Source organism: Streptomyces sp. NPDC002669 (assembly GCF_042889165.1).
In the GTDB taxonomy this organism is placed as follows: Bacteria; Actinomycetota; Actinomycetes; order Streptomycetales; family Streptomycetaceae; genus Streptomyces.
In genome coordinates, this window is sequence record NZ_JBIAQQ010000001.1 from 223630 (window position 1) to 279652 (window position 56023).

The window sequence follows — 56023 nt, forward strand, 5'->3', positions numbered from 1 at the left end:
CGGAGACGATGCCGAGGTCCGGGGCGAAGATCCTGCCGATCTGGGTGGGCTCGATGTCCACGTGGACGAAGGTGCGGCCCGCCGTGTAGACGTCGAGCCTGCCCGTGTGGCGGTTGGCCCAGCGGTTGCCGATGCCGAGGACGAAGTCGGACTCCAGGAAGTTGGCGTTGCCGTAGCGGTGCGAGGTCTGGAGGCCGACCATGCCCGCGTTCAGCTCGTGGTCGTCGCCGATGGCGCCCCAGCCCATCAGGGTCGGGACGACCGGAATGCCCGTCAGTTCGGCGAATTCCACCAGGAGTTCGGACGCGTCGGCGTTGATGATGCCGCCGCCCGCGACGATCAGCGGGCGCTCGGAGGCGTCGAGCAGTTCCAGCGCGCGTTCGATCTGCTTGCGGGTCGCGGCGGGCTTGTGCACCGGCAGCGGCTCGTACAGCTCGGGGTCGAACTCGATCTCGGTGAGCTGGACGTCGATGGGCAGGTCGATGAGGACGGGCCCGGGCCGGCCGGTGCGCATGAGGTGGAAGGCCCGCTGGAAGACGCCGGGAACCTGGGCGGCCTCCAGGACGGTGGTCGCGGCCTTGGTGACGGGCCCCGCGATCGAGGCGATGTCGACCGCCTGGAAGTCCTCCTTGTGGAGCACGGCGGTGGGGGCCTGGCCGGTGATGCAGAGGATCGGGATCGAGTCGGCGATGGCCGAGTAGAGCCCGGTGATCATGTCGGTGCCGGCCGGTCCCGACGTGCCGATGCAGACGCCGATGTTGCCCGGACGGGCCCGGGTGTACCCCTCCGCCATGTGGGAGGCGCCCTCGACGTGCCGGGCGAGCGTGTGGTGAACCCCGCCGGCGGCCTTGAGGGCCGCGTAGAAGGGGTTGATCGCCGCGCCCGGCACGCCGAACGCGTTGCTGACGCCTTCACGCTTGAGGATCTCAACTGCCGCTCGGGCGGCGGTCATTCGAGGCATTGAGTGCTCCTGCCGGGATCTGGTGGATTCGGGCTCTGTCGCGCCACCTGAGAGCACCAATTCCGCATTACGGAAAATTGATTCTGTTATACGGAAGTAAATTTAAGGTGCGGCCCGGCGGCCGTCAAGGGACGGCGCATCCGGCGGCCCGTGCGCCGGGCCCGGCCCGCGAAATGCGTCAAGTCCCTCCCCCGCGGCCCGCTCCTGGTGAACCATGGGTGGACAACGGAGTGGGCCCGCCGGCCGGCACCGGTGTGTTCCGGTGCGCCGACCCGGCGCCCGTCGCGGGGCGGGCCCGGAGCCCGGAGGGAGACCATCGTGGAGTCGGTGCCGGTACGCTGCCCGGCCTGCGGCCGCGACCACGCGTACAGCGCCCCGGCCTACCCCTGCCCGTGCGGCACCCCGACCGCCCCGACCCTGCTGCCCGGCGCCCCGGCCCTGCCGGTCACCCACCGCACCTGGAACGACGACTGGGTGACGGTGTGCTGCCCCGGCTGCGGACGCCACGACCAGTGGCCGCGACCGGAGCTGTACTGCCCCTGCGGGGCGGTGCTGCGCGTCCCGGTCCGCCCCGCGGCGCCCCCGGACGGCGCGGCCCCGCCGTCCCACATCCCGCTGCCGCGCACGGCACCGGCGCCCCGGCCGGCGTTCCGGCCCGCGGCCGTCCACGACGCGGACGACGCGGTCGCCACCGCGGCCCGGTACCTGCGGTGGCTGGGCTACCGGGACGTCGTACGGGCGTCGCGGCCCTCCCCCGCGCGGATCGACCTGCGGGCCCCCGGGCTGCTGGCCCAGGTCGACGTGTCGGCCCGCGCGACCGCCCTGCGCGACGTGGAGTGCCTCTGGCTGCACGCCCTCGACGCGGCGGCCACCGGCGTGCTGTTCTCGGTCCCGGGCTACGCGCCGGACGCCGGGGCGCACGCGGACCGGCTGGGCGTGCCGTTGTTCACGATGGACGCGGCGGGTACGCCCCGGCCGGTCAACGGCCCGGCCGACGAACTGCTCGGCACCGGGGCCCGGGCCTTCCCGTCCGGGCCGGCCGACCCGGGGCGACATACTGGGCACATGCGCATCCGTACCGCCCGCCGCTCCGATCTCCCGCTGCTCCAGGACATCGAGCGCGCCGCCGGCGAGCCGTTCCGCACGCTCGGCATGACCTCCGTCGCGGACGACGACCCGCCGCCCCTCGACCTGCTGGACGCATACCGCCAGGACGGCCGGGCCTGGGTGGCGGTGGACCCCGACGACCATCCGGTCGGCTATCTGATCGCCGACCCGGTCGACGGGGCGGCCCACATCGAGCAGGTCTCCGTGCATCCGTCCGCCGCGCGGCGCGGCCTGGGCGCCGCCCTCATCGCCCACCTCGAAGGGTGGGCGGCCGGCCGGCGGCTGGACGCGCTCACCCTGACGACCTTCTCGCACGTCCCGTGGAACGCGCCGTACTACGCCCGGCTCGGTTTCCGCACGCTCGGCGAAGCGGAACTCACCGACGGGCTGCGGAAGATCAGGGCGGAGGAGGCCGAACACGGCCTGGACCGCTGGCCACGGGTCTGCATGCGACGCGAAATCCCGCACATCGCACGCCCGTAGCGTCACACCGGAACCGGGCGACGACAGAGAGTGCGATCGGTCACGTTCGGGCCAGGGCGCCACAAATGTTCGGCCGGTGTCGGTGGCGGGCCCTAAAATGGTGCCCATGGTTTTAACTGCACGGCATACCCCATCCACCGACAGACCGCGCGCGACCCGTTCGAAGCCCCGCTCCGCCGCCCAGGCGAACGAGGCGATACGGGCCTTCGTGGACGCCCGGGCCGGCCAGGACTGGTCCTCCGTGGAGTCCGCCGCCTACGAGGTACTGCTGCTCGAATGGGCGGCCGCGACCCGGGGCGGTACCGGCGACATCATCGAGGCCGCCTGACCGCACCCGGGCCGGTCCGGTCCTACCGGCCGTAGCCCTGCCGCAGTTCGATCTTCCGGACCTTCCCGCTGACCGTCATCGGGAAGGTCTCCAGGATCTGCAGCCGCCGCGGGATCTTGTAGTGGGCCAACTGCTCGCGGCAGTACTCCGTCACCTCGTCGAGCGTCGGCGGGTCCGCCGGGTCCTTCGGGATGACGCAGGCCAGGACCTCCTCGCCGTAGGTGTCGTCGGGAACCCCCACCACCTGCACGTCCGCGATCTTCGGGTGGCGGTGCAGGAATTCCTCGATCTCCCGCGGATAGATGTTCTCGCCGCCCCGGATGATCATGTCCTTGATCCGGCCGACGATCTGTACGTAGCCGTCCTCCCGCATCACCGCGAGATCGCCGGTGTGCATCCAGCGGCCCGCGTCGATCGCCTCCGCGGTGCGTTCGGGCTGTTCCCAGTAACCGAGCATCACGCTGTAGCCGCGGGTGCAGAGTTCGCCCGCCTCGCCGCGCTCCAGCGTCACCCCGGTCACCGGGTCGACGACCTTGACCTCGATGTGCGGCATGACCCGGCCGGTGGTCCCGGTGCGGCGTTCCAGGTCGTCGTCACGGCGGGTCTGGGTGGAGACCGGCGAGGTCTCCGTCATGCCGTAGCAGATGGACACCTCCTCCATGTGCATCTCGGCGACGACCCGCTTCATCACCTCGACCGGGCAGGTCGATCCGGCCATGATGCCGGTGCGCAGCGAGGAGAGGTCGTAGGAGCCGAAGTCGGGGAGGTTCAGCTCCGCGATGAACATGGTGGGGACGCCGTAGAGCGAGGTGCAGCGTTCCTGCTGCACGGCGGCGAGGACGGCGGCGGCCTCGAAGGCGGGGGCCGGGATCACGATGCAGGCGCCGTGCGAGGTGGCGCCGAGGTTGCCCATGACCATGCCGAAGCAGTGGTAGAAGGGCACCGGCAGACAGATCCGGTCCTGCTCGGTGTAGGCGATCAGCTCCCCGACGAAATAACCGTTGTTGAGGATGTTGTGGTGGGAGAGCGTGGCCCCCTTGGGGAAGCCGGTCGTGCCCGAGGTGTACTGGATGTTGATCGGGTCGTCGCAGGACAGCTCGGCCTCGCGCGCGGCGAGCCGGTCCGGCGTCACGGTCCCGGCACCGGCCAGCAGTTCGTCCCAGCTCGGGTCGCCGATGTAGTGCACGGCGCGCAGCGCGGGGCAGTCGGCGCGGACCTGGTCGACCAGGGCGCGGTAGTCGCTGGTGCGGTGCGAGAGCGAGGCGACCAGGAGCGAGATCCCGGCCTGGTTCAGTACGTACTCCAGCTCGTGCGCCCGGTACGCGGGGTTGATGTTGACCATGACGGCGCCGATGCGGGCGGTGGCGTACTGCACGAGCACCCACTCCGGGCAGTTGATCGCCCAGATCCCGACCCGGTCCCCCTTGGCCACGCCCGACGCCATGAGCGCGCGGGCCAGTTCGTCGACCGCGGCGCCGAACTCGCTGTACGTCCAGCGCCGTCCCGACGGGACGTCCACCAGCGCCTCGCGTTCGCCGAACGCCTCGACCGCCCGGTCGAGGTTGCGTCCTATGGTGTCGCCGAGCAGCGGTGTGGTGGCGGCGCCGTGTGCGTAGGAGAGCTCGCTCATCGCAGGTTCCCCTCGTCGTACTCGGTGCCGGTGCCGCGGGCCGTGCGCTCGCGCAGTTCGATGCGGCGGATCTTGCCGGAGACGGTCTTGGGCAGTTCGGCGAACTCCAGCCTGCGGATCCGCTTGTACGGGGCGAGGACCGACCGGGAGTGCTCGAACAGCAGCTTCGCGGTGTCGGGGCCGGGCTCCCAGCCCTCCGCCAGGACCACGTATGCCTTCGGGACGGCGAGCCGCACCGGGTCGGGGGCGGGGACGACCGCGGCCTCGGCGACCGCCTCGTGCTCCAGCAGCGCGCTCTCCAGCTCGAACGGCGAGATCTTGTAGTCGGACGCCTTGAAGACGTCGTCGGCGCGGCCGACGTAGGTGATGTAGCCGTCCTCGTCGCGCGAGCCGATGTCGCCGGTGCGGTAGTAGCCGCCGGCCATGGCCTCGGCGGTCCGGTCCGGGTCGCCGTGGTAGCCGGTCATCAGGCCCACCGGGCGGTCCGACAGGTCGAGGGAGATCTCGCCCTCCAGCGCGCCGGGCTCACCGGTGACCGGGTCCAGGAGCTCGACGCGGAAGCCGGGGCTGGGCCGTCCCATCGAACCGGCCTTGAGGAGCTGGCCCGGGCTGTTGGCGACCTGCACGGCGGTCTCGGTCTGGCCGAAGCCGTCCCGGATGGTGACGCCCCAGACCCGCCGCACCGTCTCGATGACCTCCGGGTTCAGCGGTTCGCCGGCCGCGACGACCTCCCGCGGCGGGGCCTTCAGCTGGGAGAGGTCGGCCTGGATCAGCATCCGCCAGACGGTGGGCGGGGCGCAGAAGCTGGTGACGCCCGAGCGGTCCATCTCGGCCATCAGCCGGGCGGCGTCGAAGCGGGTGTAGTTGAAGATGAAGACGGTCGCCTCGGCGCTCCAGGGCGCGAAGAGGTTGGACCAGGCGTGCTTGGCCCAGCCCGGGGAGGAGATGTTGAGGTGGACGTCCCCGGGCTTGAGGCCGATCCAGTACATCGTCGCCAGGTGACCCACGGGGTAGGAGACGTGGGTGTGCTCGACGAGCTTGGGGCTGGCGGTCGTGCCTGAGGTGAAGTAGAGCATCAGCGGCTCGTCGGCGTCGGTCTCCCGGTCCGCCTCGAAGGTGTCCGGCTGCTCGTCGGCGCCGGTGTACGACCGCCAGCCGGGCACCTCCGCGCCGACGGAGATCCGGGTGTAGTCGCCGGGCACCTCGTCGAACTTGGCGGTGTCGGCGTCCCGCACCAGAACGTGCCGGACCCGGCCGCGCTCCACCCGGTCGCGCAGGTCGACCGGGCCCAGCAGCGGGGTGGCGGGGATGACGACGGCGCGCAGCTTCATCGCGGCCAGGGCGGTCTCCCACAGCTCGACCTGGTTGCCGAGCATGACGAGGATGCGGTCCCCGGCCCGTACCCCCTGGGCGCGCAGCCAGTTCGCGGCCCGGTTGGAGCGGGCGGACATCTGCGCGAAGGACACCTCGGTGCGGCCGCCGTCCTCCTCCACGATGTGCAGGGCGGTGCGGTCGTTGTCCTCGGCGATGACGTCGAACCAGTCGAGCGCCCAGTTGAAGTGGTCGCTGCGGGGCCAGCGGAACCCCTCGTAGGCCGCGAGGTAGTCCTCGCGATGCCGCAGCAGAAAGTCCCGGGCGGCCCGGAACGTCTCCGTCGCACTGGTTGCCGACATGTGCCCTCCTCATTGCGGACCGGACCGGTCACTTAACATCATGTAAACAGTGACCCAGGTCTCACCACCCCCGAACGGGGGTGCAGCGCGGGGTGGCCGATCCCCCGGACCGGGCAGGGAGGCGTCAGCGTGCCGGAATCCGTCGATGCGGTGGAGATGCAAGCCGCGCTGCTGAGGCTGCGCCGGACCAGCGGACTGCCCGTGGCCTTCGGCGGACTGCTCGCCGATGCCCGCCACGCCCGCATCGCCGAGCTGAACGGGGCGCAGACCGCCGCCCTGCGCGGGCTCGTCATCTCGGCGGGCAGCGGGCTCGGCGGCAAGGCGATCGCCCTGTCCCGGCCGTGCGCGGTGACCGACTACCACTCCTCGCGCCACATCAGTCACGAGTACGACCTGGCCGTCGCGGCGGAGGGCCTGCGCTCGGTGGTCGCGGTGCCCGTCGTCGTACGGCGCAGGGTGCGCGGGGTGCTGTACGGGGCGCTGCGCGAGCCGATCACGCTCGGGGACCGCACGTTCGACGCGGCGGTGTCCGCCGCCCGGGACGTGGAGCAGGCCCTGGTCGTGCGGGACGAGGTGCAGCAGCTGCTGGCCACGACCCGGGAGCAGGTGACGGACCCGAGGGCGGCCCCGGAGGCGTGGGAGGACGTCCGCGAGGCGCACCGCGAGCTGCGTTCCCTGGCGCCCAAGGTCCTCGACCCGGCCCTGCGCGACGAGCTGTTGTCGGTGTGCGGGCGGCTCGCGGCGGCGGCTGGTGCCCGCACGCCGGAGCCCTGCGGGGTGCGGCTGGCGCCGCGCGAGGTGGACGTGCTGGCCTGTGTGGCGTCGGGGGCGACGAACGCGGCGGCGGCGAAGCGGCTCGGGCTGCGGCCGGAAACGGTCAAGGGGTATCTGCGTTCGGCGATGCGCAAGCTGGGGGCGCACACCCGTCTGGAGGCGGTGGTGGCCGCCCGGCGCGCGGGGCTGCTGCCGTAGCGGCCGCCGCGGGCGTTCTCCCGCCTCCCCTCCCCCCGCTTCCGCCGCTCCCGGCCGCGGGCCCTTTCCCGGTGGCGGCCCCCGCCCCCCTCGGTCCGCCGCCCGACGTCCTCAGTCGAAGTCGACGAACGTCGCGAACCTGATGTCGTATCCGTCCGCTCCGTGCGCGTCGGCGGCGTCCGGTGCGGGCATGGCGGTGAGCATCCGCACGGCCTCCTCCGCCACTGCGTCGCGACCGGCGCGGCCGAGGTCGCCGAACGGCTGCACGGTGAGGGTGGCCGGTCCGGTGCCGGACTCCGGGCCGGTGGCGACGTCCCGTCGCCAGATCGCCGCGAGGAAGCCGTCGACCAGCACCGAGCCGTAGGTCTGGTTGCCTTTCCCGTTGCGTCCCCGGTACCGCGGCGGGATCACGCGCGTGCGGTCCGCGTGGCCGAGCAGCACGTTGTCGAACTCGGGCAGGAAGCGGGGCGGGGCGGGGGTGTCCTCGGCCGGGCGCGGGGCGTCCGGCAGGTCGAAGAGTTCGACCCCGTTCCCGTCCCGGAAGGTGATCAGTCGCGGCCGCAGCCGTTCGAAGACCTCGCGCAGCCGGGTCAGCCCGGCCCAGCTCTGCATGTCCTGCACGGAGGCGGGCCCGAAGGCCCCCAGGTAGCGCAGGACCAGGCCCTCCGGGGAGGGGGCCCGTTCCGGGGCACCGTCGAGCCAGTGCCCGAGGGTGGTCAGCGCGACCCGGCCGCTCCTGCCCCACAACCCGCGCGGCGTGACCTGGACCAGCGGCAGCAGGCAGCGGGCGGCCGTTCCCAGGGCCTGCGGGTCGGCGTCGGGCCATTCGGCCGCCAGCACCTCGCGGATCTCCTTGGGCGTGCGGGGCCGCTCCTCGACGAGTTCCCGGGCGAGTGCCCGGAGCCGGTCCCGGTCCACCCCGACGAGCCCCTTGCGGAACAGGTTGAGCTCCCGGTCCCGCGCCGGCTGGACGAACGGGCGCAGGGTGAGCGCGTCGGCGGCGGTGTGCAGGTGGATGGTGGACCGCAGGGTGACCATGCGGACCGCCTCGCGGGACTCCAGCAGCCCGGCGAGCTCGGCCGGGTCGAAGCCGTCGAGGCGGGCGAGGAGCTGGTAGTAGGGCGGTTTGACGTTCTGCGCCTGGAGGCCGACCAGGTGCTCCACGGCGTCCTTCGCCGGCATCGCGGTGCGGCGCAGCAGCAGCTGGCGTTCCAGCGTGGCGCGGTTCAGCGCGCGGGTGGACAGCACCGCGGGCAGGAGGGCCCCCTTCCCGGCAGGGGCGTCCTTCCCCGCGGCGGGGCTCTTCGTGGCGGTGGGCTTCTTCGTGGCGACCATGAGCGGCACGGTACGCACCCTTGCGGACAGCTTCGGTCCTCATGGGGACCCGTGCGGCAATTCGCGCGCCCCGGCGGGGCCGGCCGGAACCGATTGTCGCGATCGGGTCGCGCTCCCCGCCCGACCAGGGCTATTCTCCGGTCGAGCCATGTGTGGCGAACGGGCAAGGGGCCCGGTTCTTTTTTGGGGGTTGGTGTGGTTTCTGGTCGCGTCGTGCGGTTCGACGGAGCTCGGGGATACGGATTCATCTCACCCGATCACGGGGGTGAGGACGTCTTTCTTCATGTGAACGACATGCTGATCCCCGAGTCCTATGTGCATACGGGCACGGCTGTCGAGTTCGAGATCGAGGACGGTGACCGCGGGCTGAAGGCCTCGTCGGTCAGGCTTGCCGAGGGGCCGGACGGGAAACCCGTGACGCCGCCGCGGTCCGCGGCGGCCTCCGGGGCGCCGGACGACGACGCCCTGTGCGACGTGCTCAGCCCGGCCGAGTTCACGCGGGACGTCACCGACGTCCTGCTGGAGTCGGCACCGACGCTGACGGGGACTCAGATCCTTCAGGTCCGGCGCGGGTTGCTGCAGTTCGCGAAGAACCGCGGCTGGACCGAGGGCTGATCCCGGACAACGTACGCATACAGCAGGGCGACGCCCCGCGACCGGACCCCTCGGGCCGTCCCGGTCCGCGGGGCGTCGCCCTGTCCGCGCCGCCCGCCGCCTACACCGGCCCGCCGCCACCCCGGGGCGTGCCCAGTTGTTCGCCCTTCACCTCCCGCACCACGAGCGGGGTACCCAGCACCTGGTGTCCGCCACTGGCCAGCATGCGGACCTCGCCCCGGTCGCTGATCTCCGCGCGCACGATTCCGGTCTCGTCCTCGTAGACCGGGTATCCGCCCGCCCCCGACTGCGCGGTGCGCCAGACGGTCACCGTGTCGTCCTCCACTGCGGATGCCTGAAACACCAGCTGGTAGCTCTCCGGGTAATCCATGGCGGTCTCCGTGACGGGTGGGCAGGGCATCTTCCGCCTGCACCTTCCATGGTCCCTCCGTCCGGCCCGTCACGCCCGAGCAGCGGCCTCGCGCCCCGGCCACTTATCCTGAACGCGTACGGGCGGTTCGACGACATTCGGGTACACACCGCACGAAGGCCCCCTTTGTCCCGAGTCGTATGCGTCGCGTGCACGGCATGCACGGCATGTGCGACCGGGATCCCCGAGGATCGGGAAGGGACACACCATGAATGATGCCGACAGGGGAGATGACGTCTACCAGCCCCAGCAGCCGGAGGCCTCGGACCCCATGGAACAACTCGACGTCGAGGACACCCTGGACGACCGGGGTCTGACCGACGCGCTCGACGAGGGCTACTCCCCGCCCGAGCGCCCATGGGCGGTGGAGGACCTGGGCACCACCGCGGCCGAGCAGCAGACCGGGGAGTCGCTGGAGAGCCGGCTGGCCAGGGAACTGCCCGACACCGCGGGGGCCGACGGCGACGGGGACGGCATGGGGGACCTGTCCGACGGCGACGGCGAGCCGTGGGACGGCGAGGTCGGCACGGTGCGCGCCGGACGGCTCACCCGGCAGCTGGACATCGACGAGCCGGACACCCTGGCGGCCGAGGACGTCGGCATCGACGGGGCCGGGGCCTCGGCCGAGGAAGCGGCCATGCACGTGGTGTCGGACGGTTAGGACCGCCCCGTACCGCCCCGCCCGTCCCCTTCCCTCCCGGCCCGGCCATGACCTCGGAAGTAATCGACGCCCCGCGCGCCTTCGGACATCGTGGTCCTCACCAGCACACGGAAGCCGGACCCGAGGCCGGACCGCGAGGAGAGGACACATCCGATGGCCGTGTACGAGGACGCCGTCCAGCGCTACTTCACCGCCTGGAACGCCACCACGCCCGAGGAACTGGAGAAGGCCGTCGCGGCCGCTTTCACCGAGGAGGCCACCTACACCGACCCGTTGGCCGACGTGCGCGGCCACGACGGGCTCGCGGCCGTCATCAGCGACGTCCACCAGCAGTTCCCCGGCTTCGAGTTCCGTCCGGCAGGCGCCCACGACGGGCACCACGACATCGTGCGCTTCGGCTGGGAGCTGGTCTCCACCGCCGACGGCTCGGCGCCCGTCGCCGGGTCGGACGTGATCGCTCTCGCCGACGACGGGCGCATCGCCTCGGTCAGCGGCTTCCTCGACCGCGTCCCCGGGGCCTGAGCACCGGGCGGGCCGCCTCGCCGCCCGGTCACCGCTTCGCCGCGGGCGGCCGGGCCTCCCGCGAGGACGACGCGCGGGCCTGGGCGGGGAGCGCGGCGAGGCCGGGGGCCTGCTCCAGCGGGCGGTCGGTGAAGAAGCGGGCCACGAGGTCCGCGACGTCGTCCGGCCGTTCCAGGACGACCCAGTGGTCGGAATCCCCGATCGTGACGAACCGGCTGCCCTCGATCGTGGCCGCGAAGGCGCGCTGCCGTTCGGGCGAGGTCACCGTGTCGTGCTCGCCGGCGAAGACGAGGGTCGGTACGCCCGTCAGCCCGCCGGAGAAGTCCGGCCGGTGCTCCAGCGCCCGGTGCAGGGACCGCGCGGCGTGCGGGGAATGGTTCAGGGCGTGCAGGAACGAGCGCCGCACATAGCGCCGCGCCAGTTCGCCCCGGTGGACCCGGCGCTCCGGGTCCTGGCACATCAGCACCCCGGCGGCCAGGGCGGCGAGCCCTTCCAGGTCACCGGTCCCCAGCCGGCCGACGGCGGCGCTCCACCGCTCGCGCTGGTCCTCGGTGATGTGGGACGGCACCCCGCCGAGGGCCAGCCGGGCGACTCGGCCGGGGTCGCGCCGGGCGCAGCCGAAGGCGATCGCCGTCCCGTAGGAGAACCCGAAGAGGTTGACCTTCGGCACGCCGAGGTCGTCGATGATCCCGGCGACGGCGGCGCACAGGACCTCGTTGCCGGTACCGGCCGGCATGGGGTCGGCGTCTCCCATGCCGGGCAGGTCGGCGGTGACGACGGAGGCGAACGGCCCCAGGTGGTCGTCCATCTGCGGCCAGCCGTGCATCCCCTGGAGCGCGCCGCCGAGCACGATGACCGGCTCGGTGCGCGGGGCGGCCTGGCGCAGGACCCGGTAGCCGTAGCGCAGTCCGTCCACCGCCAGGGTCCGGATGATCTCGTCGGCCATGATGGCTCCGTGTCTCTGGGGTTTCCGGTCAGGGCCTGGTGAGGACGAGTGCGGCGTTGTGTCCGCCGAAGCCGAGCGAGGTCTTGACGGCCGCGTCGAACGTTCCCCGCCGGGCCTCCTTGCTCACCACGTCGACGGGGATGTCGGGGTCGGGGGCGTCGAGGTTCACGGTGGGCGGGACGAGTTGGTGCTGGAGCGCCAGCACGGTCAGCGCGGTCTCGATGCCGCCGGCCGCCCCGAGCGTGTGCCCGGTCATCGCCTTCGTCGAGGTGACCAGGGGGTGTTCGCCGACGACCCGGCGCAGCATCGTGGCCTCGATGAGGTCGTTGGAGACGGTCGAGGTGCCATGGGCGTTGACGTGTCCGACGTCCCGGGGGTCGAGCCCGGCGTCCGCGAGCGCGGTGCGCAGCGCCCGTTCGATGCCCCGGCCCTCGGGGTCGGGGGCGACGGCGGAGTAGGCGTCGCAGGCGGCCCCGTAACCGGCGACGTGCGCGCGGACGGTGGCGCCGCGGGCCCGGGCGTGCTCCGGCCGCTCCATCACGAGGAGTCCGGCGCCCTCGCCGACGACGAAGCCGTCGCGGTGGGTGTCGAAGGGGCGGCAGGCGGCCCCGGGGTCGTCGCGCCGGGTGGAGACGGCCTTCAACTGGCAGGCGCTGGCGATCAGCAGCCGGGAGCAGACCGATTCGGCGCCGCCCGCGACGACGATGTCGCAGGCCCCGGTGCGGAGCATCTGGTGGGCGGTGCCGATGGCGACGGTGCCGGAGGAGCACGCGGTGGAGACGGCCTGGCTCGGGCCGAGGGCTCCCAGATCGGTGGCGACGCTGCTGGCCGCGCCGTTGACGACGGTGAGCGGGGCGAGTTTCGGGGAGACCCGGCGGGCGCCGCGTTCGGTGAGGATCGTGTGCTGTTCGTCGTAGAAGGGCAGTCCGCCGTGCGCGGAGCCGATGACGACGGCGACCCGTGCGCCGTCCCAGAGCAGGGGGTCGAGTCCGGCGTCGGCGACGGCCTCGCGGGCCGCGATGACGGCCAGTTGCGAGAAGCGGTCCATCAGCCGCGCGGTGGCCACTCCGAGCCGGGCCCGGGGGTCGAGGCCGGTGATGGTGTACAGGAAGTCGCAGGGCAGGCCGTGGAGTTCGGGCCGGCGCAGGACCGAGGGCGGGTCCGATGCCTCGGTGACGGCGCTCCAGGTGGCCCCGGCGCCGGTGCCCGCCGCGGTGACCAGGCCGATCCCGGTGACGGCGGCGGCGAACGGTTCGGGGCGGTACGGGCGGGCCGTCACGCGACGATCCTGTGGTGCACCGCGTCGACGAGCCGTTCGACGGTGTCCCGGGAGGTCAGGTGCACATCGTCCAGATCGACGCCCAGCCGGTCCTCGATGAGCAGCCGGAGCTCCTCCAACGCGAGGGAGTCGAGTTTGAGGTGACGCAGCGACACCTCGGGCCGGATGGCGAGGGGGTCGGTCCCGAAGTTCGCCACCAGCAAGTCGTTGATCTCTTCTGCCGTGCTCATGCGGCGCTCCTGCGCTCTCGTACGCGGTGACGCCCTGCCGCGTGAGGGGTGAGTGCCATCGAGGGACGCCGGCCGGTCCGGAGGAACCCTTTATACGCCTTGGCGAAGAAGAAACCGGTCCGCGTTCCCCCGTACGACGTTGGGGCGACCGGGTGTACGAATCCGACGGCCCGCACCGCCCGTCCGGCGTGTCGGCACCCGTACCGCCCGGGGCGCCGGCGCCGCGGACCGGGACGAAAGCCCCTCCCCTTCCGCCGCACTTCGCCCGTACACTCCGCGATCATGACGATCGATATGAATCGGGCCGACGGTCCCGCGCTCTTCGCCACGATGTCCACCATGCGCGCGATGCGCCGCCTGAAGCCGGAGCCGGTGCCGGACGAGACGCTGGAGCAGCTGATACAGGCGGCCGTCTGGGGTCCCAGCGGCGGCAACATGCAGTGCTACGAGTACGTGGTGGTGACCGACCGTGAGGTGATGGCCCGTCTCGCGCCGTTGTGGAAGCGGTGCGTGGGCGCCTATCTGGCGACGACCGGGAAGTACCCGCCGAAGGGCATGGACGAGGCGGCGTACGGCCGGATGGTCGCCGCGATCGAGTACCAGCGCGACCACTTCGCCGACACCCCGGCGCTGATCGTGCCGTGTTACCGCTTCCCGGAGCCCCGCCTGGACGAGGAGGGGCTGCTGGCCTCCGCGCGGGCGCTCGGCCCGGCCGCCACCGAGCGCATGGCGCACACCCGGACGCGTTTCCAGGCGCTCGCCGAGGGCTCCTGCGTCTACCCCGGCGTGCAGAACCTCCTGCTCGCCGCGCGGGGCCTGGGGCTCGCCGCGAACATCACCATCTGGCACCTGATGCTGGAACAGGAGTGGAAGGAGGCGCTCGGCATCCCCGAGGACATGCACACCTACGCCGCCGTCCCGGTCGGGTGGCCGCAGGGCAACTTCGGCCCGGTCCGGCGCCGTCCGGTGACGGAAGTCATCCACCGCGACCGCTGGTAGGACCGCTCCGCCCCGAAGCACTCCGGTCCGCTCCATTCCTGCCCGGCAACCGCCGCCCCGGTTGCCGGGCAGGTCATCGGGCATCCCTGAACACTGCTCAACTCCGTTGGAGTGAAAGGGAGTTCGACACACCGTCAGATGATTGTCATGCCCTTAACAGATGGATAGTCTGAGCGGGCTTCGCGGCCCCTCGGCCCACCCCACTCGGGCCCGGGGGCCATTCTTCTCCCCCCACCCACCGAGCAGGAGCAGGTATGCCCCGACGCCCCGCCGCCCTCACCACGGGCCGCGCATCCGTCCTCGCGGCCCTGACCGCCACCGTCCTGACCGTGACCGGCACCCCGGCCGTCGCCGCCCCGGGCGACGACCACCCGATGGACCGGGCGTTCGCGCGGGCCGCCGCGGAGTTCGACGTACCCCGTGATCTGCTCGCGGCCGTCGGCTACGGCGAGACCCGCCTCGACGGCCATTCGGGACGCCCCAGCCAGGCCAACGGCTACGGCGTGATGCACCTGGTGAGCAACCCCACCAACCGGTCGCTGGAGCGGGCCGCCGCCCTCACCGGCGAACCCCTCTCCGAGCTGCGCACCGACACCGGGGCCAACATCATGGGCGGCGCGGCGGTGCTGCGCGCCCACGCGGACAAGCTCGGCCTCGACGCCCGGGACCGCGACGACATCGACGCCTGGTACCCGGTCGTCGCCCGGTACAGCGGCTCGCAGGGGCCCCTGGCCGCCCTGTACGCCGACACCGTCTACACCTTCCTGGCCGACGGGCTCGACGCCGTCGTGCCCGGGGGCGAGCGGATCTCGGTGACGGGCCGTCCGGTCGCCCCGCAGAAGGGCTCGGTCTCCGCCGCCGACGTGAGCACCCGGAGCACCGACTACCCGTCGGCGCTGTGGGCCGCGGCCCACACGAACAACTACACCAAGGGGCGCACGGCGAAGATCGACAAGGTCATCGTCCACGTCACGCAGGGCTCGTACGCGGGCTCGATCAGCTGGTTCCAGAACCCGACGGCGGAGGTGAGCGCCCACTACGTGGTGCGGTCCTCCGACGGGCAGATCACCCAGACCGTGCGCGACAGCGACACCGCGTACCACGCCCGGAGCGCCAACGCCTCGTCGCTCGGCATCGAGCACGAGGGCTTCGTCGACGACCCGTCCTGGTTCACGGACACGATGTACCGCTCGTCGGCGGCCCTGACCAAGCACCTGTGCGACCGGTACGGCATCCCGAAGGACCGGGCGCACATCCTCGGGCACAAGGAAGTACCGGGCAACGACCACACCGACCCGGGCCCGTACTGGGACTGGAACCGCTACATGGAGCTGGTCGGCGGGGACAACGGCGGCGGCACCAGCGACGGGCTGAGCTTCACCTCGTACGCGACCCAGCAGAGCGGCTCGACGGGCGCCCAGGTCGAGGCCGTCCAGCGGCTGCTGAACGAGCAGGGGCAGAACGCGGGCGCGGTGGACGGCAGCTTCGGGCCGACCACCAAGAGCGCGGTGATCGCCTACCAGAAGGCGCGCGGCCTGGTGGCCGACGGCATCGTGGGGGCCAAGACCTGGACCGCGCTGCTGTCGGCGGGTTCGGCGACGTCCCTCCAGGAGGGCTCGTCGGGCGACGCGGTCAAGCGGCTCCAGCGTTCGCTGACCGCGGCGCTCGGCTCGACGGTCACCGTCGACGGCAGCTTCGGACCGGCGACGACGACCGCGGTGCGCAGCTACCAGACGGGCCGGGGCCTGGTGGCCGACGGACTCGTGGGGGCCAAGACCTGGGCGGCGCTGCAGGCCGGGCGCTGACGGACGGCCCCGGACATCCCCCGGGCGGGGCGGCGCGGCACGGGCCCGCGGCGCCCCGCCCGTCCCCGTTCGCCCGTCGGCCCGTCACTCGGACGGCGGGCCGGCGGGGCACCGCCCGCGAGGCGTCGGACGCACGCAATGTCCGGGCAACCTTCCGGAAACCCTTGACGTTTCTCCTGACTCGTTCTTAACCTCACTGCGTAGTTCGTACTTCTTGCAGTTCACGTGCTGCGGCGCTTTCCGCAGTGTTTTGACAGGCACAGACACAGACCACCTGTCGGTGGTTTCGTCGTGCCTGTTTTTTTGCGCTCCCCGTGCCACCGATGGGTCTTCCCCGAAGGCGGATTCATGGCACAACGTCCGAGCGTCAAGGGCGTCGGCGACGTCGTTGCGCTCATCGATGGGCTGGGCAAGATCACCGGCCGGGCGCAGGTCATCTGGTTCCTCGTGTTCGGCGGGCTGTTCCTCGACGCCTACTCGAACGCCGCGCTGAGCGCCGGTCTGGGGCCGATGACGACCCAGATGGAGCTGACCAGCACCCAGGTGTCGATCCTCACGGCCACCGCTCCGGCCCTGGCGATCATCTTCAACCCGGTGGGCGGCTGGCTCGCCACCCGGATCGGCCGCGTCCCCCCGCTGCTCATCGCCAAGGTGTTCGCCATCGCGGGGGCCCTGCTGGCCGCCTTCGCCGGTGACTTCACCGTCGTCTGGTTCGGCCGGGTCCTGGTGGGTGTCGCGTACGGCATCGACTTCGCCGTCGCCATGGCACTGCTCGCCGAGTACACCCCCGCGAAGCTGGGCGGCCGGCTGAACCTGTGGCAGGCCGTCTGGTACGTCGCCACCACCAGCAACCTCGCGCTCGCCCTGGTCTTCTTCAACCTGGACGTCGGCGCGGACATCTGGCGCTGGTCGGTCGGCTCGGCCGCGGTCGTCGCCGGGGTCCTGCTGGTGGGCCAGTGGCTGATGCTCAAGGAGAGCCCCACCTGGCTGGCGAGCAAGGGCCGGCTGGACGAGGCCGTCGCCAACCTGGACCGGATCTACGGCATCGAGGCCGTCGCCGGCCGGCCGGACGAGGTCACCCGGGCCGCGACCGAGGCGCCCGCCATCGGCTTCCGCCAGGCCGGGCTGCTCTTCAAGGGCGACTACCTGCCCCGGACGGTCCTCTCCTCGGTCATCTCGCTCGGCCAGTCGATGCAGTACTTCGCGGTCGGCTGGTACCTCCCGCTGATCAGCCTGACGATCTTCGGCGAGAGCTTCGAGAAGGCCACGATCGGCTCGATGGTCTTCAACGCCTTCGGCATCGCGGGCGGCCTGCTCTCCGCGTACTTCGGCCGCCGGCTCGGGCTGCGGCTCAGCTCCGCCGCCGGGTTCGCCGGGGTCTTCGTGGCGCTGCTCGCGATGGGGCTGACCTTCGAGAAGGTGCCCACGGCCGTGGCGTTCCTGCTGCCGGTGCTGTTCATCCTCTGCCACTCCTCGGGCCCCGGCGCCAACGGCAAGTCCATCGCCGCGCTCTCGTACAGCAGTGACGTCCGCGCGCTCGGCACCGGCGTCACCGGGATGGTCGGCAGTTTCGGCAGCGTCGTCGGGCTGTACGTCTTCCCGCAGATCAAGGACTCCCTCGGGCTGGCCGACACCTTCCTGGTGCTCTCCGTCGTGCCGCTGCTCGGTCTGATCACCTGCCTGGCGATCAAGTGGGACCCCACGAAGGCCGCCTCCCCCGACGAGGTCGCCGCCCGGGCCGGTGCGGCGGAATCCGCGGCGCCCGCCACCGCGCGCTGACCGGCCGCCGGACCCGTCGCACCCCACGATGGTCCCCTCCCCTCCGTATCCCTCCGCACGGCTCGCTCGCGATGCCCGCAACGAAAGGGCTGCCATGACGCAGACGTTCCCCGCCGCCCCACGGCGCGGTGTGCTGTCCATCGACGAGGGCACCACGGGCACCAGGGCCGGAGTCGTCCTCGACTCCGGGGCCGCCCACGAGGTGTTCTACCGGTCGATCAAGGTCGGTCACCCGGACGACCTCTCCGTCGAGCAGGACCCGATGGAGATCTGGACCGCCACCGTCGAGGTGGCGCGCCGGGCCGTCGGCCGGGCCCGTGCGGAGGGCATCGGGATCACCTCGGTGGCCCTCTCCACCCAGCGGGCCACCGCGATGCTGTGGGACCGGGTCACCGGCCGGCCGCTGCTGCCCGCGGTGGTGTGGCAGGACCGGCGCCACGCGGCCGAGCTGACCGCGTACGAGACCGAGTGGGACGCCGCCCTGCTGGCCCGCCAGGGCCGGCCGGTCGGCGCCCGTTCCCCCTTCCTCTGGGCCGCCCGGCAGATCGCCGCGCACCCGGAGACGGCCGCCGCGCACCGTGAGGGCCGACTGCTCTTCGGCACCGTCGACACCTGGCTGATCTGGCGCCTCACCGGCGGCGCCGTGCACGCCACCACGCCGACGAACGCCGCCTCCACCGGTGGTTACCTGCTGGAGCGGCACGCCTGGGACGAGGAGTGGATCGGCCACCTCGGCTTCCCCCTCGACCTGCTGCCGGAGCTCCGCTCCGACGACGCCGGATTCGGCACCACCGACCCGGCCGCCCTCGGCATCGCCGTCCCGCTGGCCGCCTCCATGGGCGACCAGCACGCCGCACTCGTCGCGCTCGGCGGTCTCGCCGCGGGGCAGGGCATGTGCGTGTACGGGACCGGCGCCTTCGTCGACGCGGCGACCGGCACCACGCCCGCCCTGCCCCGGCCGGACATCTCCGGGGTGCTCGCCCAGCCCGGCCGGCGGCAGGGCGACACCAGCCACTACAGCCTGGAGGCGTACACCTCCACGGCGGGTTCGGCGCTGCGCTGGCTCTGCGACGACCTGGGGCTGTTCGCCTCGCCGAAGGAGCTCGGTGAGGAGGCGGGCCGGGTCCCCACCCGGCCGGGCCGCACCCCGCGTTTCGTCCCGGCGCTCGCCGGGGTCCGTACGCCGGTCTGGCACCCGGAGGCCACCGCCTCCCTCACCGGGCTCACCCTCGCCACCACCCGCGCCGACCTCGCGCGCGCCGTCCTCGACGGGATCGCGCACTCGGTGTGCGACCTGATCGACGGCGTCGCCGACACCATGGGCACCCCGTTCACCCGGCTCCGGGTCGGCGGCGGCGTCTCCGGCAGCGACCCGCTGATGCGCATCCAGGCCGACCTGACCGGCCTGCCGCTGGAGCGGGTCGCCGACTCCGCGACCGCGAGCCTGCGCGGCACCGCCTATCTGGCCGGGGTCGCCCAGGGCCTGTGGTCCTCGCTGGAGGAGGTCGTCGAGGCGCAGCCCCGGGGCCGGATCTTCGAACCCTCGATCACCGCGGCCGAACGCGCCGCCCAGCGCCGCGCCTGGCGCGACGTGCTGATCGCCCACCTGGACGATCCCGCGCTGCTCCCGCTGAAGGCCCCCGAACCCCACGCCCCTCGCTGACGGCCCCGGCCGTCGCCCCGGCGGCCGCACCCGACCACGCGGCCACCGCACCGAAACACCAGGAGTTGATGTTGTGATCACCATGCCCGCCAGGAAACCGCGGCGCTCCGCCGCGGCGACCCGCCGTACGCCCCTGCTGCTCGACCGGGCGGCCCTCAAGCGCCGGCTGGCCGACGACACGTACGACGTGCTCGTCATCGGCGGCGGCATCACCGGGGCGTACGCCGTGCTGGACGCGGTCTCGCGAGGTCTGCGCGCGGCCCTGGTCGAGAAGGACGACTTCGCGTCCGGCACCTCGTCGAAGTCCTCGAAGATGGTGCACGGCGGTCTGCGCTACATCGAGCAGGGCAACGTCAACCTGGTCCGCCACTCGCTCCTGGAGCGGCACCGCTTCCGGAAGAACGCCCCGCACCTGGTGCACCGGCTGCCGTTCCTCTTCCCGATCCTGGAGAAGGAGGGGGTGTTCGACGCCCGGCTGGCCAAGGGCTTCGAGGGCCTGCTGTGGACGTACGACCTGGTCGGCGGGTGGCGGATCGGCAAGCTCCACCAGCGGCTCACCGTGCCCGAGGTCCTCGCGCAGGCGCCGACGCTGCGCTCGGAGAACCTCAAGGGCGGGCTGATGTACTTCGATGCCCGCACCGACGACGCCCGGCTCGTCCTCACCATCGTCCGCACCGCCGCCGCGCTCGGCGCGACGGTCCTCAACGGGGCGAGGGCCGAGGGGCTGCTGACGCAGATGGGCAAGGTGTCCGGGGCCCGCGTCTCGGCGGACGGCGACAGCATCGACATCCGCGCCCGCGCCGTCGTCAACGCCACCGGGGTGTGGACCGACGAGCTGGACGCGAAGGCCGACGGCGGGCACGAGCCGCAGGTGCGACCCGCCAAGGGCGTCCACATCGTGGTGCCGTGGGACAAGGTGCGGATCAACTGCACGGTCACCGTGCCGATCCCCGGCCGGGCCCGCCGCGCGACCTGCACCCGCTGGGGCAACAGCGTCGTGCTGGGCACCACCGACGAGGACTACCAGGGGTCCCTCGACGACGTGCACTGCACCCGCGAGGAGATGGGCTTCCTGCTGGAGGGCGCCAACACCGCCTTCGAGGGGAAGCTCACCCCGGACGACGTGGTCGGCTCGATCGGCGGTCTGCGCCCGCTGGTCGGCGGCAAGGAGGGCGCGACGCTCGACATGCGCCGCGACCACCACATCACCATCGGCCGCACCGGCATGGTGACGGTGACCGGCGGCAAGCTCACCACCAGCCGGCACATGGGCGAACTCGTCATCGACAAGGTGATGACGGTCCTCGGCCGCAAGGGCCGCAGCCGCACCACCGACCTCCCGCTGCTCGGCGGCGCCGGTTACGACTCCGAGGCCGTCGCCGCGTCCGGCGGCATCGCCGCGCACCTGGGCGAGCGCTTCGGCACCGAGGCCCGGTTCGTCGGCGACCTGATCCAGGAGGACCCGGCGCTGGCCGAGCCGATCGTCGCGGGACTCCCGTACACGAAGGCGGAGGTCGTGTACGCGGCCCGCGCCGAACTGGCCCGCTCGGTCGACGACGTGCTCTCGCGCCGGCTGCGCGCCCGGCTGTTCGCCCGGGACGCGTCCGTGGACGCCGCCGGGGCCGTCGGCGCGATCCTCGGCCGGGAACTGAACCTCACGGAGGCGGAGGTCGAGCGCTCGGTCGCCGAGTACCTCGCAGCCGTCCGTCACGAAAAGTCCGTACTCCTCGAAGGGGCAGCAGCATGATCAGCCGTCAGACCATCACCCACCCGTTCAACCGGGGCGACTACACCGTCGGCGCCCCCAGCTTCGCGAAGTGGGCGCGCAACACCCCGGTCGGGGACGGCGGGGCCGCCCTCCAGGTGGACCCGGTCGAGGTTCCCGAGGCCGTGGTCGAGGCGCTGCGCGGGGCCGCGCACGCCGTGCACACCGCGCGCGAGGAGGTCGTCACCCGGACCCGTGACTGGTGGGCCGGGTCGATGATCGGCGAGACCGAGGGCCGGCCCGCGACGCCGAATGCCGTGGTCGTCGAGGCGGCCGACGCCGACCAGGTCGCGGCCGTGCTGCGGATCTGCCACGAGGCGGGCGTCCCGGTCACCCCGTCCGCGGGCCGCTCCAACGTCACGGGCGCGGCGCTGCCGGTGTTCGGCGGGGTCGTCCTGGACGTCTGCGGGCTGAACGCGATCACCGGCTTCGACGCCGAGTCGAACATCGTGGACGTCCAGGCCGGCATGTTCGGCGACCTCTTCGAGAAGCAGCTCCAGGAGGAGTACGGCGTCACCACCGGCCACTGGCCGTCCGCCTTCGCCGTCTCCACGGTCGGCGGCTGGATCGCCTGCCGCGGCGCCGGTCAGCTCTCCACCCGGTACGGCAAGATCGAGGACATGGTCGTCGGCGTGGACGTGGTGCACGCCGACGGCACCCGGGCCACGTACGGCGACTACGCCCGCGCCGCGGTCGGCCCGGACCTGCGCCAGCTGTTCGTCGGCTCCGAGGGCACCCTGGGCGTGATCGTGTCGGCCCGGCTGCGGGTCCACCCGCTGCCCGAGTACGCGAACGCCGTCGCGTACGGCTTCGAGACCTTCGCCCAGGGCCTGGACGCCTGCCGCCGGATCATGCAGCGCGGCGCCACCCCGGCCGTCCTGCGGCTGTACGACGCCCTGGAGTCGGGCACCCACTTCGGCCACCCGGAGACCAATCTCCTGCTCGTCGCGGACGAGGGCGACCCGGCGATCGTGGACGCCTCGATCCAGGTCGCGAAGGAGGTCTGCGCGGAGTACGGCCCCGAGCTGGACAGCAAGGCGGTCTTCGAGCGCTGGCTGGACGAGCGGATGCTGGTCGGCAAGTCCGCCGACGGCTTCAGGCCGGGCCCCGGCTTCGTCGCCGACACCCTGGAGATGGCCGCGTCCTGGACCGACCTCCCGGTGATCTACGACGAGGTGGTCGCCGCGATCCAGTCGGTGGACGGCACCCTGGCCGCCTCGGCCCACCAGTCCCACGCGTACACCGACGGCGCCTGCGTCTACTTCTCGCTGCGCGGCGACGTGGCTCCCGAGTCGCGCCGCGACTGGTACCGCTCGGTGTGGGACGCCGCCAACGCCGTACTGATCAAGCACGCGGCGGCGCTCAGCCACCACCACGGCTGCGGTCTGCTGCGCGGCCCCTACCTGGAGGAATCCCTCGGGGCGGGCTTCGCGACCTTCGTCGCGGTGAAGAAGGCCCTGGACCCGGCCGGCATCCTCAACCCTGGCAAACTGGGCCTTCCCAGCCGATTCGGTACGTCCCCGCTGCACTGATCCCGACGGCCACCAACCCTCCTCCAGGCAGGCCCCCGCCATGACCCCTTCCCCCTCCCGGTCCGGTTCCGCGCTCGACCCCCGGCTCGTCTCGGCGTTCGCCGAGGTGCCGGTCGTCGCGTCGGTCGTCGGCACCCAGCCGTTGCGGCAGTTCCTGACCGCACCGGCCAAGGTGTGCATCGTCGCCTCGCTCGCGGTGGGGCAGCTGCCCCAGGTCGTGCCGGCGCTGGGCCGGGCGGGGAAGACCGTGTTCGTGAACGTGGACAGCAGCCCCGGTCTGGCACAGGACCGGGGCGCGCTGGAGTTCATCAAGAACATGGGCGCGCACGGCGTGGTCAGCACCCGGCTGTCCCTCATAGAGAAGGGCCGCCCGCTCGGCCTGCTGACGATGATGAAGGTGTTCGTCACCGACCGGTCCAACCTGCGCCGCTCCACGGACGCGATCTCGCGCGGGGCGCCGGACCTGGTCGAGATCATGCCCGCCCCGATCATCGCCCGGATGAGCGCGCAGGCACAGCGCGCGATGTCCCCCTCGATCGCCGCGGGCTTCGTGGAGTCCCCCGCGGACGTCGCGCTGGCGCTGGCCCTCGGTTCGGCCGCCGCCGCCACGTCCGATCCCCGCCTCTGGCACCTGCGCCGGGACCAGCTGCCGCCGGTCCCGCCCGCCGCCCTGAAGAGGTCCGCCGCACCACCCCAGGAGTAAGTCCCCATGTCCTACGTCGTCGTCGCCCGCTACCGCACCAAGGAGGGCGAGGAGAACACCGTCCTGCCCCTGCTCGACGCGATGGCCGCCGCCTCCCGGCAGGAGCCGGGCAACCTCGCCTACCGGGTCCACCAGGGCACCGAGGACCCGCGGGCGATCGTGCTGTACGAGGAGTACGCCTCCGAGGCCGACTTCACCGCGCACTGCGCCACCGAGCACTTCCGGGAGATCGTGCTCGGCCGGGTGGTCCCGCTGCTGGAGAGCCGTGACGTGCTGCGCTGCGCCCCGCGTGCGGAGGTGACGGCGTGAGGACCCGTGCGGCGGTGCTGCGCGGCGTGTCGACCGCCCGCCCCTACTCCGGAACCCGCCCGGTCGAGGTGGAGGAGCTGGAGCTGGGCGCCCCGCGCGAGGGCGAGGTGCTGGTCCGCGTCGCGGCCGCCTCGCTCTGCCACTCCGACCTCTCGGTGGTCAACGGCGACCGGGTCCGTCCGCTGCCGATGGCCCTGGGCCACGAGGCGGTGGGGGTCGTCGAGGACACCGGGCCGGGCGTCGGCCGGGTCTCCCCCGGTGACCACGTGGCCCTGGTCTTCGTGCCGAGCTGCGGTTCCTGCGCCGACTGCGCGGCGGGCCGGCCGGCGCTGTGCGCGCGGGCCGCCGCGGCGAACGGTTCGGGCGCGCTGCTGCACGGCCCCTCGCTGCTGACCGACGCGTCCGGCGAAACGGTCCACCACCAGCTGGGCGTCTCCGCGTTCTCCGAACACGCGGTGCTGGCCCAGGAGTCGGTGGTGCCGATCCCGAAGGACGTCCCGTTCGCCGTGGCGTCGCTGTTCGGCTGCGCGGTGCTGACCGGTGCCGGGGCCGTGATCAACACGGCGGCGCTGCGGCCCGGGCAGTCGGCGGTGGTCTACGGCCTGGGCGGGGTGGGCCTGTCCGCGGTGCTGGGCGCCCGCGCGGCCGGCGCGTACCCGATCGTCGCGGTCGACCCGGTCCCGGAGAAGCGCGAACTGGCCCTCCGTCTGGGCGCGACCCACGCGTTCGCCCCCGACGACGCCGTGCGGCGGATCCGCGAACTCACCTCCGGCGGCGCCGAGGTGGCGGTCGAGGCGGTGGGCAGCCCGAAGGTGATGGCCGAGTGCCTGACGGCCGTGGCCCGGGGCGGCAAGGTCGTCTCGGTGGGCCTGCCCGCCCCCGACCGGGTGCTGGAGGTCCCGGCGCTGGCGTTCGCGGGCGAGGGCAAGTCCCTGCTGGGTTCGTACATGGGCGACGCGGTGCCGCGCCGTGACATACCGAGGTTCCTGGACCTGTGGCGGGCGGGCCTGATGCCGGTGGAGCTGATGCACACCGGCACGCTGCCGCTGGCCGACATCAACACGGCACTGGAGGAGCTGGCCTCGGGCCGGGCGATCCGTCAGGTCATCGACACCTCGGGCACGCCGGCCGGCTGACGGTCCGGCCCGTCGCGGCCACCGGCGCTCCCCTTCCGCCGGGGAGTCCCAGGTGGCCGCGACGGGCCACGGGTCACGCGCGCTGCCGCGCCGCGTCCGGCGTCCGCCCGTCCGGAGCGCCGGAGGGCACACCGTGCGGGACGATCCTGCGCCGGCTGACCCGCCAGCCCCGGTCCCCGCGCACGATCTCGTCCTCGAAGGTCACGGTGCCGCACCCGCCGTCCGCACCGATGCCGATGCCCTTGGACCGCGCGTGCACCCGGCCGTCCCCGGCCTCGGTGAGGACGATGTTGGTGACGTGGTGGCCGACGGGCCCGTTCTTCGCCGCGGCCCGTGCCCGTGCCATGTCCCGGAAGGCGGCCAGCCCGCGCAGTTGGCCGTGCCCGAGCGCCGAGGCGTCGTAGACGACGTCCTCGGTGACCAGCTCGTCCAGCCGGTCCAGTTCGGCGTTGTCGACCAAGTGCCCGTGCAGGGCGAGCAGTTCGGAGATGGCCAGGCGTTCCTCGGTACCGAGTGTCATCGCCGGTCCTTTCGTGAGATCTCGCGACGGTGCGGCCGTTATACGGGGAGTACTGCCCGTGCGGCCCGGCAACGCAGCCGTCGCGCGGCCGGCGCCCGAGGAGTTCATCCCGCTGGAGCAGCCCCGGCGCGCTCGTAGCGCAGGAGCACGACCCCGTTGCCGAACTCCCTGGTCCCGGCCGGGCGGAGCGCGGTGCGGGTCTCCGAGTCGGGGAACAGCCGTCTGCCCCGGCCGAGGATCACCGGGTGGACGTAGATGCGGTACTCGTCGACCAGGTCCAGCCGCATGAAGGTCGCGGCGAGGTCGGCGCCGCCGAGGCACAGGTCCCCGCCGGGCAGTGCCTTCAGGGCCGCGATGGCTCCGGGCTCGACCTCCCGCATGATCGTGGTGTTCCAGTCGGCCCGCTCCAGGGTCCGGGAGAACACGATCTTGGGCATGTCGCGCCAGATCCCGGCGAATTCCGCCTCCGGTCCGGAACTGGCGGGGTCGGCGTCGGCGGTCGGCCAGTAGTCCTCCATCAGCTGATGGGTCACCCGGCCGTCCAGGAAGCCGCCCATCGCGGCGAGCACCTCGTTGAAGTGGCTGTGCAGTTCGTCGTCGACCACGTGCCAGCCGATGTCGCGGTCCGGCCCCTCCATGAAGCCGTCGAGGGACACCGACATCATCAGGACGATCTTTCTCATCACGGTCCTCTCCCCACCGGGGTGCGCCGCACGGGTGCCCGGCACCACAACAGTTGACGCCCCGGCGGCCCGCCCCGGCAACGAATGACACGCCTCCCGGGTCCGGAACGGCCCGGTTTCGCCCGCCGCGCACGACTGCCCGGAGCCCCTCCCGGCGCGCCGTCCGCCCTGGTACCTTGACCGGCGTGTTCCTCCTTCGTGCGTAGGACCCCGTGACCGCCCGCACCCCGTCGTCGCACCGGGTGCGGCCCCTCGGTGTCCCCGCATGCCCGCAGCGCCGTGCGTCGCGCTGCCCTTCACGAGGAACGTCCTCATGTCTCCGTCTTCCCCCGCGCCCTCGCGCGCGCCCTCGTACGCCGCCGTCCTGCGTACCCCGTACGCCGCCCGCGCCTTCGGTTCCGCCCTGCTGGGGCGGCTCTCGTACGGGGTGGCCCCGCTCTCCCTGATGCTGGCGGTGAACGACGCCACCGGCTCGTACTCCGTCGCCGGCAGCGTCATGGCCCTGTTCGGGGCCACCAGTGTCTTCCTCTCCCCCGCCCGTGCCGCGCTGATCGACCGGTACGGGCCGCGCCGGGCCCTGCCGCCGATGGCCGGGAGCTACGCGGTGCTGCTCGCCGTCCTGGCGTACGCCACCTGGCGGCCGGGCGCCCCGCCGGTCCTGCTGGGGGCGCTCGCCGTGACGGCGGGTGCCTGCACGCCGCCGCTGGGGCCGGTGATGCGGACCCTGTGGAGCCGCCTCGTCCCGGAACGGGAGCTGCTGCGGCGGGCGTACAGCCTGGACGGTGTCGCCGAGGAACTGCTGTTCGTCACCGGGCCGTTGCTGGTGGGCGTGGTCATCGGTCTCACCGTTCCCGCGGCGGGCGTCGCGATCGGCTCGGTGCTCGTGCTGGTGGGCACCCTGGCCCTGGTGTCCTCGCCCGCGCTGCGCGGCGGGGGCGCGGCCCCGGCGGCGAAGGAGGCCGGGCCGGACGCTCCCCGCCGACGGCGGCTGCTCGGTGTCGACGGGGTGCGGCACGCCGCGCTCGTGGCGGCGGCTGTGGGGCTGTGCCTGGGCGGTCTGGATCTGCTGGTGGTGGCCTTCGCCGAGCAGCACGGCCGGGGCCCGGCCGCGGCGTGGGTGCTGGCCGCGCTCTCGGCGGGCAGCGCGGTCGGCGGGCTGGCCCACGGCGCCGTCCCCTGGCGTGCGTCGAACCGGGCGCGGCTGCCGTGGCCGGCCGTCGGCCTGGGGGCGGCGCTGGCCGTGGCCGGGCTGTCGCCCGACGTGTACGTGCTGGCCATGGTGGTCGCGGCCGCCGGGTTGTTCGTCGCCCCGGCGCTGACGACCGCCTATCTCGTCGCGGACGAGTCCGTGACGGAGGAGGTCCGCACCCGGGCGGGCGCGTGGGTCAACACGGCGGTCAACGCCGGGTCGTCGGTGGGCACCGCCGCCGTGGGACTGCTGGTGGACCGGTGGTCGCCGGTCGTCTGCTTCGCGGTCGCGGCGGTGCCCGCGCTGCTGTGCGCGGCGGTGGTGTTCCGCTCCCCGGTGGCGCGGGGTGCGGTGGACCGTGACGGGGCGGCCGGGGGCGCGGTCAGCCGTCCGTGACCGGGAGGTCCGGCGCGCACCAGTCCTCCCAGACCGCGGCGAGTTCCGCCTCGACGTCCGGGGCCACCGTGTCCAGCAGCCGCACCTGTGCTCCCGGCCCCGCCAGTACCGTGCGGTACGGGTGGGGCCGGGAGCCCGGCACCGTGCCGAGGGCGGTGACCGAGCCGATGATCCGGTGGGGGCCCAGGATTCCGGGGAGTTCGCGCAGTTCCGGGTCGGTGAGGTCCAGGTCCTCGACCAGCAGTTCGTGGCCGTCGTACGTGGCCCGGGTGGTCGCCCGCACGGCGCCGCCGCGTTCGCCGGAGCGGCCCAGGACCAGGGTCTCGCGCCACAGCATCCGGGCCCCGGCGGCCAGCGCGACCTCCATCGAGCGCTCGACCGCGGCTCCGGCCGAGATCACGAACGGCCGGGCGTCCCAGTACAGTTCGCCGCCCTCCGCGACGTCGACGACGGCCCGCCACCCGGACGTGCCGCCGCGGTGGTCGTAGGCGACCAGGCCGGACGGTTCGACCAGTTCGAGCCGGGCGCCGGGGCCGACCGAGACGTGCAGCAGCAGGTCGTCACCGGCGAGCAGGCCCGCCCGGGTCCCGACCAGGGCGATCCGCAGCCGGTCGGGGGACGGCAGCAGGGGGCGGGGCGCGAGGAACGCCCCGGGGCGCAGCTCGCGGGCGAGGTGGCGGCCCGTGCCGTCGCGTTCGACGTGGACGACGGTGGGGTCGGCCGGCTCCGCGGTCATGAGTGGCCGTGGCCGCGGGTGTCCCCGTCGCCGTGGCTGTGCGGTGCCATCGGGCCCGGGTCGGTGGGGACCAGGGTGCCGTCGCGGTGGTGTGCGAGCACCGACCGCACCCAGGCGGCGAGTTCGGCGACCGAGGCCGGGTCGTGCTTGGAGAGCGCGAGGACGGGCAGGCCGTCGCGCGCGGCCGACGCGTCGGCGACCATCGCGTCCACGTCGACCTCCACATGGGGTGCGAGGTCGGTCTTGTTGATGATCAGGAGGTCGGCCCCGGTGATGCCGGGGCCGCCCTTGCGGGCGACGTCGCCGCCGCCCGCGACGTCGATGCAGAAGAGCTGGGCGTCGGCGAGGGCCGGGCTGAAGGTGGCGGTGAGGTTGTCGCCGCCGCTCTCGACGAGCACCAGGTCGAGCGGCCCGTACGCCTCCTCCAGGTCCTCGACGGCGTCGAGGTTGGCGGTGATGTCGTCGCGGATCGCGGTGTGCGGGCAGGCGCCGGTCTCGACGGCGCGGATGCGTTCGGTGGGCAGGACTCCCGCCGAGCGGAGGAAGCGGGCGTCCTCGTCGGTGTAGATGTCGTTGGTGACGACGGCCATGGCGAGTTCCCCGGCCAGTTCGCGGCACAGGGTGGCGAGGATCGAGCTCTTGCCGGTGCCGACCGGGCCCGCGACGCCGAGGCGCAGGGCGCGCGGCCGGTGCCCGTGCGGGTGGTCCGGGGTGTGGGGGTGGGTGTGCCGGTCGTGGTGCTGGTCAGGCAAGGAAGAGTCTCCGTTCTCGTCGTGCGTGTTCGAGTGCCCACTGTTCGGTGAGCGGGGGCGTACGGGCCGGCAGTCCGGCCGGGGCCCGTACCGCGAGTGCCTCGGCGACCGCGGCGTCGGTGTGCGGTTCGGCGTCGAGGATCCAGGCGACCGTGTCGAGCGGGTCGCCGGGCAGGAGCTTGAGCGCCGCGGAGGCGATGGTCTGGAGTTCGTCGTGGACGACGGCGTGCGCCAGTTCCTCCGGGGTCACCTTCATGACCGCCCCGAGGGCACCGAGCGCGACCGGCCGCAGCGGGCGGGGCCGGAGCGCGGCCAGGGCGGTGACCGCGGGGTGGTCCGGGGCCAGCCGCCGGGCCAGCCGGTGCACCCCGCGGCCGAGCGTCGCCGACGCCTCGCGCAGGGGCGCGGCGGGGGTCCGGGCCGCGAGGGCGTGCTGGACGGGGCCGTAGTCCACCGGGTCCCGCCCCGCGGCCCGCAGGGCGAGCACGGCGGCGGCGGCCTCGGTGACGGCCGCGGTGTGCAGCCGGGCCCGCAGCAGGGCGGGGATGTCGTCGCGGGTGAGTCCGGCCGCGACGGCCGGTTCGAGTCCCGCGCTGTAGGTGTACGCGCCGACCGGGAGCCGTCCGTCGCCGAGCAGGAGGAGTGCCGGGTTCGCCATCAGAACATGGAGTACCGCTGGGCCAGCGGCAGTTCGGTGGCGGGTGCGGGCTCGACGAGCTCTCCGTCGATCCGGATGGCGAAGGTCTCCGGGTCGACGTCGATGTCCGGGAGCGCCGTGTTGTTCGGCAGGTCCGCCTTGGTGAGGTGGCGGGTGGGTTTCACGGCCACCAGCTCCCGTACGATCCCGAGGCGTTCGGCCAGTCCGTCGGCCAGGGCGGCCGGGGCGACGAAACCGACCGAGAGGTGCGGGGCGGCGCCGGCGGCCGCGGTGGGGCGCAGCAGGACGGGCTGGGTGGTGGGGATCGCGGCGTTGGCGTCGCCGAGCGGGGCGTACACCACCATGCCGCCCTTGACGACGGCGGCGGGGCGGATGCCGAAGAAGGCGGGGTCCCACAGCACCAGGTCGGCCAGTTTGCCCGGTTCGACGGAGCCGACGACGTGGTCGATGCCATGGGCGACGGCAGGGCAGATCGTGTACTTGGCGACGTAGCGGCGGGCGCGTTCGTTGTCGGCGGGCAGTTGGCTGCCGCGGTCGCCGAAGCGCCGCTTCATGGTGTGGGCGACCTGCCAGGTGCGGCAGACGACCTCGCCGATGCGGCCCATGGCCTGGGCGTCGGAGGAGGTGATGGAGAGTGCGCCGATGTCGTGCAGGACGTCCTCGGCGGCGATGGTGGTGGCGCGGATGCGGGACTCGGCGAAGGCGAGGTCCTCGGGGACGCGCGGGTTGAGGTGGTGGCAGACCATCAGCATGTCGAGGTGTTCGGCGACGGTGTTGACGGTGTGCGGGAGCGTCGGGTTGGTGGAGGCGGGGAGGATGTGGGGGTGGGAGGCGACGGTGATGATGTCGGGCGCGTGGCCGCCGCCCGCGCCCTCGGCGTGGAAGACGTGGATGGAGCGTCCGGCGATGGCGTCGAGGGTGCCTTCGACGTAGCCGACCTCGTTGAGGCTGTCGGCGTGCAGGGCGACCTGGAGGCCGTGGGTGTCGGCCGCCTTCAGCGCGGCGTCGATGGCGGCGGGGGTGGCGCCCCAGTCCTCGTGGACCTTGTAGCCGCCGGCCCCGGCGAGCGCCGCCTCGCGCAGGGCCTCCTCGCCGACGGTGGAGCCCTTAGCGAAGAGCATGACGTTGAGCGGGACGCCGTCCAGCGACCGGTACATCATCGCCAGGTGCCGGGCGCCGGGGGTGACGGTGGTGGCCTTGGAGCCCTCGGTGGCGCCGGTGCCGCCGCCGATGACGGTGGTGGTGCCGGTGGCGAGGGCCTCGTGCAGGGTCTCCGGCATGAGGAAGTGGACGTGGGTGTCCACGGCCCCGGCGGTGAGGATGCGGCCCTCGCCGGAGATCACGTCGGTGCCGGGGCCGATCACCAGGCCGGGGTGGACGCCGTCGCCGATGTCGGGGTTGCCGGAGCGGCCGAGGGCGACGATCCGCCCGTCCCGTACGCCGACGTCGGTCTTGACGATGCCCCAGTGGTCGAGGACGACGACGTTGGTGATGACGAGGTCGAGGGCGCCGTCGGCGCGCGAGGCGGTGGACTGGGCCATGGATTCGCGGATGGACTTGCCGCCGCCGAACACCGCCTCGTCGCCGCCGAAGCAGCGGTCCTCCTCGACCTCGATCCAGAGGTCGGTGTCGGCGAGGCGGATGCGGTCGCCGGTGGTGGGGCCGTACAGCGCCGCGTAGGCGGCGCGGGTCATGCGTGCCATGTCACCGCTCCTCCGTCCGTGCGGCCCGGTCGCCGGGCACGAGGATGCCGGGCACCTTCCGTAGTCCGCCCAGCTCGACGAGGGCCACTTCGGCACCGACCCCGGGCTCGAAACGCAGCGAAGTGCCGGAGGGAATGTCGAGCCGGAATCCCTGGGCCAGGGAACGGTCGAAGGAAAGCGCGGGATTTGCGTCGGGGAAATGCAGATGCGAGCCGATCTGAATGGGCCGGTCGCCGTCGTTCACCACGGTCAGGGAAATCTGGGTTCGCGTGTCATTTATTTTCAGTTCACCGGGACCGGTCCGGATCTCGCCGGGGATCACGGGATCGGCGAGGTGATCGTGACGAGCTTGCGCCCGTCCGGGAAGGTCGCTTCGACCTGAACGTCATGCAGCATCTCGGGAACACCTTCGAGCACGTCAGCGCGGGTGAGAACGTTTCTTCCCGCGGTCATCAGATCGCTGACGCGGGCTCCCTCGCGGGCGCGTTCCATCGCCCAGCAGGAGAGCAGGGCGACCGCCTCGGGGTAATTGAGCCGTACACCCCGCTCCCGTCGGTCACGGGCGACCATTCCGGCAACACTCAGCAGCAATTTCTCCGTGTCGGACGGAGTGAGAAACATGGGAAACCTCCATGGCGGCAGTCCCCGGAATTCCCGGAATCGCCTGAACCACGCTCCTCTTATAAGCCTCCCGGCAGCGTCGTGGCAACTCGCACCACACCGCGATAAGTCCCTTTCTATCCTTATCGACCACCATATACGGGCAAAGTAGACAAATTTTGATCATCAAGGGAATGTAAAAAGTGCGGCCGCGCACCCCTGGACGAGGGGTGCGCGGCCGCTTCGGATGCGGGTCTCAGCGGGTCACTTCAGACCGAACGCCCGGATGATCTCCTGGTCGACGGCCGGCCCGTCGGCCACCTCGGCGTGCGCCCTGAGGGAGACGAACGCACCGGCCTTCTTCGGGGTCTTGAACCGGGCGGTCCAGGAACCGGCCGCGTCCTTGCGCAGCTGCGCCGCCTCCCAGGTCTTCCCGTCGTCGTAGCTGACCGACAGCGACGCCTTCGTCGCCTTCACCGCGCCGTCCAGCCACTCCTGCGTGCCCGAGGAGAGCCCGACCTCGGTCCACCGGCCGGCCTTCACGTCACCGGCGAGGTCGGTGTCGACGGCGTAGTCCAGCTGGAGCAGCGGGATGTCGGCCTGGTAGGGGCCGTTCTCGTCCAGGGCGCCCGAGACGAAGCTCCACTCGGTGTGCGTGCGGGTGGACGTCCGCCACACCTCGGCGTCCCGGGTGGAGTCGAGCACGAACCGGTACGGCAGCTTCTGGGGCGAGACGTCCCAGGCGAACCCGGCCCGGCCCGCGACCTTCTTGATCAGGGTGTCGCCCTGGTAGAAGGCGGTGGAAGTGGTGTCGTACTCGTCCTCCGGCATGGCGCCCGAGTGCCCGGCGCCCGAGTCCGTCCACGGCGTGAGGTTGAACTGGATGTCGTTGGACACGGACCGGAACGGACCCCAGTAGCCGGTGCCCAGCCGCGGGCGGGTGACCGGGGCGAACCACCGGGCGGGGTAGGTGCGGCCCGCCGTGTAGTCCAGGTCGCCGCTGCGCATCTCCTGCGCGAAGCCCGTCTCGTCGGCATTGAACACCGAGTGGTTCTCGTACCAGAAGGAGGCGCCGGGCAGCGGGGTGACCCACTCCTCGCGGGTGCCGGGGAACTTCTCGTACTCCTCGAAGCCGACCCCCGGGCCGTAGTCCGGGATGTCGTAGCGGTAGCCGCCGCCGAGCACGTCCTTGTGGCCGTAGAAGGTGTTCTCCACCTTCGCCAGCCGGCGGGCGGACGGGGCGAACTCCAGCGGGCGGTCCGGTACCACGCCGTCGTGCCGGTCGACCAGGTCGTACACGTAGCGGGCGAACTTCCGCTGCTCGATCGTCAGTTTCGCGCCGCGCCGGGCGGACTCGATCAGCTTCTCGCCGGCCAGCCGCCGGACCGAGGCGACCGGGATGGCGGCCTCGGTGCCGTAGGGGGTGTAGCTCTCCATCAGGACGCCGTCGCCGTCGTTGACGACGAACAGGGCACCTGCGCCCGCCTTTATGGCGGCCGCGAGCCGGTCGGCGGGGGCGACCGCGTCGCTGCGGCGGATGACGACCGCCCTGCCCCTGACGTCCAGGCCCTTGTAGTCGGCCGCGGCACCGTTGCCCGCGAAGACGGCGGTGAGCTTCTGCGTGCCGCTCTCCGCGACGGGCGAACCGCCCTGCACGGCGACCGGCACGTCACGGCCGTCGGCCGTCAGGTCGATCAGCTTCTCGCCCTGCCGCCAGCGGGTCAGGAAGGAGAAGCTGCCCTGGGTGACCTTCTTCGTGGGGCTCGCCCACAGCTGGTCGTACGTCATCGGGATCTGGTACGCGTCGCGCTGGACGGTGCCGTCCGGTGCGGTGCGCGCCATGTCGTACCGCAGCTGCCGGGTCTCGGTCTCCTTCGGCGTCCGCACGCTCACCTTGCGGGCCTTCGAGGCGTCGAGGGTGACGGTGGCCGGTGCGTCGAGGATGATCTCGGGGGCCGCGAGGAAGGCCAGCGCCTTCGAGTCGGCGCGGTCGCCGGCGACGTCCGCGGCGGTCCAGGCGGTGTAGTTGCCCGGCGGCAGCCGCAGCGTGGTCTCGCCGGACACCGCGACGGGCTGGAGCTGCGGGTCGCCCAGCGCGCCCAGGACGACGGTGCCGTCCATCGGCTTCCCGGCACGGTCGCGGAGCCTGAGCGTCAGGTCGTACCGCTCCTGCTCCTTGGTCAGGGCGAAGCCGGTGTGCGCGACGACGGCGCCCGCCTCGTTCCTGGCGACGACCTGGCCGGAGAACCGCGTGTCGTTCGCGGCCTTCGACGGGTCCAGCGAGAGCACCGCCTCGGCGGTGGAGCCGGCCGGCACGGTCAGCTTCTTCGTGGACAGCGTGCAGGCGTCGGCGTCCGTGTCCGTCGCCAGGTCGAGCACGACGTCCTTCGCGCCGGTGTTGCGGTAGGTGATGGTCCGTTCGGCGACCGGGTCGGACGGGGAGTGCGGCCAGTCGTAGGAGGCGACCGCGACGGAGCCGGTGGCCTCGATCGTGGTGTCGATCGCCGCCTTCACGTCGAGCCGTCCGGTGCCCTGCTCGTACGGGCTGTACGCGTCGAGCCGCTTGGACGAGCTCATCAGCGCGTCCTTGATCCGCCGGCCGGACCAGTCGGGGTGACGCTGCTTCAGGATGGCCGCCGCGCCCGCGACGTGGGGCGTGGCCATCGACGTGCCGGACATCGAGCGGTACATGCCCTCGGTGCCCGGGACCGCCTGCGAGGCCGCGGCGTTGATGTCCACGCCCGGCGCGGAGAGGTCCGGCTTCAGGCCGTCGGACCGCACCAGTGGGCCCATCGAGGAGAAGTCCGCGCGGTTGTCCCGCTTGTCGACGGCGGCGACGGTGAGCGCCTTCTCCGCCGAGCCGGGCGCGCCGATCGTGCCCGCTCCGTAGGCGTTGCCCGCGGCGATCACGAACAGCGGGCCGCCGTCGGCGGAGAGCGCGTCGACCGCCCGCGACATCGGGTCGGAGCCGTCGTCCGGGACGGGGGAGCCCAGGCTCATGGAGACCACGTCGGCGCCTTCGGCCTTCGCCCACTCCATGGCCTCGATGATGCCGGAGTCCGCGCCGGAGCCCTCGTCGCTCAGCACCTTGCCGACGAGCAGGCCGGCGCCCGGTGCGACGCCCCTGTTGGCGCCGTCGGAGGCGGCGCCGGAGCCCGCGATCGTGGAGGCGACGTGCGTGCCGTGGCCGTGCCGGTCGACGACCTCCTCGCCCGGGACGAAGCTCCTGGCCTCCAGGACGCGGTCCTTGACGTCCGGGTGGGTGGCGTCGATTCCGGTGTCCAGGACGGCGACCTTGGTGCCCTTGCCGTCGTAGCCGGCGGCCCAGGCCTGCGGGGCGTTCACCTGCGGGACGGATTCCTTGAGCACGGCCTCGGCCCGGCCGTCGAGCCAGAGCTCGGTGATGCCGTTGTCGAGCGAACGGGCCTTCGCGGTACGGGATATGTCGTTCCAGAAGGACCGGGCGGTGTCCTTGTCCGCCTTCAGCGCGGCGCCGTGGATGCTGGCCAGGGTGCGGGTCCGCTCGGCGCCGCGCGGGGCGGCGGGCAGCGAACGGCTCCGGCTCGCCGGGTAGGTGGCGATGAGCGGGATGCCGTCCGACCTCCGGTCGTCGTAGCCCATCTCGGCGAGGACCCGGACGTTGAACAGTCGGCGGTCCAGCTTGCCCGCCGCGAGCAGCGACCGGGCCTCGTCGGGCAGGACGTAGAGGTCGTCGCCCGCCTGCTGGACGTGCACGCCGCCGACCGCGCCGTCGGGGCGGTCGACGGTGACGGTGTCCTGCTTGCCGGCACCGTCCGTGTAGTGCACGACATCGCCCGTGAGCAGGGTGATGTCGTACTCCTTGGCGGCGTCGGCGGCCTGACGGCCGGTCGCCCCGGGCCGGTCCGCGGCGGAGGCGGAGCCCGTCACGGGGAGCAGCGCGCCACTGACCAGGGCGACCGAGGCCGCCATCAGGAGGGCCCGGCGCCCCGCGCGGACGGGTCTCGCCCGGCCGGGTGCGGTGGAGGAAGTGGAAGTCATGCACAGATCAAATAGCCAAAAGCCCGGTTACCGCACCGTTCGCTCCTGGCGTGAAGCCGCCTTGGCGTGAACCCGCCCCCCAACGATCATGCTTTCGGGGCGGGTTCAGGCCACGGACGTGATCACCGCGGTCGGCGGTTCGCCCGTCTCGTGGTGGATCGGGGTGTGCGCGCCCTTGAGCGACAGACCGCTGCCGCCGCGCCGTTCGGCGACGATCTCCGCGACGATCGAGAGCGCCGTCTCCTCCGGGGTGCGGGCGCCCAGGTCGAGACCGATCGGCGAGTGCAGCCTGGCCAGTTCCAGTTCGGTGACGCCGGCCTCGCGCAGACGCTCGTTGCGTTCCAGATGGGTGCGGCGCGACCCCATCGCCCCGACGTACCCGACCGGCATCCGCAGGGCCAGTTCCAGCAGGGGGACGTCGAACTTGGCGTCGTGGGTGAGGACGCACAGGACGGTGCGCGCGTCGACGTCGGCCGTCGCGAGGTAGCGGTGCGGCCAGTCGACGACCACCTCGTCGGCCTCGGGGAAGCGGGCCCTCGTGGCGAACACCGGGCGGGCGTCGCACAGGGTGACGTGGTAGCCGAGGAACTTCCCGGCCCGCACCAGCGCCGAGGCGAAGTCGATGGCCCCGAAGACGATCATCCGGGGCGGCGGGACGCTCGACTCGACGAGCAGGGTGAGCGGCTGTCCGCAGCGCGAGCCGTCCGCGCCGACGGTGACGGAGCCGGTGCGGCCCGCGTCCAGCATCGCGCGGGCGTCGGCGGCCGCGGTGCGGTCCAGTTCCGGATGGCCGCCGAGCCCGCCCTCGTACGAGCCGTCGGGGCGGACCAGCAGCGGACGGCCCAGGAGTTCGGCGGGCCCGTCGGTGATCCGGGCGACCGCCGCCGCCTCCCCCCGCGCGGCGGCGGCGAACGCGGCGGCGAACACCGGCCGGGCGGGGTCGTCCGCCCGGACCGGCACCACCAGGATGTCGATGACGCCGCCGCAGGTCAGCCCGACCGCGAAGGCGTCCTCGTCGCTGTAGCCGAACCGCTCGCGCACCGCGACGCCGTCCTCCAGCGCCTGCCCGCACAGCTCGTACACCGCGCCCTCCACGCACCCGCCGGAGACCGACCCGATCGCGGTTCCGGCGCGGTCGACGGCGAGCGCCGCCCCGGGCTGCCGGGGCGCGCTGCCGCCGACCGCCACGACGGTGGCCACGGCGAAGTCGCGCCCCTGCCCGACCCACCGGCTGAGCTCTTCGGCGATGTCCAGCATGGTGCTGCTCCTTCTACGGGTGTGCGGAGGACGACGGGTGTGCGGAGGACCTCGGGTGAGCGGAGGTCCGCGTACGGCTGTGCAAGGGGTGCTGCGGGGGGCCCGGGGCTATTTGGCGCCGAGCCAGCTCTCGATCGGGCCGAGCGCGAAGTACACGACGAACACCGCGGTCAGGACCCACATGAAGGCACCGACCTCACGGAACCTGCCCTGCGCCGCCCTGATCGCGGCGAAGGAGATCACCCCGGCGCCGACGCCCGCGGTGATGGAGTACGTGAACGGCATCAGGGCCACGGTCAGGAAGACCGGCACGGCCACGGAGCGGTCGCTCCAGTCGACGTGCCGGGCGTTCTGCATCATCATCGCGCCGATGACGACCAGTGCGGCGGCGGCGATCGGTCCCGGCACGATCTGGGCGAGCGGGGTGAAGAACAGTCCGGCGGCGAAGAGGAGGCCGGTGACGACGGAGGACAGGCCCGTGCGGGCGCCCTCGCCCACACCGGTGGCCGACTCGATGAAGACGGTCTGCCCGGAGGCCCCGGAGACGCCGCCGATCGCACCGCCCGCGCCGTCGATGAACAGGGCCTTGGACAGACCCGGCATCCGTCCCTTGTCGTCGGCGAGCCCGGCCTCCGTGCCGACGCCGATGATGGTCGCCATCGCGTCGAAGAAGCCGGCCAGCACCAGGGTGAAGACGATCATGCCGACGGTCATCGCGCCGACCTCGCCCCAGCCCCCGAACTCGACGTGGCCGAAGAGTCCGAAGTCGGGCATCGAGACCGCGCCGCCCCCGAGTTCGGGCGCGCTGCCGCCCCACGCCTTCGGGTCGATGTCGCCGACCGCGTTGACGACGACGGCGAGGACCGTGCCGACGACGATGCCGATCAGGATCGCGCCGGGCACGTCTCGGGCCTGGAGCATGAAGATGAGCAGCAGGGTGACGCAGAAGAGCAGGACGGGCCAGCCGGCGAGCTGCCCGCCCACCCCCAGCACGACCGGGGCGCCCTTGCCGACGAAACCGGCGTTGACCAGGCCGATCAGCGCGATGAACATGCCGATGCCGATGGTGATGCCGTGCTTCAGCGGCAGCGGTATGGCGTTCATGATGACCTCGCGCAGCCCGGTGACGACCAGCAGCACGATCACCAGGCCGTACAGCACGCACATGCCCATGGCCTGCGGCCAGGTCATGTGGGGCGCCACCTGGGTGGCGAGGACGCCGGAGACGGAGAGGCCCGCGGCCAGGGCGAGGGGCACCTTGCCGATGAAGCCCATCAGCAGGGTGGACACGGCGGCGGCCAGGGCGGTCGCCGTGATCAGTCCGGCGTGGTCGAGCCGGTTGCCGGCCACGTCCGGGCCGGACAGCAGGAGCGGGTTGAGCAGGAGGATGTAGCACATCGCCATGAAGGTGGTGATGCCGCCGCGCACTTCGCGCGCGACGGTGGAGCCACGGTCGGAGATGTGGAAGTACCGGTCGAGCCAGGATCTTCCGGCCGGAACGCGCGAGCCGGTGCCCGCGTCCTCCGCACTGGTCCTGGGCTCCACTGACTGCTGGGTCATGATGCCTGACTCCCAAGGTTCACAGGGGCACCCGCGGCAAGGAATCGGCACGCGGGGTTTGGGATGACTGCGCTGGCGGCACGACCCGGGGGACGGCCCGAGACGAACTGTTCATGCAGAGTGGAATACGACGTACGAGGTGCTGCGCACACGCGACGCGCGGTGTCGACCGCACACCGGTGTGGTGATGTCACTGCGTTGCTGTGTTTCTGTGTTGCGGGAGGGCGGTACCGCGAACGGCGGTACCGCTGTGCTCCGGGCGGTGCGTGCGGCGGAAGTGTGTGACGTTCCCGGGATGCGCGCACCGCCCGGAGGGTCCGGGAGGGGGCCGCGGCCCTCGGCCGCGGGCCCTCAGGTGCCGGTGAGGTGCTCGGGGCGTACCGGCGTCCTGTTCAGCTCCAGCCCCGTCGCGTCGCGGATCGCCGCGAGGACGGCCGGGGTGGACGACAGGGTGGGGGCCTCTCCGATGCCGCGCAGCCCGTACGGGGCGTGGTCGTCGGCGAGTTCGAGCACGTCGACCGGGATGGTCGGGGTGTCGAGGATGGTGGGGATCAGGTAGTCCGTGAAGGAGGGGTTGCGCACCTTCGCGGTCTTCGGGTCGACGAGGATCTCCTCCATGACGGCGACGCCCAGGCCCTGGGTGGTGCCGCCCTGGATCTGGCCCTCGACGGAGAGCGGGTTGAGCGCCTTGCCGACGTCCTGGGCACAGGCCAGTTCGATGACCTTGACCAGGCCCAGTTCGGTGTCGACCTCGACGACCGCGCGGTGGGCGGCGAAGGAGTACTGGACGTGGCCGTTGCCCTGGCCGGTGCGCAGGTCGAACGCCTCGGTGGGCCGGTGGCGCCACTCCAGTTCGATGTCGACCGCCTCGTCCTCCAGCACGTCCACCAGGTCGGCCAGGACCTCGCCGCCGTCGGTGACGACCTTGCCGCCCTCCAGGAGCAGTTCGGCGGTGGCCCACGCGGGGTGGTACGTGCCGAACTTGCGGCGGCCCATCTCCAGGACCTTCTCGCGGACGGCCTCGCAGGAGTGCTTCACCGCGCCGCCGGTGACGTAGGTCTGCCGGGAGGCGGAGGTGGAGCCGGCGGAGCCGACCCTGGTGTCGGCCGGGTGGATGGTGACCTGGGCGACGCCGAGTTCGGTGCGGGCGATCTGGGCGTGCACGGTGACGCCGCCCTGCCCGACCTCGGCCATGGCGGTGTGGACGGTCGCGACGGGTTCCCCGTTGATGACCTCCATCCGCACCCGGGCGGTGGAGTAGTCGTCGAAGCCCTCGGAGAAGCCGACGTTCTTCAGGCCGACCGCGTAGCCGACGCCGCGCACGACGCCCTCGCCGTGGGTGGTGTTGGACAGCCCGCCGGGCAGCGCCCGTACGTCGGGCTGTTCGCCGGCCACCTCCCACTGGCGCTCGGGCGGCAGCGGCCTGGCCTTGACCCGGCGCAGCAGTTCGGCGACCGGGGCGGGCGAGTCGACGACCTGTCCGGTCGGCAGGACGGAGCCCTGTTCCATGGCGTTGAGCTGCCTGAACTCGACCGGGTCCATGCCCAGTTCGGCGGCCAGCTTGTCCATCTGGGCCTCGTAGGCGAAGCACGCCTGGACCGCGCCGAAACCGCGCATGGCACCGCACGGCGGGTTGTTGGTGTAGAGCGCGACGGCCTCGATGTCCACGTCGTCGACGACGTACGGGCCGACGCCGAGCGAGGAGGCGTTGCCGACCACGGCCGGGGACGCGGAGGCGTAGGCCCCGCCGTCCAGCACGATGCGGCACTTCATATGGGTCAGCTTGCCGTCGCGGGTGGCGCCGTGCTCGTACCAGAGCTTCGCCGGGTGGCGGTGGACGTGTCCGAAGAAGGACTCGAAGCGGTTGTAGACCATCTTGACGGGCTTGCCGGTGCGCAGGGCGAGCAGGCAGGCGTGGATCTGCATCGACAGGTCCTCGCGTCCGCCGAAGGCGCCGCCGACGCCGGAGAGCGTCATGCGGACCTTGTCCTCGGGCAGGCCGAGTACGGGGGCGATCTGGCGCCGGTCGGAGTGCAGCCACTGGGTGGCGATGTACAGGTCGACGCCGCCGTCCTCGGCGGGCACGGCCAGTCCGGACTCGGGGCCGAGGAACGCCTGGTCCTGCATGCCGAAGACGTACTCGCCGCTCACCACGACATCGGCGCGGGCCGCCGCCGCGTCCGCGTCGCCGCGGACGATGGGCTGGCGGTGGACGATGTTGGGGTGGGGCACGTGCCCGATGTGGTGGTCGGTGCGGTTCTCGTGGACGAGGGGGGCGCCGGGCGCGGTCGCCGACGCCTCGTCGGTGACCACGGGCAGCTCGCGGTAGTCGATCCTGATCTTCGCGGCGGCGCGGCGGGCCGTCTCCGGATGGTCGGCGGCCACGAGCGCCACGGGCTCGCCGTGGTGGCGGACCTTGCCGTGGGCCAGGACGGGGGTGTCCTGGATCTCCAGGCCGTAGTTCTTCACCGACGTCGGCAGGTCGTCGTGGGTGAGGACGGCGTACACGCCGGGCGTGGCGAGCGCCTCCGCGATGTCGATGGAGACGATCTCGGCGTGCGCGAGCGTGGAGCGCAGCGTGTGGCCCCAGAGCATGTCCTCGTGCCACATGTCGGAGGAGTACGCGAACTCCCCGGTGACCTTCAGGGTGCCGTCGGGGCGGAGGGTGGACTCGCCGATGCCGCCCTTGGCGCGGGTGCCCTGGTTGATGCTGGTGGGATTTCCGGTGAGGCCCATCGTCAGACCGTTTCTTCCGCGCGGGCGGCCGCGAGGCGGACCGCGTCGAGGATCTTCTCGTAGCCGGTGCAGCGGCAGAGGTTGCCGGAGAGCGCCTCGCGGATGTCCGCGTCGGACGGCTCCGGGTTGCGTTCGAGCAGTTCGTCGGCGGCGACCAGGAGGCCGGGGGTGCAGAAGCCGCACTGGACGGCCCCGGCGTCGATGAACGCCTGCTGGATCGGGGAGAGCTCGTCCGCCGCCCGGCCCTCCTCACCGGTCGGCCGGGCCTCCCACTGCCGGGCCCGGTCGGGGTCGGTGCCGCAGGCGCCGGAGGCGCAGCCGCTGCCGGGGTGGGCCCGGGAGCGGTGGGCGGCGAAGTCGGCGAGGCCCTCCACCGTGACGACCTCCCGGCCCTCCACCTGTCCCGCGGCGACCAGGCAGGAGCAGACCGGCACCCCGTCCAGGCGGACCGTGCAGGAGCCGCACTCGCCCTGCTCGCAGGCGTTCTTCGAGCCGGGCAGGCCCAGCCGTTCGCGCAGCACGTAGAGGAGGGACTCGCCCTCCCAGACGTCGTCCGCCTCGTGCCTGCGGCCGTTGACCGTGAAATTGACGCGCATGATCAGGCGGCTCCTTCGGTGCTGCGGCCCTTGCCGCGGTAGGTCTCCCAGGTCCAGCCGAGGGTGCGGCGGGCCATGATCCCGACGGCGTGCCGGCGGTAGCTCGCGGTGCCGCGCACGTCGTCGATCGGGTTGCAGGCCCCGGCTGCGAGCGCGGCGAACTGCGAGGCGATGGAGGGGGTGATGATCGTGCGGCTGTCCCAGAAGCCGCCTTCCTCCAGCGCGGCGTTCAGGAATTCCTCGGCTTCCTTCGCCCGTACGGGCGTGGGGGCGGCCGATCCGATTCCGGTGCGCACCGTGCGGGTCTCGGGGTGCAGGGCCAGGCCGAAGGCGCAGACCGCGATGACCATCGCGTTGCGGGTGCCGACCTTGGAGTACTGCTGCGGCCCGTCGGCCTTCTTGATGTGCACGGCCCGGATCAGCTCGTCCGGTTCGAGGGCGTTGCGCTTGACGCCGGTGTAGAAGGCGTCGATCGGGATCATCCGCGTGCCGCGGACGGATTCGGCCTCGACCTCGGCCCCCGCGGCGAGCAGCGCCGGGTGGGCGTCCCCGGCGGGCGATGCGGTGCCCAGGTTGCCGCCGACGCCGCCGCGGTTGCGGATCTGCGGCGAGGCGACGGTGTGCGAGGCGAGCGCCAGTCCGGGCAGTTCGGTCCGCAGGTGCTCCATGATGCTGCTGTACGGGACGGAGGCGCCGAGCCGCACGTTCTCCTGGCCCACCTCCCATTCGGACAGCTCCCCGATGCGGTTCAGGTCCAGGAGGTACTCGGGCCGGCGGTGGTCGAAGTTGATCTCGACCATCACGTCGGTGCCCCCCGCGATGGGGACGGCCGTGGGGTGCTCGGCCTTGGCGGCGAGCGCCTCCTCCCAGCTGGCGGGGCGAAGGAAGTCCATGAGTGGCTCTCTTCTTCTCAATCGGGTCGTTCGCTGGGGCTGGGGTACGGCCGGCCCTCGACTGGTTCATTCATGTTGTTGACGCAATGTGTGACCCAGTACACAAGCCGTGCTCCACCCGGTGCAGTCACCGAAACCATGAAGGAGTTGGCCGGTCGAACGCCTCGTCTTGTAGATTCGAACGAATGGCGGGGGTCGGTGACCTCACCGCAATACCCAGTTTTCACCCGAACCAACGAAAGAGATCGGCGGCGACGAGATGCGGCTGCGCGCACTGCTGGAGACCGACGCGCTGGGCCTGCGGCTGCTCGGCGGCGAGGACGAGCTGGACCGGTCCGTCCGCGGCGTGATGACCACCGACCTGCGGGACCCCAGCCGCTACCTGTCGGGCGGTGAGCTGGTGCTCACGGGCCTGGCCTGGCGCCGGGACGCGTCGGACTCGGAGCCGTTCGTACGGATTCTGACAGGTGCCGGGGTCACCGGGCTCGCGGCGGGCGAGGCGGAGCTGGGCGACGTTCCCGACGACCTGGTGGAGGCGTGCGCGCGGCACCGGCTGCCGCTCTTCGCCGTCCACGAGACCGTCGCGTTCGCAACGATCACCGAGCACGTGGTGCGCCAGGTGTCCGGCGAGCGGGCGGGCGACCTGGCCGCGGTCGTGGACCGGCACCGCAGGCTGATGACCTCGGGCCCGGCGGGCGGCGGCCCCGAGGTGGTCCTCGATCTGCTCGGTTCCGACCTCGACCTGCGCGCCTGGGTGCTCTCCCCCACCGGCCGGCAGGTCGCGGGCGCCGGTGGGACGCCGCTGCCCGGCCCGGTCGGCGCGGAGCTCGCCGGGCACCATCTGGCCGCCGTCCGCACCGGTCGCCGTGCCCCGCACCGGGCCGTGGTCGGGGGCACCACGTATTCGCTCTTCCCGATCCGGAACACCGGCCGGGGCGCTCTGCCCGCCTCCCGGGACGTGCGCGAGTCGGTGCTCTCGGACTGGCTGCTCGCGGTGGAGGCGGACTCGGGCGACTGGCCGGCCGCCCGGCTGGACCTGCTCCAGGGCGTCACCCAGCTGATCGCCGTCGAGCGGGACCGGCGCGATGCGGCCCGCACGGTGCGCCGCAGGCTCGCCCAGGAGGTCCTGGAGCTGGTCCAGACGGGCGCCCCGCCGGCCGAGATCGCCGCCCGGCTGCGGGTCGCGGCCCCGGTGCTGCTGCCGGGGCTCGGCACCGCCCCGCACTGGCAGGTCGTGGTGGCGCGGGTCGAGTGGGGCGGGGCGGACGGCCCGGCCCCCGGCGCCGCGGACACCGTCGCGGGCGGCCCGGTCGCCCAGGCGCTGCTGGAGGAGATCCTCGTCGATCCGGCGGTCGCCGGGCCCGACTCGACGGACCGGATCGCGGTCGCCCACACGGGTGAGGAGGCCGTCGCCCTCGTACCGCTGCCCGCCGTGGCCGCGCCGGTCCGGGACGACGGTCCGGAGGCCGGGGCCCCCGCGGACGAGTTGGCGGCGCTGCACGCCGACGCGCTGCTCGACACCGTCCGCGAGCCGCTCTCGGCGGGCCTCGCCGACGACGGCCGGCTGACCCTGGGGGTCAGCGCGCCCGTGCACTCCCCCGAGGGGCTGCGCGGCGCCCTGGAGGAGGCCAGGCACGCCCGCCGGGTGGCGGCGGCCCGCGAGGGCCGGGTCTGCGCGGCCGGGCACCACGAGCTGGCCTCGCACGTGCTGCTGCTGCCGTTCGTGCCCGACGACGTGCGTCGCGCGTTCACCGCACGGCTGCTCGACCCGCTGCGCGACTACGACCGGCGCCACCGCGCGGAGCTGATCCCGACACTGGAGGCGTTCTTGGACTGCGACGGTTCGTGGACCCGCTGCGCGTCCCGGCTCCACCTCCACGTCAACACGCTGCGCTACCGCGTCGGGCGAATCGAGCAGTTGACGGGACGTGACCTTTCGCGCCTGGAGGACAAGCTCGATTTCTTCCTGGCCCTGCGTATGAGCTGAATTCCCGGGCCCGCCAAGGGTCCTGGGGAGCACGAGGGTTTGTGAAATTTTTCACCTGACATTGACCCGACCCCTTGGCCGGGCATGCCGATCCGTGCTGAGATTCCGCCCAGACCCAACAGCTCGATGGCGCGCTCGGGGAGGGCAATGTGGCGCATACCGCCATGTCTGGTTCCGGAACGACAGCCGATGACGATCCGCCGCTCCAGACAGCGGTATGGCGGCTGCGGTCGCGCGCCTGCTGGACGGACGCCGCAGCCCTGCTCGAACACGACGCCGCCACCGACCCCGGGGCGGCGCTCCAGCGGACCGCCCTGCTGATCGAGCGGTGCCTGTACACCGGCCAGGGCTGGACCGATGCCGAGGACGCCCTGCGCACCGCCGAGGCCCTGGCCCACGACGACGAGGAACGCGGCGCGGCGGCCTGCGAACGCGGCCATCTGGCCTACGCGTCGACGCTCCTGGGGGTACGGGACCGGGCCGACGAGGCCAGTGTCGCCCTGAGCCGCGCCGCGGCCCTGCTCGCCCCGTCCGCGCCGGGCCGCCCGGTGCTGGACTACCGCCGGGGCCTGATCGCGCAGAACATCGCCGACTCGCCGCAGGCCGCGCGCGCCGCGTACCGCAGGGCCCACGCCGGGGCCGCCGCCCGGGGCGACGCGCTGCTGCTCTCCTCGACCTGGCGTCAGCTCGCCCTGCTCGCCCTGCGCGAGGGCGAGCTGGCGGAGGCCCGGCACGGTTTCGCGGAGTGCCTGCGGATAAGGGAGGAACTGGGCTACCTGGTCGGTACGGCCCCGGCCCTCATCGCGCTGGCGGACGCGGAGCCGGAGCCGGAGGCCGCGACCCGGCTGCGCGCCGAGGCGGGCCGGCTCTTCCGGCTGCTCGGCGGCGTACCGACCTGGCTGGCCCCGTACCTGGACCCGCCCGCGCCGCGGACGGCCGAAGCGAACTGAACCGGAGGGCCCGGTCCCGACGCCGGGGCCGGGACTCCCGTTCGGGTCCCCGCGCCGGTCCGGACCTCCGGGCCGGGACTCCGGCTCAGGTCTCCGCGCCGGTGAAGTGCTCGCGGACGAGCGACTGCACGACGGTCAGGTCCTGGGCGATCAGCGCGTCGAGCAGGGCGGTGTGCTCGGCGGCGTCGGCGAGCAGGTCGGCGCGGCGGGTGACGGGGTTGCTCACCAGGGGCCACTGGGAACGGCGGTGCAGGTCGTCGGCGACCATCACCAGCTGCTCGTTGCCGCACAGGCCGAGGACCGCGCCGTGGAAGGCCCGGTCGGACTCGGCGTAACCGGCCCGGTCGCCCACGGCCGCGGCGGCCACCGTGGCGTCGGCCAGCGGGCGCAGGGCGCACCAGCCGGCGGGCGGGACGGTGCGGGCCAGCCGCAGCATCACGGGCACCTCGATCAGGGCCCGCACCTCGGCCAGCTCGGCCAGTTCGCGCGGGCCGCGTTCGGACACCCGGAAGCCGCGGTTGGGCACGACCTCGACGGCGCCCTCGATGACCAGTTGCTGCATCGCCTCGCGCACCGGGGTCGCGGAGACCCCGAAGCGGGCGCCGAGGGCCGGGGCCGAGTAGACCTGCCCGGGGGCCAGCCGGCCGTCGACCAGGGCGGTGCGCAGCGCGTCCAGGACCTGGCCGCGCACCGAGTGCCGGCGCACCGCGACCCGCGGGGCGGGCAATTCGCCGTGGGTGTGCTCGCCGCGGACCCGGTCGGGCGTCCGCGCGACCGCCGGCGCGGGCACGACGGCTTCGCCCGGTGACCTCACCCGGTCACGCGCTCCGCCCTGCTCCACTGGACCTCCTCGACCTGCCACGGGCACGAGTCGCATGCACCATGCCCCTCGTGCACGATAGGCGCAGGACATCGCAGTTCAAACATCGATCCGTTCGGGTAAGGTAAGGCTTACCTGCAAACGGTCGTGATTCGGTGGTCCTGCATGACACTCCCCGCCCTGCTCCCCCACGCCACCGGGTCCGCCGTGACCGGTGCGTACGCGCGTCTTGCCGAGGTCTTCCCCGGGCTGCGCGCCCAGGTGCTGACGGACGACGAGACGGCGCCCCGCGGCGCGGGCTGGGTCGGCGCGGAGGAGCTCGCGGCGGGGGGTGCGGCGCTCGACGCCTTCCTCGCCTGGGACCACGCGCAGGTGCTGCGGGACTACGGGCAGCAGCCCCGCCCCGACGTGGTCGCCAGCTTCGGGCTGCACCGCTACGCCTGGCCCGCCTGCCTGCTGGTGACGGTGCCGTGGTTCCTGCACCGGCGGGTGCCCCGGATTCCGGTCGAGGACGTGGCGTTCCAGCGGGCGCTGGGTCATCTGACCGTGCGGGTGCGGGAGTTCGCCTGTCTGCCGGACGATCCGGCCGCCGCGCTGCCGGGCGCCCGGGTGGTGCCCGACGAGGCCGCGTTGCGCGCCGAGGTGCTGACGGCCGTGGCCGCCCACCTCGGTCCGGTGCTCGACGGCTTCGGCCCCCGGATGCGGCGCGGCAGGCGGGCACTGTGGGGAATGGCGACGGACGAGATCGTCGAGGGCCTCTGGTACATCGCCCACCTGCTCGGCGAGGAGCGCCGGGCGATGGCCGAGCTGGAGGCGCTGCTGCCGGGCACCACGAAGCCGTACGTCGGCTCGGCCGGGTTCCGCGAACTGACCGGGCCGGACGGCGAGCCGCTGCCCACCCGCGACCGGGCGAGCTGCTGCCTCTTCTACACCCTGCGCCCCGAGGACACCTGCGTCACCTGCCCGCGCACCTGCGACACCGACCGGGTCCGCAAGCTCGCGGGCGCCCGCTGAGTGACACCGCCCGTACGGGTCACGTGATTCGAACGCGACTCGACTGCCGCATACGGACATTCGAGCAGATCCCGGTGATCCGCGCGTCCCGCCGACCCATTGGCGTTCTCTTGCCCCGAAACCCTCCTGTGCGCGAGGGGGTTTCGGCAATCATGTCGCCCGAAATGCCCTACGCGACACGAGGGACCGCGCATGAGACTGACCGACATATCGCTGAATTGGCTGCTTCCGGGCGCCGTGCTGCTCGTGGGAGTCCTGGCGGCGGTGGCGGTGGTCGCACGCGGCAAGCGCGCCGCTGACACGTCCGCGGCCGACGACAGCTGGGAACGCAGCGAGGAGCGCCGCAGACGCAAGGAGGCCCTGTACGCCACCGCCTCGTACGTCCTGCTGTTCTGCTGTGCGGCGGTGGCCGCCGCACTCTCCTTCCACGGGCTCGTCGGCTTCGGCGAGCAGAACCTCGGCCTCTCCGGGGGCTGGGAGTACCTCGTCCCGTTCGGCCTGGACGGGGCCGCCATGTTCTGTTCCGTACTCGCGGTGCGCGAGGCCAGCCACGGCGACGCGGCTCTCGGCTCGCGCCTGCTCGTGTGGACGTTCGCCGGCGCCGCCGCCTGGTTCAACTGGGTGCACGCGCCGCGCGGGATCGACCACGCGGGCGCGCCGCACTTCTTCGCCGGGATGTCGCTCTCGGCGGCCGTGCTCTTCGACCGGGCGCTGAAGCAGACCCGCCGGGCCGCGCTGCGCGAGCAGGGCCTGGTGCCCCGCCCGTTGCCGCAGATCCGGATCGTGCGGTGGCTGCGCGCGCCCCGGGAGACCTTCTGCGCCTGGTCGCTGATGCTCCTGGAAGGCGTGCGCACCCTGGACGAGGCGGTCGACGAGGTGCGGGAGGACCGGCGGGAGAAGGAGCAGAACCGTCTCCGCCGGAAGGACCAGGAGAAGCTGGACCGGGCCCACATCAAGGCGCTGAACCGGCAGAACCGGGCCTGGCACCGGGTGGGCCGGGCCGCTCCGGTGGACGTCCAGGCCATCACCCCCGCGACGGGCACCGCACAGGCCGTCGTGGAGCCCGCCATATCCGAGCCGGGACAACTGCCCCTGCGCCCCCGGCCATCCCTGCAAGCCGTGACGGGGCCGAGCCCCGGTACTCCGGACCGGGACCCGGTTGATCCGGCCGCCGTCGACCTCACCGCCGAGGACGACACCCAGGCGCTGCCCCGGCTCGACTCGCTGGAACGGAAACTGAAGGACCTGGAGCAGCAGTTCGGCTGACGCCCCGCGGTTCTTCCGGGTGCCGCCCGGACGGCCGGGCGGCACTCCCCTCGTCCGGCGGACCGGTCACCTCCGGCCCTGACGCATCGTCACCGACGGTGCGTCAGGGCCTTTCGCCGTCCAGTTCGAACCAGACCACCTTGCCCAGTGTCCGTGTGCTCACCCCCCAGGCGTCCGCAAGGCTCCGTACCAGGATCAGTCCCCGTCCGTGCGTGTCGTCGTCGGCGTCCGGCACGTACGACAGGGGCAGTTCGGACACGAAGTCCCTTACTTCCACCCGCAGTTTCGCGGGGGCCACGCTCGCCGTGACGACCGCACCGTGTCCGGTGTGGATCAGTGCGTTGGTCACCAGCTCGCTCAGCAGCAGCTCCGCCACCTCGGCCGGTTCGCCCGGCCATCGGTAGCGCAGGAACTCCCGTAACGCGCCGCGCACTTCGCCGACGGCCGCCAGATCGGCGCGGGCCACCCTGCGACACAGCCGGACCGGTTGCGGCCCCTGCGTCCCCGGCCCGCGCAAGGCCTCGTCCTTCATGGAATCGGTGTCTCCCCGGTGTTTCATCATGTCCCCCGCCCACACAGTGGATCGCCCCCTGGTCGTCGTTCCGGTCCCTCGTCCCGTCCGTCCGCTTCCCCGTTTCCGGATGGTCGTCGAACTTCCGCGGAAGACGTTCACGGGATGCATGCCCCACCGACGGGCCGCCACTCTTGTCGATTCATCAATAAGTGAACAGCGGCAGGAAACACGCCCGGGACCCGCAGGACATACGGAAGTCACGTGTACGCCTATCGGGTTAACTTCCAAAAAATTCACATCGGTTGGCGTTGACGCGACCGCATCTACGCGCGTCATCATGGTGGTCATGCGAATCCCCCCACGGATCACGACGCTCGGTGGCGCAGCCGCCCTCCTGTCCGCCCTCCTGATCGGTGGCCCGGTCACCGCGACCGCGACCGCCGCCACCGACTCGGTCGGCAGCATCTGTTACTCGGACCTGCCCTCCCAGGCCCACGACACCCTCGATCTGATCGAGGCGGGCGGCCCGTTCCCCTACTCCCAGGACGGCACCGTCTTCCAGAACCGTGAAGGCGTCCTGCCCAGCCACAGCACCGGCTACTACCACGAGTACACGGTCATCACCCCCGGCTCCCCGACCCGCGGCGCGCGACGCATCGTCACGGGCGAGCGGGCGCAGGAGGACTACTACACCAGCGACCACTACGCCACCTTCGACCTGATCGACCCGGGCTGCTGAGACCCGGCCCCTCGGACCGGTCCGCGCCGCAGTCCCCCACCTGCGGCGCGGATCGAGGACCCGGCACCGCGGCCGGCCTCCGCCACCCGGTCCGCGCTTGTACGCTGCCACTCATGACCGTGACCTATGTGATCGACGGCTCCCGGGTCACCGGCCTGGAACGTTTCTGGGAAGTGATCGGCGAGGCCGTGAACGGCCCCGGCGGGTACTTCGGCCGCAATCTCGACGCCCTCGCGGACTGCCTGGGCGGCGGGATGGGCACCCCGGACGACGGCGACTTCGTCTTCGAGTGGCGGGACCACGCGCTCTCCGCGCGGGCCCTGGGCCATGAGGAGACGGCCCGTCAGCTGCGGCAGGCCCTGGAGCGGGCGCATCCCAGCAACCGGCCCGCGATGCGCGAGCGGCTCGACGAGGCCCTGGCCGGACGGGGGCCGACGCTCTTCGACCTGATCGTGGAGATCCTGGCGGACGACGCGACGCCCGGCGGGCTGCGGCTGTCGTGAGCCCCCGGGCCGGGTCCGGCGGCCCCGGCCCGGGGGACGGCATCGGCCGACCGGGCGGAACGCCACTCGGCCGGCCGACACCATGGGGGTCGTGAGGATCAGAACTCGGTGGTGACCTTGGCGCCGTCGAACGCCTCGTTGCCGTAGAGGCTGATGAAGTGGTAGCCGGGGGTCGGGTTGTTGATGGTCAGGGTGTGCTCGTTGCCCGCCCCGACGGACTTGTCGGTGTTGACCTTGGTGGTCGCCCACTCCTTGTCGCTGTAGTAGAGGTCGGCGTCACCGGTGCCGCCGGACGAGGTGATCTTCAGCTGGGTGGTGCCGTTCGGGATGACGACGGCCAGGTAGGCGTAGTCGCCCTTGACGGCCTTCAGGTTGCTGCGCATGCAGTTCTTGCCCAGCATCCGGGCGTCGTCGTCCTTGCACTCGGTGATCTCACCGGGCGGGTTGGTGGAGCCGCCGCCGCAGGCACCGGCCGCGCAGGCCTCCAGCCAGGTGTTCCAGTCGGCGTCGTAGCGGTTGCCGATGGTCGAGGTCAGCAGGGTGCGGGCACCGTTCCAGTCGCCCTTGCGGTAGAGGCCGAGCAGGGTGTCGACGTCCGAGCGGTGCGACTCCAGCATGTAACGGACGGCCAGGTAGCCCCAGTTGTAGACGCGGGTCTGGTCGGCGTTGTCGTAGGTGGTGTCGAACAGGGTGCTCAGGGGGTAGGTGCGGTTGGCGGCCTGGGCGATGGCGTCCTCGTAGGCGAGCTTGCGGTACGAGTAGGAGACGAACTCCGCGAAGCCCTCGACCCACCAGACGGTCGGCGTGGTCATGCCGGCGGCGAAGTCGCCGTACATGTTGTAGCGGCCGTCGAGGTAGTGCGTGTACTCGTGGTTGAGGTTCCAGATCTGGAAGTCGGGGCGGGCCCACTCGGCCTCGTAGGCGATGAAGCGGGGCTGGTTGCCCTCGGCCTTGGGGTCGCCCTCCAGGTACATGCCGCCGTTGTTGGTGTCGATGCCGAAGATCACACCGGCGTAGGTCTGGTAGTCGGCGCTGGAGTCGAAGGCGACGACCTCGATGGTCTTGTTGTTGTCGTCGGCGACCGCACCGTTGTCCCGGGCCACCTCGTGGAAGTAGGCGTCCTGGTTGATCAGGCTGGTGCAGCTGGCCTGGAGCTCCTCGGCGGTCATGTCCTGCGCCCGGATGGTGATGCTGTCGCTGCAGGTGTGCTTCACCGGCAGGACGGCCTTCTCGAGACGCTCCGCGAGGTTGCAGGCGTCGTACTTCGCGCAGTTCTCCTTGTCGAAGGCGTCGACCATCGTGGCCAGGTTGATCCAGAGCGGGGCGGTGGGGCCGTCGATGGAGGTCTTGCCCATCAGTTCGAGCACCAGCGGGCTCGCCTTGTCGCGCAGCGAGTCGTCCTTGAGGAAGCGGCCGAGTTCGAGTCCCGCGTTGGCGGCCAGGAACGAGTTCTTGGTGCCCAGCAGGTCGAGGTGGTTCGCGGCGAAGTCGCGCAGCGAGGTCAGCACGCTCGGGTCGGCCTCGATGGCGCTGATGAACTCCGGTACCTGGTGGCCGCGGAACATCACCGTGTACACGCTGTTCACGGCGTTGAGCATGTACCACGAGCCGTTGTACGACTCGTCGTAGTCCGCCAGCATCTTCTTGACGATGTTGAGGTAACGGGCGTTCTGCACCGAGCTGTCGATCAGGATGATCGCCTCGGACAGGCTCTCGCCGTTGGCATCGGTGACGTCGTAGGCGTGCGAGGAGCCGAAGAAGCCGTCGAGCGCGCCCTGGATGGCCGTCACCAGACGCGGCCCGTACTCCCCGACGGTGTCGGGGTCGTAGTACTGGACGTAGTAGCCGGCCCGGAGGAAGAGGATCATCTGCGGCATGCCGGTGCTGGCGTCACCCGGGTAGGCGGCCGACGCGTCGCGCATCGCGTTGGCGACGGTGACCATCTGGTCCTCGCGGAAGGCGTTGTAGCCGTCCTGGCCCTGCAGCTTGAAGAGTGTGTTGACGCAGTCGGTGGTGGCCGCCTTGACCTTCTCGACCAGGGCGCTGCCGGTGTTGTTGGTGAAATCGGTGACGTTGCACTCGGCGGCGGCCGTGCCGAGCTTCTTTGCGCGGTGCTTCTCGGCCTTCATGGAAGGCGCCCGGTGGCTCGGAAGCGCGGCTTTCTGGTCGTCGTAGTCCCGCTTGAGCGCGTCCTTGGACGCGGACAGCGGAGGCAGGTCGGCGGCCTTGAGCTTCTCGCGCCGGACGTGACCGGCGTCGGCGGCGGGTGCCGTCAGCGACTCGGCGGTGGGGCCGCCGGAATCCTCGGTCGGGGCTTCCGCCTTCTTCCGGGCGATGTCCGAGGAGAAGGTGGGGATCGCGGTCGATACGGCGGAGCGCTGCTCGACGGCCTGGCTCGGTGCCGTGAACAGACCCACGCCCAGGCAGGCTGCCAGGACCGCGGTGGACAATCCGGTTATTTTTTGCCGAACCCTCAGGTTCTTCACGTGCCGCCTCCAAGCGGAGTGATGACCGCGCACCAGGGCGCGGCTGTGGGGGAATGCAAGGGGCCGGTGCCGGACAGGGTCTGAGCTGCACTCCTGTGTGACATGAGCACGACTTCCGTTCCCTTGCGCGCTGTACAATGGCACATGTCACATGTTCTTTGGAACCCCTCTCGCGCACATTCATTTGCGCGACAACTTCTCGTCGCAGCGCGGGATGTGACACGCGGCCCGGACGCACCGGCCACCACCACCGGTTTTGACCACCCCGCGACCGCACCACCGCGTTTCCGGAGAGCCGGAATCCCGGCTCCGCCCCCGGTCCCCCAGAGCCCCGAGGAGCAACGCCCGTGTCCCGTTCCCCCGCAACGCCCCGCACCGGCAGCCACGATCTGCCGGTGTCCCCCGCCCTGGACGCCTTCATGGGCACCGGGTGGGCCGAGTCACCGCTGCCGGCGGACCTCCGCGTCCCCTCCATCGACGCCACCCCCGCCCGTCGCGCCCGGCTGGCCGCCCGCTTCCCCGGCGAGCGCCTGATCATCCCGGCGGGCGCGCTCGCGGTCCGTTCCAACGACACCGACCACCGCTTCCGGCCCCACACCGGTTACGCCTGGCTCACCGGCCTCACCGGCGAGGACCAGGCCGGCCACGTCCTCGTCCTGGAGCCCGACGGCGACGAACGGCACGAAGCGGTGCTGTACCTGCGTCCCCGTTCGCCGCGCACCGGTCACGAGTTCCACCGCGACCGCAGGTACGGGGAGTTCTGGGTGGGCCGCAGGCCCGATCTGGAGGAGGCGGCCCGGCTCACCGGCATCCGCTGCGCGGACCTGGACGCCTGGGAGAAGCTGCTCACCGGCCCGCAGCCCCCGGTGCGGGTGCTGGGCGGTGTGGACCCGTCCGTCGACGAACTCCTGCGCTCCCGCCGGGTCCTGCACGCGACGCGCCCGCTGCCCGCCGGTCTCGAAGAAGTGCTCAGCGAGCTGCGGCTCGTCAAGGACCCCTGGGAGACGGAGCAGTTGCAGCACGCCGTGGACGCGACGGTGACGGGGTTCGAGGACGTGGTGCGGAGCCTGCCGCAGGCGCTGCGGCATCCGCGCGGGGAACGCTGGATCGAGGGCGTCTTCGATCTGCGGGCCCGGCTGGAGGGGAACGGGCCGGGCTACTCCACGATCGCCGCCGCCGGGGCGCACGCCTGCGTCCTGCACTGGATCCGCAACGACGGACCGCTGGAGCGCGACCGGCTGTTGCTGCTGGACGCGGGCGTGGAGACCGACACCCTCTACACCGCCGACATCACCCGCACCCTGCCGCTGTCCGGCCGGTTCTCCCCCGTGCAGCGCAGTGTGTACGAACTGGTGCTGGCCGCGCAGGAGGCGGGCATCGCCGCCCTGCGGCCGGGGGCCCGCTTCCGCGACTTCCATCTGGCGGCCATGCGGGTCATCGCCGAGGGGCTGCACGAGTGGGGCGTACTGCCGGTGTCCGCCGAGGAGTCGCTCCACCCGGACAACGGTCTCTATCGCCGGTACACGCTCTGCAGCAGCGGCCACATGCTCGGCATGGACGTGCACGACTGCGCTCGGGCGCGGGCCGGCACGTATCTGGACGGGCGGCTGGAGGCCGGTCAGGTGCTGACCGTGGAGCCGGGGCTGTACCTCCAGCCCGACGACGAGACGCTGCCCGCGGCGCTGCGCGGCATCGGGGTGCGGATCGAGGACGACCTCGTGATCACGGACGACGGCGCCCGTCTCATGTCGTCGGCGCTGCCGCGGACCGCCGACGGGATCGAGGAGTGGATGGGCGCCCTGCTGGAGGGCTGACCCCGGCGGGCCCCGTCGGCGGGCGCCCGTGCGGGGCGTCCGCCGACGGGGCCGATGGGTCGGTCCCGCCCGGGGCCGGGGGGTCAGCCCTGCGCGGCGGTGCCGCCCGGGGCCGCCGCGTCCGCGCCGTCGGCCCGTTCCTCGGCCCACAGCGACCTGACGTGCGACATGTGGGCCAGCATGCAGCTCTCGGCACCCTGCACGTCACCGGCGGCGATGAGGTCGAGCAACTGCACGTGCTCCTCGGCCGACTGGACCAGCTTCCCCGTCTCGGCGAGCTTGTTCAGCCCGAAGAGCCGGGAGCGCTTGCGCAGGTTGCCGACCTCCTCCACCAGCCGGCGGTTGCCCGCCAGGCCGAGCAGTTCGAGGTGGAAGCGGCGGTCGGCCTCCAGATAACCGATGATGTCCTGCTCGGCGGCGGCGTCGACGATCGCCCGCGCCAGCGGCCGGAGCGCTTCGAGCTCCTCGCCGAGGCCCATCGCGGCGATGCGGCCGATGGTGGGCACCTCGATCATGGCCCGGATCTCGGTGAAGTCGTCGAGGTCCTGCTCGGTCAGCTCGGTGACCCGGAAACCCTTGTTGCGGACGGCCTCGACCAGGCCCTCGCGCGCCAGGTCGAGCATGGCCTCGCGGACCGGGGTGGCGGACACCCCGAATTCGGCGGCGAGCGCGGGAGCGGAGTAGACCACGCCCGGACGGAGCTCCCCGGCTATCAGCGCCGCCCGGAGGGCGTTCGCCACCTGATCGCGCAAGTGCTCCTGCGCGGAGAGAGCGTTGAGCGTCGTCAGG

General features: G+C 72.5%; 49 protein-coding genes and 1 pseudogene (2 of these 50 running past the window's edge). 24 read left to right on the forward strand and 26 right to left on the reverse strand.

Annotated elements, in window-relative coordinates; translation table 11 throughout:
• Positions 1-952, reverse strand: the 5' portion of a protein-coding gene (gene gcl, locus ACFYW1_RS01020) for a glyoxylate carboligase (RefSeq protein WP_388985352.1). Its footprint begins 824 nt before the window's first position; the window shows 952 of its 1776 coding nt (coding positions 1-952); the start codon lies at positions 950-952; its stop codon lies beyond the left edge, outside the window.
• A 327-nt stretch (positions 953-1279) separates the two neighbouring features.
• On the opposite strand from gcl, the pseudogene ACFYW1_RS01025 reads away from it, so the two are divergent.
• From ACFYW1_RS01025 to ACFYW1_RS01035, 3 genes and pseudogenes are all read left to right on the forward strand, one after another.
• Positions 1280-1978 (forward strand): annotated as a pseudogene (locus ACFYW1_RS01025) (hypothetical protein); the annotation flags it as partial.
• A gap of 48 nt (positions 1979-2026) precedes the next feature.
• Positions 2027-2551, forward strand: a complete 525-nt coding sequence (locus tag ACFYW1_RS01030) for a GNAT family N-acetyltransferase (protein ID WP_388985899.1) — start codon at positions 2027-2029, stop codon at positions 2549-2551.
• A 106-nt stretch (positions 2552-2657) separates the two neighbouring features.
• On the forward strand, positions 2658-2879 hold the full coding sequence (locus ACFYW1_RS01035; protein ID WP_388985354.1) for a hypothetical protein: 222 nt from the start codon (positions 2658-2660) through the stop codon (positions 2877-2879).
• Between the two features lie 22 nt (positions 2880-2901).
• Here the strand turns inward: ACFYW1_RS01035 and ACFYW1_RS01040 are convergent, their stop codons facing one another.
• Together ACFYW1_RS01040 and ACFYW1_RS01045 are read right to left on the reverse strand one after the other, a co-directional pair.
• The gene (locus ACFYW1_RS01040; RefSeq protein ID WP_388985356.1) at positions 2902-4509 is read right to left on the reverse strand and encodes an AMP-binding protein; all 1608 of its coding nucleotides are present in this window, start codon (positions 4507-4509) and stop codon (positions 2902-2904) included.
• Positions 4506-6182, reverse strand: a complete 1677-nt coding sequence (locus ACFYW1_RS01045) for an AMP-binding protein (protein ID WP_388985358.1) — start codon at positions 6180-6182, stop codon at positions 4506-4508. Before ACFYW1_RS01045 ends, ACFYW1_RS01040 begins: the two co-directional genes overlap by 4 nt.
• A gap of 129 nt (positions 6183-6311) precedes the next feature.
• Here ACFYW1_RS01045 and ACFYW1_RS01050 point away from each other — a divergent pair, with 129 nt between their 5' ends.
• Positions 6312-7154 (forward strand): response regulator transcription factor, encoded by an 843-nt coding sequence (locus ACFYW1_RS01050; protein ID WP_388985360.1) that lies wholly within the window; start codon positions 6312-6314, stop codon positions 7152-7154.
• A gap of 111 nt (positions 7155-7265) precedes the next feature.
• Here ACFYW1_RS01050 and ACFYW1_RS01055 read toward each other — a convergent pair whose 3' ends face one another.
• The gene (locus tag ACFYW1_RS01055; RefSeq protein ID WP_388985362.1) at positions 7266-8489 is read right to left on the reverse strand and encodes a winged helix DNA-binding domain-containing protein; all 1224 of its coding nucleotides are present in this window, start codon (positions 8487-8489) and stop codon (positions 7266-7268) included.
• A 195-nt stretch (positions 8490-8684) separates the two neighbouring features.
• Between ACFYW1_RS01055 and ACFYW1_RS01060 the strand changes: the two genes are divergently transcribed.
• Positions 8685-9104 (forward strand): cold-shock protein, encoded by a 420-nt coding sequence (locus tag ACFYW1_RS01060; protein WP_388985902.1) that lies wholly within the window; start codon positions 8685-8687, stop codon positions 9102-9104.
• A gap of 100 nt (positions 9105-9204) precedes the next feature.
• On the opposite strand, the gene ACFYW1_RS01065 is transcribed toward ACFYW1_RS01060, so the two are convergent.
• Complete coding sequence (locus tag ACFYW1_RS01065) at positions 9205-9474, reverse strand: DUF6296 family protein (RefSeq protein ID WP_388985364.1); 270 nt, start codon at positions 9472-9474, stop codon at positions 9205-9207.
• 247 nt (positions 9475-9721) lie between these two features.
• Here ACFYW1_RS01065 and ACFYW1_RS01070 point away from each other — a divergent pair, with 247 nt between their 5' ends.
• Both ACFYW1_RS01070 and ACFYW1_RS01075 read left to right on the forward strand, forming a co-directional pair.
• Positions 9722-10174, forward strand: a complete 453-nt coding sequence (locus ACFYW1_RS01070) for a DUF5709 domain-containing protein (protein ID WP_388985366.1) — start codon at positions 9722-9724, stop codon at positions 10172-10174.
• A 153-nt stretch (positions 10175-10327) separates the two neighbouring features.
• A complete protein-coding gene (locus tag ACFYW1_RS01075; protein WP_388985368.1) occupies positions 10328-10696 on the forward strand; it encodes a nuclear transport factor 2 family protein in 369 nt (122 codons plus the stop codon).
• A 28-nt stretch (positions 10697-10724) separates the two neighbouring features.
• On the opposite strand, the gene ACFYW1_RS01080 is transcribed toward ACFYW1_RS01075, so the two are convergent.
• From ACFYW1_RS01080 to ACFYW1_RS01090, 3 genes are read right to left on the reverse strand one after another with little or no spacing between them, the layout of a single operon-like run.
• Positions 10725-11642 carry an alpha/beta fold hydrolase gene (locus tag ACFYW1_RS01080; RefSeq protein ID WP_388985370.1) on the reverse strand — a complete coding sequence of 306 codons (918 nt, stop codon included), beginning with the start codon at positions 11640-11642 and terminating at the stop codon, positions 10725-10727.
• 28 nt (positions 11643-11670) lie between these two features.
• A complete protein-coding gene (locus ACFYW1_RS01085) occupies positions 11671-12921 on the reverse strand; it encodes a beta-ketoacyl-[acyl-carrier-protein] synthase family protein (protein ID WP_388985372.1) in 1251 nt (416 codons plus the stop codon).
• Positions 12918-13151 (reverse strand): acyl carrier protein, encoded by a 234-nt coding sequence (locus ACFYW1_RS01090; protein WP_388985374.1) that lies wholly within the window; start codon positions 13149-13151, stop codon positions 12918-12920. The genes ACFYW1_RS01085 and ACFYW1_RS01090 overlap by 4 nt, the downstream gene beginning before the upstream one ends.
• A 282-nt stretch (positions 13152-13433) precedes the next feature.
• Here ACFYW1_RS01090 and ACFYW1_RS01095 point away from each other — a divergent pair, with 282 nt between their 5' ends.
• The 9 genes from ACFYW1_RS01095 (at position 13434) to ACFYW1_RS01135 (ending at position 24842) form a co-directional block, all read left to right on the forward strand.
• Positions 13434-14150, forward strand: coding sequence for a nitroreductase family protein (locus ACFYW1_RS01095; RefSeq protein WP_388985376.1), 717 nt, complete (start codon positions 13434-13436; stop codon positions 14148-14150).
• A 254-nt stretch (positions 14151-14404) separates the two neighbouring features.
• Entirely contained in the window at positions 14405-15955 is a 1551-nt protein-coding gene (locus ACFYW1_RS01100; RefSeq protein WP_388985378.1) for an N-acetylmuramoyl-L-alanine amidase, read from the forward strand.
• A gap of 348 nt (positions 15956-16303) precedes the next feature.
• A complete protein-coding gene (locus tag ACFYW1_RS01105; protein ID WP_388985380.1) occupies positions 16304-17734 on the forward strand; it encodes an MFS transporter in 1431 nt (476 codons plus the stop codon).
• A 94-nt stretch (positions 17735-17828) separates the two neighbouring features.
• Positions 17829-19397 carry an FGGY family carbohydrate kinase gene (locus ACFYW1_RS01110; RefSeq protein ID WP_388985382.1) on the forward strand — a complete coding sequence of 523 codons (1569 nt, stop codon included), beginning with the start codon at positions 17829-17831 and terminating at the stop codon, positions 19395-19397.
• 73 nt (positions 19398-19470) lie between these two features.
• The gene (locus ACFYW1_RS01115; protein ID WP_388985384.1) at positions 19471-21144 is read left to right on the forward strand and encodes an FAD-dependent oxidoreductase; all 1674 of its coding nucleotides are present in this window, start codon (positions 19471-19473) and stop codon (positions 21142-21144) included.
• Positions 21141-22694: an FAD-binding oxidoreductase gene (locus tag ACFYW1_RS01120; protein WP_388985386.1), complete on the forward strand. Its 1554-nt coding sequence runs from the start codon at positions 21141-21143 to the stop codon at positions 22692-22694. The genes ACFYW1_RS01115 and ACFYW1_RS01120 overlap by 4 nt, the downstream gene beginning before the upstream one ends.
• Before the next feature lie 40 nt (positions 22695-22734).
• On the forward strand, positions 22735-23397 hold the full coding sequence (locus ACFYW1_RS01125; protein WP_388985388.1) for a glycerol-3-phosphate responsive antiterminator: 663 nt from the start codon (positions 22735-22737) through the stop codon (positions 23395-23397).
• 6 nt (positions 23398-23403) lie between these two features.
• Positions 23404-23706, forward strand: a complete 303-nt coding sequence (locus ACFYW1_RS01130; protein ID WP_388985390.1) for a putative quinol monooxygenase — start codon at positions 23404-23406, stop codon at positions 23704-23706.
• Positions 23703-24842: a zinc-binding dehydrogenase gene (locus tag ACFYW1_RS01135; RefSeq protein ID WP_388985392.1), complete on the forward strand. Its 1140-nt coding sequence runs from the start codon at positions 23703-23705 to the stop codon at positions 24840-24842. The genes ACFYW1_RS01130 and ACFYW1_RS01135 overlap by 4 nt, the downstream gene beginning before the upstream one ends.
• 73 nt (positions 24843-24915) lie before the next feature.
• On the opposite strand, the gene ACFYW1_RS01140 is transcribed toward ACFYW1_RS01135, so the two are convergent.
• Both ACFYW1_RS01140 and ACFYW1_RS01145 read right to left on the reverse strand, forming a co-directional pair.
• Complete coding sequence (locus ACFYW1_RS01140; RefSeq protein WP_388985394.1) at positions 24916-25362, reverse strand: nuclear transport factor 2 family protein; 447 nt, start codon at positions 25360-25362, stop codon at positions 24916-24918.
• 104 nt (positions 25363-25466) lie between these two features.
• Positions 25467-26045, reverse strand: coding sequence for a dihydrofolate reductase family protein (locus tag ACFYW1_RS01145; RefSeq protein ID WP_388985396.1), 579 nt, complete (start codon positions 26043-26045; stop codon positions 25467-25469).
• A gap of 313 nt (positions 26046-26358) precedes the next feature.
• Between ACFYW1_RS01145 and ACFYW1_RS01150 the strand changes: the two genes are divergently transcribed.
• Positions 26359-27630: an MFS transporter gene (locus tag ACFYW1_RS01150; protein WP_388985398.1), complete on the forward strand. Its 1272-nt coding sequence runs from the start codon at positions 26359-26361 to the stop codon at positions 27628-27630.
• Here the strand turns inward: ACFYW1_RS01150 and ACFYW1_RS01155 are convergent.
• From ACFYW1_RS01155 to ACFYW1_RS01210, 12 genes are all read right to left on the reverse strand, one after another.
• A complete protein-coding gene (locus tag ACFYW1_RS01155) occupies positions 27617-28366 on the reverse strand; it encodes an urease accessory protein UreD (RefSeq protein ID WP_388985400.1) in 750 nt (249 codons plus the stop codon). The genes ACFYW1_RS01150 and ACFYW1_RS01155 overlap by 14 nt on opposite strands.
• Entirely contained in the window at positions 28363-29118 is a 756-nt protein-coding gene (gene ureG, locus ACFYW1_RS01160) for an urease accessory protein UreG (RefSeq protein ID WP_388985402.1), read from the reverse strand. Before ureG ends, ACFYW1_RS01155 begins: the two co-directional genes overlap by 4 nt.
• Positions 29111-29776 (reverse strand): urease accessory protein UreF, encoded by a 666-nt coding sequence (locus ACFYW1_RS01165; RefSeq protein ID WP_388985404.1) that lies wholly within the window; start codon positions 29774-29776, stop codon positions 29111-29113. The genes ureG and ACFYW1_RS01165 overlap by 8 nt, the downstream gene beginning before the upstream one ends.
• On the reverse strand, positions 29776-31479 hold the full coding sequence (locus tag ACFYW1_RS01170) for an urease subunit alpha (RefSeq protein WP_388985406.1): 1704 nt from the start codon (positions 31477-31479) through the stop codon (positions 29776-29778). Before ACFYW1_RS01170 ends, ACFYW1_RS01165 begins: the two co-directional genes overlap by 1 nt.
• A 1-nt stretch (position 31480) precedes the next feature.
• Positions 31481-31801: an urease subunit beta gene (gene ureB, locus ACFYW1_RS01175; RefSeq protein ID WP_388985408.1), complete on the reverse strand. Its 321-nt coding sequence runs from the start codon at positions 31799-31801 to the stop codon at positions 31481-31483.
• Complete coding sequence (locus ACFYW1_RS01180; RefSeq protein ID WP_351833551.1) at positions 31798-32100, reverse strand: urease subunit gamma; 303 nt, start codon at positions 32098-32100, stop codon at positions 31798-31800. Before ACFYW1_RS01180 ends, ureB begins: the two co-directional genes overlap by 4 nt.
• A 243-nt stretch (positions 32101-32343) precedes the next feature.
• Positions 32344-36099: a S8 family serine peptidase gene (locus ACFYW1_RS01185; protein ID WP_388985411.1), complete on the reverse strand. Its 3756-nt coding sequence runs from the start codon at positions 36097-36099 to the stop codon at positions 32344-32346.
• Positions 36100-36204: 105 nt separating this feature from the next.
• Complete coding sequence (locus tag ACFYW1_RS01190) at positions 36205-37356, reverse strand: XdhC family protein (RefSeq protein ID WP_388985413.1); 1152 nt, start codon at positions 37354-37356, stop codon at positions 36205-36207.
• A 108-nt stretch (positions 37357-37464) separates the two neighbouring features.
• Positions 37465-38916 carry an NCS2 family permease gene (locus ACFYW1_RS01195; protein WP_388985415.1) on the reverse strand — a complete coding sequence of 484 codons (1452 nt, stop codon included), beginning with the start codon at positions 38914-38916 and terminating at the stop codon, positions 37465-37467.
• Between the two features lie 351 nt (positions 38917-39267).
• Positions 39268-41652 (reverse strand): xanthine dehydrogenase subunit D, encoded by a 2385-nt coding sequence (pucD, locus tag ACFYW1_RS01200; RefSeq protein ID WP_388985417.1) that lies wholly within the window; start codon positions 41650-41652, stop codon positions 39268-39270.
• A gap of 2 nt (positions 41653-41654) precedes the next feature.
• Entirely contained in the window at positions 41655-42248 is a 594-nt protein-coding gene (locus tag ACFYW1_RS01205; protein ID WP_388985419.1) for a (2Fe-2S)-binding protein, read from the reverse strand.
• Positions 42249-42250: 2 nt separating this feature from the next.
• The gene (locus ACFYW1_RS01210) at positions 42251-43141 is read right to left on the reverse strand and encodes an FAD binding domain-containing protein (protein WP_384227075.1); all 891 of its coding nucleotides are present in this window, start codon (positions 43139-43141) and stop codon (positions 42251-42253) included.
• A 259-nt stretch (positions 43142-43400) separates the two neighbouring features.
• Here ACFYW1_RS01210 and ACFYW1_RS01215 point away from each other — a divergent pair, with 259 nt between their 5' ends.
• Both ACFYW1_RS01215 and ACFYW1_RS01220 read left to right on the forward strand, forming a co-directional pair.
• Positions 43401-45128: a PucR family transcriptional regulator gene (locus ACFYW1_RS01215; RefSeq protein ID WP_388985421.1), complete on the forward strand. Its 1728-nt coding sequence runs from the start codon at positions 43401-43403 to the stop codon at positions 45126-45128.
• 164 nt (positions 45129-45292) lie between these two features.
• Positions 45293-46078 carry a hypothetical protein gene (locus ACFYW1_RS01220; RefSeq protein WP_388985423.1) on the forward strand — a complete coding sequence of 262 codons (786 nt, stop codon included), beginning with the start codon at positions 45293-45295 and terminating at the stop codon, positions 46076-46078.
• 85 nt (positions 46079-46163) lie between these two features.
• Here ACFYW1_RS01220 and ACFYW1_RS01225 read toward each other — a convergent pair whose 3' ends face one another.
• On the reverse strand, positions 46164-46919 hold the full coding sequence (locus tag ACFYW1_RS01225) for a GntR family transcriptional regulator (protein WP_388985425.1): 756 nt from the start codon (positions 46917-46919) through the stop codon (positions 46164-46166).
• A gap of 144 nt (positions 46920-47063) precedes the next feature.
• Between ACFYW1_RS01225 and ACFYW1_RS01230 the strand changes: the two genes are divergently transcribed.
• Positions 47064-47912 (forward strand): (2Fe-2S)-binding protein, encoded by an 849-nt coding sequence (locus tag ACFYW1_RS01230; RefSeq protein ID WP_388985427.1) that lies wholly within the window; start codon positions 47064-47066, stop codon positions 47910-47912.
• A gap of 192 nt (positions 47913-48104) precedes the next feature.
• Positions 48105-49178 carry a DUF2637 domain-containing protein gene (locus tag ACFYW1_RS01235; RefSeq protein WP_388985429.1) on the forward strand — a complete coding sequence of 358 codons (1074 nt, stop codon included), beginning with the start codon at positions 48105-48107 and terminating at the stop codon, positions 49176-49178.
• Between the two features lie 103 nt (positions 49179-49281).
• Here the strand turns inward: ACFYW1_RS01235 and ACFYW1_RS01240 are convergent, their stop codons facing one another.
• Entirely contained in the window at positions 49282-49644 is a 363-nt protein-coding gene (locus tag ACFYW1_RS01240) for an ATP-binding protein (protein ID WP_388985903.1), read from the reverse strand.
• A 394-nt stretch (positions 49645-50038) separates the two neighbouring features.
• Here ACFYW1_RS01240 and ACFYW1_RS01245 point away from each other — a divergent pair, with 394 nt between their 5' ends.
• On the forward strand, positions 50039-50431 hold the full coding sequence (locus ACFYW1_RS01245; protein WP_148840102.1) for a ribonuclease domain-containing protein: 393 nt from the start codon (positions 50039-50041) through the stop codon (positions 50429-50431).
• Positions 50432-50544: 113 nt separating this feature from the next.
• Positions 50545-50934, forward strand: a complete 390-nt coding sequence (locus tag ACFYW1_RS01250) for a barstar family protein (protein WP_388985431.1) — start codon at positions 50545-50547, stop codon at positions 50932-50934.
• Positions 50935-51032: 98 nt separating this feature from the next.
• Here ACFYW1_RS01250 and ACFYW1_RS01255 read toward each other — a convergent pair whose 3' ends face one another.
• On the reverse strand, positions 51033-53420 hold the full coding sequence (locus tag ACFYW1_RS01255; RefSeq protein WP_388985433.1) for a M9 family metallopeptidase: 2388 nt from the start codon (positions 53418-53420) through the stop codon (positions 51033-51035).
• A 347-nt stretch (positions 53421-53767) separates the two neighbouring features.
• Between ACFYW1_RS01255 and ACFYW1_RS01260 the strand changes: the two genes are divergently transcribed.
• The gene (locus ACFYW1_RS01260) at positions 53768-55234 is read left to right on the forward strand and encodes an aminopeptidase P family protein (protein WP_388985435.1); all 1467 of its coding nucleotides are present in this window, start codon (positions 53768-53770) and stop codon (positions 55232-55234) included.
• Positions 55235-55317: 83 nt separating this feature from the next.
• On the opposite strand, the gene ACFYW1_RS01265 is transcribed toward ACFYW1_RS01260, so the two are convergent.
• A protein-coding gene (locus tag ACFYW1_RS01265; RefSeq protein WP_388985437.1) for a GntR family transcriptional regulator crosses the window boundary here: on the reverse strand, positions 55318-56023 show its 3' portion. 8 nt of this gene lie beyond the right edge of the window; 706 of the gene's 714 nt are visible here — the last part of the coding sequence; its start codon lies beyond the right edge, outside the window; it ends in the stop codon at positions 55318-55320.

What these genes read in the sequence shown, in the direction of transcription:
- ACFYW1_RS01095 (WP_388985376.1), top strand. Translation starts at nt 13,434, where the DNA reads ATGACGATCGATATGAATCGGGCCGACGGTCCCGCGCTCTTCGCCACG.
- ACFYW1_RS01220 (WP_388985423.1), top strand. Translation starts at nt 45,293, where the DNA reads ATGTCTGGTTCCGGAACGACAGCCGATGACGATCCGCCGCTCCAGACA.
- ACFYW1_RS01195 (WP_388985415.1), bottom strand. Translation starts at nt 38,916, where the DNA reads ATGACCCAGCAGTCAGTGGAGCCCAGGACCAGTGCGGAGGACGCGGGC.
- ACFYW1_RS01215 (WP_388985421.1), top strand. Translation starts at nt 43,401, where the DNA reads ATGCGGCTGCGCGCACTGCTGGAGACCGACGCGCTGGGCCTGCGGCTG.
- ACFYW1_RS01190 (WP_388985413.1), bottom strand. Translation starts at nt 37,356, where the DNA reads ATGCTGGACATCGCCGAAGAGCTCAGCCGGTGGGTCGGGCAGGGGCGC.
- ACFYW1_RS01145 (WP_388985396.1), bottom strand. Translation starts at nt 26,045, where the DNA reads ATGAGAAAGATCGTCCTGATGATGTCGGTGTCCCTCGACGGCTTCATG.
- ACFYW1_RS01080 (WP_388985370.1), bottom strand. Translation starts at nt 11,642, where the DNA reads ATGGCCGACGAGATCATCCGGACCCTGGCGGTGGACGGACTGCGCTAC.
- ACFYW1_RS01185 (WP_388985411.1), bottom strand. Translation starts at nt 36,099, where the DNA reads ATGACTTCCACTTCCTCCACCGCACCCGGCCGGGCGAGACCCGTCCGC.
- pucD (WP_388985417.1), bottom strand. Translation starts at nt 41,652, where the DNA reads ATGGGCCTCACCGGAAATCCCACCAGCATCAACCAGGGCACCCGCGCC.
- ACFYW1_RS01075 (WP_388985368.1), top strand. Translation starts at nt 10,328, where the DNA reads ATGGCCGTGTACGAGGACGCCGTCCAGCGCTACTTCACCGCCTGGAAC.
- ACFYW1_RS01045 (WP_388985358.1), bottom strand. Translation starts at nt 6,182, where the DNA reads ATGTCGGCAACCAGTGCGACGGAGACGTTCCGGGCCGCCCGGGACTTT.
- ACFYW1_RS01205 (WP_388985419.1), bottom strand. Translation starts at nt 42,248, where the DNA reads ATGCGCGTCAATTTCACGGTCAACGGCCGCAGGCACGAGGCGGACGAC.
- ACFYW1_RS01035 (WP_388985354.1), top strand. Translation starts at nt 2,658, where the DNA reads ATGGTTTTAACTGCACGGCATACCCCATCCACCGACAGACCGCGCGCG.
- ACFYW1_RS01105 (WP_388985380.1), top strand. Translation starts at nt 16,304, where the DNA reads ATGGCACAACGTCCGAGCGTCAAGGGCGTCGGCGACGTCGTTGCGCTC.
- ACFYW1_RS01040 (WP_388985356.1), bottom strand. Translation starts at nt 4,509, where the DNA reads ATGAGCGAGCTCTCCTACGCACACGGCGCCGCCACCACACCGCTGCTC.
- ACFYW1_RS01120 (WP_388985386.1), top strand. Translation starts at nt 21,141, where the DNA reads ATGATCAGCCGTCAGACCATCACCCACCCGTTCAACCGGGGCGACTAC.
- ACFYW1_RS01070 (WP_388985366.1), top strand. Translation starts at nt 9,722, where the DNA reads ATGAATGATGCCGACAGGGGAGATGACGTCTACCAGCCCCAGCAGCCG.
- ACFYW1_RS01230 (WP_388985427.1), top strand. Translation starts at nt 47,064, where the DNA reads ATGACACTCCCCGCCCTGCTCCCCCACGCCACCGGGTCCGCCGTGACC.
- ACFYW1_RS01150 (WP_388985398.1), top strand. Translation starts at nt 26,359, where the DNA reads ATGTCTCCGTCTTCCCCCGCGCCCTCGCGCGCGCCCTCGTACGCCGCC.
- ACFYW1_RS01210 (WP_384227075.1), bottom strand. Translation starts at nt 43,141, where the DNA reads ATGGACTTCCTTCGCCCCGCCAGCTGGGAGGAGGCGCTCGCCGCCAAG.
- ACFYW1_RS01100 (WP_388985378.1), top strand. Translation starts at nt 14,405, where the DNA reads ATGCCCCGACGCCCCGCCGCCCTCACCACGGGCCGCGCATCCGTCCTC.
- ACFYW1_RS01155 (WP_388985400.1), bottom strand. Translation starts at nt 28,366, where the DNA reads ATGACCGCGGAGCCGGCCGACCCCACCGTCGTCCACGTCGAACGCGAC.
- ACFYW1_RS01235 (WP_388985429.1), top strand. Translation starts at nt 48,105, where the DNA reads ATGAGACTGACCGACATATCGCTGAATTGGCTGCTTCCGGGCGCCGTG.
- ACFYW1_RS01165 (WP_388985404.1), bottom strand. Translation starts at nt 29,776, where the DNA reads ATGGCGAACCCGGCACTCCTCCTGCTCGGCGACGGACGGCTCCCGGTC.
- ACFYW1_RS01030 (WP_388985899.1), top strand. Translation starts at nt 2,027, where the DNA reads ATGCGCATCCGTACCGCCCGCCGCTCCGATCTCCCGCTGCTCCAGGAC.
- ACFYW1_RS01180 (WP_351833551.1), bottom strand. Translation starts at nt 32,100, where the DNA reads ATGTTTCTCACTCCGTCCGACACGGAGAAATTGCTGCTGAGTGTTGCC.
- ACFYW1_RS01055 (WP_388985362.1), bottom strand. Translation starts at nt 8,489, where the DNA reads ATGGTCGCCACGAAGAAGCCCACCGCCACGAAGAGCCCCGCCGCGGGG.
- ACFYW1_RS01250 (WP_388985431.1), top strand. Translation starts at nt 50,545, where the DNA reads ATGACCGTGACCTATGTGATCGACGGCTCCCGGGTCACCGGCCTGGAA.
- ACFYW1_RS01170 (WP_388985406.1), bottom strand. Translation starts at nt 31,479, where the DNA reads ATGGCACGCATGACCCGCGCCGCCTACGCGGCGCTGTACGGCCCCACC.
- ACFYW1_RS01130 (WP_388985390.1), top strand. Translation starts at nt 23,404, where the DNA reads ATGTCCTACGTCGTCGTCGCCCGCTACCGCACCAAGGAGGGCGAGGAG.
- ACFYW1_RS01065 (WP_388985364.1), bottom strand. Translation starts at nt 9,474, where the DNA reads ATGGATTACCCGGAGAGCTACCAGCTGGTGTTTCAGGCATCCGCAGTG.
- ACFYW1_RS01140 (WP_388985394.1), bottom strand. Translation starts at nt 25,362, where the DNA reads ATGACACTCGGTACCGAGGAACGCCTGGCCATCTCCGAACTGCTCGCC.
- ACFYW1_RS01125 (WP_388985388.1), top strand. Translation starts at nt 22,735, where the DNA reads ATGACCCCTTCCCCCTCCCGGTCCGGTTCCGCGCTCGACCCCCGGCTC.
- ACFYW1_RS01110 (WP_388985382.1), top strand. Translation starts at nt 17,829, where the DNA reads ATGACGCAGACGTTCCCCGCCGCCCCACGGCGCGGTGTGCTGTCCATC.
- ACFYW1_RS01245 (WP_148840102.1), top strand. Translation starts at nt 50,039, where the DNA reads ATGCGAATCCCCCCACGGATCACGACGCTCGGTGGCGCAGCCGCCCTC.
- ACFYW1_RS01090 (WP_388985374.1), bottom strand. Translation starts at nt 13,151, where the DNA reads ATGAGCACGGCAGAAGAGATCAACGACTTGCTGGTGGCGAACTTCGGG.